56 protein-coding genes (2 of these 56 running past the window's edge) are annotated in these 56831 nt (G+C 55.9%); 32 read left to right on the top strand and 24 right to left on the bottom strand.

Features of this window, described 5'->3' with window-relative positions; translation table 11 throughout:
• Window positions 1-527, top strand: partial view of a bifunctional NADP-dependent 3-hydroxy acid dehydrogenase/3-hydroxypropionate dehydrogenase YdfG gene (ydfG, locus tag V1603_RS13870; RefSeq protein WP_116340189.1) — the 3' portion only. It extends 220 nt beyond the left edge of the window; the window shows 527 of its 747 coding nt (coding positions 221-747); its start codon lies off the left edge, out of view; the stop codon is at window positions 525-527.
• A gap of 91 nt (window positions 528-618) precedes the next feature.
• Window positions 619-1305, top strand: a complete 687-nt coding sequence (locus tag V1603_RS13865; protein WP_028013010.1) for a GntR family transcriptional regulator — start codon at window positions 619-621, stop codon at window positions 1303-1305.
• A gap of 33 nt (window positions 1306-1338) precedes the next feature.
• Here the strand turns inward: V1603_RS13865 and V1603_RS13860 are convergent, their stop codons facing one another.
• The gene (locus V1603_RS13860; protein WP_116340191.1) at window positions 1339-1770 is read right to left on the bottom strand and encodes a universal stress protein; all 432 of its coding nucleotides are present in this window, start codon (window positions 1768-1770) and stop codon (window positions 1339-1341) included.
• A gap of 288 nt (window positions 1771-2058) precedes the next feature.
• On the opposite strand from V1603_RS13860, the gene ydfZ reads away from it, so the two are divergent.
• Window positions 2059-2262 (top strand): putative selenium delivery protein YdfZ, encoded by a 204-nt coding sequence (gene ydfZ / locus V1603_RS13855; protein WP_116340193.1) that lies wholly within the window; start codon window positions 2059-2061, stop codon window positions 2260-2262.
• 43 nt (window positions 2263-2305) lie between these two features.
• On the opposite strand, the gene V1603_RS13850 is transcribed toward ydfZ, so the two are convergent.
• From V1603_RS13850 to V1603_RS13830, 5 genes are all read right to left on the bottom strand, one after another.
• Window positions 2306-3769 carry a mannitol dehydrogenase family protein gene (locus tag V1603_RS13850; RefSeq protein WP_395312776.1) on the bottom strand — a complete coding sequence of 488 codons (1464 nt, stop codon included), beginning with the start codon at window positions 3767-3769 and terminating at the stop codon, window positions 2306-2308.
• 218 nt (window positions 3770-3987) lie between these two features.
• On the bottom strand, window positions 3988-5355 hold the full coding sequence (locus tag V1603_RS13845) for an MFS transporter (RefSeq protein ID WP_163329153.1): 1368 nt from the start codon (window positions 5353-5355) through the stop codon (window positions 3988-3990).
• Window positions 5356-5427: 72 nt separating this feature from the next.
• A complete protein-coding gene (locus tag V1603_RS13840; protein WP_163329151.1) occupies window positions 5428-6447 on the bottom strand; it encodes a Zn-dependent oxidoreductase in 1020 nt (339 codons plus the stop codon).
• A gap of 14 nt (window positions 6448-6461) precedes the next feature.
• Entirely contained in the window at window positions 6462-7676 is a 1215-nt protein-coding gene (gene rspA / locus V1603_RS13835; protein ID WP_116340201.1) for a starvation-sensing protein RspA, read from the bottom strand.
• Between the two features lie 110 nt (window positions 7677-7786).
• Window positions 7787-8113 carry a YnfA family protein gene (locus V1603_RS13830; RefSeq protein WP_032657499.1) on the bottom strand — a complete coding sequence of 109 codons (327 nt, stop codon included), beginning with the start codon at window positions 8111-8113 and terminating at the stop codon, window positions 7787-7789.
• Window positions 8114-8265: 152 nt separating this feature from the next.
• On the opposite strand from V1603_RS13830, the gene V1603_RS13825 reads away from it, so the two are divergent.
• Complete coding sequence (locus V1603_RS13825) at window positions 8266-8604, top strand: DUF1283 family protein (RefSeq protein ID WP_063145673.1); 339 nt, start codon at window positions 8266-8268, stop codon at window positions 8602-8604.
• A complete protein-coding gene (gene speG, locus V1603_RS13820; protein WP_023311549.1) occupies window positions 8604-9164 on the top strand; it encodes a spermidine N1-acetyltransferase in 561 nt (186 codons plus the stop codon). Before V1603_RS13825 ends, speG begins: the two co-directional genes overlap by 1 nt.
• A 17-nt stretch (window positions 9165-9181) precedes the next feature.
• On the opposite strand, the gene V1603_RS13815 is transcribed toward speG, so the two are convergent.
• Entirely contained in the window at window positions 9182-9928 is a 747-nt protein-coding gene (locus V1603_RS13815) for a YnfC family lipoprotein (RefSeq protein WP_395312775.1), read from the bottom strand.
• A 69-nt stretch (window positions 9929-9997) separates the two neighbouring features.
• On the opposite strand from V1603_RS13815, the gene V1603_RS13810 reads away from it, so the two are divergent.
• The 3 genes from V1603_RS13810 (at window position 9998) to dmsD (ending at window position 13543) form a co-directional block, all read left to right on the top strand.
• A complete protein-coding gene (locus V1603_RS13810; protein ID WP_316379033.1) occupies window positions 9998-10264 on the top strand; it encodes a DUF1161 domain-containing protein in 267 nt (88 codons plus the stop codon).
• A gap of 132 nt (window positions 10265-10396) precedes the next feature.
• Entirely contained in the window at window positions 10397-12835 is a 2439-nt protein-coding gene (gene ynfE / locus V1603_RS13805; protein WP_395312774.1) for a selenate/tellurate reductase subunit YnfE, read from the top strand.
• A 93-nt stretch (window positions 12836-12928) separates the two neighbouring features.
• Complete coding sequence (dmsD, locus tag V1603_RS13800; protein ID WP_166710978.1) at window positions 12929-13543, top strand: Tat proofreading chaperone DmsD; 615 nt, start codon at window positions 12929-12931, stop codon at window positions 13541-13543.
• A 39-nt stretch (window positions 13544-13582) separates the two neighbouring features.
• On the opposite strand, the gene V1603_RS13795 is transcribed toward dmsD, so the two are convergent.
• Both V1603_RS13795 and V1603_RS13790 read right to left on the bottom strand, forming a co-directional pair.
• Window positions 13583-15298, bottom strand: coding sequence for a SulP family inorganic anion transporter (locus V1603_RS13795; RefSeq protein ID WP_116340209.1), 1716 nt, complete (start codon window positions 15296-15298; stop codon window positions 13583-13585).
• Between the two features lie 134 nt (window positions 15299-15432).
• The gene (locus V1603_RS13790) at window positions 15433-16641 is read right to left on the bottom strand and encodes an MFS transporter (RefSeq protein WP_116340211.1); all 1209 of its coding nucleotides are present in this window, start codon (window positions 16639-16641) and stop codon (window positions 15433-15435) included.
• A gap of 103 nt (window positions 16642-16744) precedes the next feature.
• Between V1603_RS13790 and V1603_RS13785 the strand changes: the two genes are divergently transcribed.
• Entirely contained in the window at window positions 16745-17662 is a 918-nt protein-coding gene (locus V1603_RS13785) for a LysR family transcriptional regulator (protein WP_116340213.1), read from the top strand.
• 89 nt (window positions 17663-17751) lie between these two features.
• Here V1603_RS13785 and V1603_RS13780 read toward each other — a convergent pair whose 3' ends face one another.
• Together V1603_RS13780 and V1603_RS13775 are read right to left on the bottom strand one after the other, a co-directional pair.
• A complete protein-coding gene (locus V1603_RS13780; protein WP_395313984.1) occupies window positions 17752-18306 on the bottom strand; it encodes a nucleotidyltransferase family protein in 555 nt (184 codons plus the stop codon).
• 95 nt (window positions 18307-18401) lie between these two features.
• Entirely contained in the window at window positions 18402-19235 is an 834-nt protein-coding gene (locus V1603_RS13775; RefSeq protein ID WP_320719625.1) for a MipA/OmpV family protein, read from the bottom strand.
• 203 nt (window positions 19236-19438) lie between these two features.
• On the opposite strand from V1603_RS13775, the gene V1603_RS13770 reads away from it, so the two are divergent.
• The 3 genes from V1603_RS13770 to V1603_RS13760 all read left to right on the top strand — a co-directional run bounded on the left by V1603_RS13770 (window position 19439) and on the right by V1603_RS13760 (window position 22121).
• Window positions 19439-20116 (top strand): response regulator, encoded by a 678-nt coding sequence (locus V1603_RS13770; RefSeq protein WP_116340219.1) that lies wholly within the window; start codon window positions 19439-19441, stop codon window positions 20114-20116.
• Window positions 20116-21504: a sensor histidine kinase gene (locus V1603_RS13765; protein WP_395312773.1), complete on the top strand. Its 1389-nt coding sequence runs from the start codon at window positions 20116-20118 to the stop codon at window positions 21502-21504. The genes V1603_RS13770 and V1603_RS13765 overlap by 1 nt, the downstream gene beginning before the upstream one ends.
• A 137-nt stretch (window positions 21505-21641) precedes the next feature.
• Window positions 21642-22121, top strand: coding sequence for an Rrf2 family transcriptional regulator (locus V1603_RS13760; protein ID WP_116340223.1), 480 nt, complete (start codon window positions 21642-21644; stop codon window positions 22119-22121).
• Window positions 22122-22180: 59 nt separating this feature from the next.
• Here the strand turns inward: V1603_RS13760 and oqxB are convergent, their stop codons facing one another.
• Entirely contained in the window at window positions 22181-25333 is a 3153-nt protein-coding gene (oqxB, locus tag V1603_RS13755) for a multidrug efflux RND transporter permease subunit OqxB (protein ID WP_116340225.1), read from the bottom strand.
• Between the two features lie 24 nt (window positions 25334-25357).
• On the bottom strand, window positions 25358-26533 hold the full coding sequence (locus tag V1603_RS13750; RefSeq protein ID WP_395312772.1) for an efflux RND transporter periplasmic adaptor subunit: 1176 nt from the start codon (window positions 26531-26533) through the stop codon (window positions 25358-25360).
• Between the two features lie 333 nt (window positions 26534-26866).
• On the opposite strand from V1603_RS13750, the gene V1603_RS13745 reads away from it, so the two are divergent.
• A complete protein-coding gene (locus V1603_RS13745; protein WP_116340230.1) occupies window positions 26867-27220 on the top strand; it encodes a helix-turn-helix domain-containing protein in 354 nt (117 codons plus the stop codon).
• Between the two features lie 69 nt (window positions 27221-27289).
• Window positions 27290-27607 carry a YebG family protein gene (locus V1603_RS13740; RefSeq protein ID WP_116340232.1) on the top strand — a complete coding sequence of 106 codons (318 nt, stop codon included), beginning with the start codon at window positions 27290-27292 and terminating at the stop codon, window positions 27605-27607.
• An 81-nt stretch (window positions 27608-27688) separates the two neighbouring features.
• Here the strand turns inward: V1603_RS13740 and catA are convergent, their stop codons facing one another.
• Window positions 27689-28366: a type A chloramphenicol O-acetyltransferase gene (gene catA / locus V1603_RS13735; protein ID WP_166710968.1), complete on the bottom strand. Its 678-nt coding sequence runs from the start codon at window positions 28364-28366 to the stop codon at window positions 27689-27691.
• Window positions 28367-28617: 251 nt separating this feature from the next.
• On the opposite strand from catA, the gene V1603_RS13730 reads away from it, so the two are divergent.
• From V1603_RS13730 to clcB, 7 genes are all read left to right on the top strand, one after another.
• Complete coding sequence (locus V1603_RS13730) at window positions 28618-29241, top strand: glutathione S-transferase family protein (protein WP_116340236.1); 624 nt, start codon at window positions 28618-28620, stop codon at window positions 29239-29241.
• Window positions 29242-29396: 155 nt separating this feature from the next.
• A complete protein-coding gene (locus V1603_RS13725) occupies window positions 29397-30140 on the top strand; it encodes a YoaK family protein (protein ID WP_116341139.1) in 744 nt (247 codons plus the stop codon).
• A 269-nt stretch (window positions 30141-30409) separates the two neighbouring features.
• A complete protein-coding gene (gene osmY, locus V1603_RS13720; protein ID WP_116340238.1) occupies window positions 30410-31120 on the top strand; it encodes an osmoprotectant ABC transporter permease OsmY in 711 nt (236 codons plus the stop codon).
• A gap of 18 nt (window positions 31121-31138) precedes the next feature.
• Window positions 31139-32038, top strand: coding sequence for an osmoprotectant ABC transporter substrate-binding protein OsmX (gene osmX / locus V1603_RS13715; RefSeq protein ID WP_116340240.1), 900 nt, complete (start codon window positions 31139-31141; stop codon window positions 32036-32038).
• Window positions 32039-32046: 8 nt separating this feature from the next.
• Window positions 32047-32694 carry an osmoprotectant ABC transporter permease OsmW gene (osmW, locus tag V1603_RS13710; RefSeq protein ID WP_116340242.1) on the top strand — a complete coding sequence of 216 codons (648 nt, stop codon included), beginning with the start codon at window positions 32047-32049 and terminating at the stop codon, window positions 32692-32694.
• Window positions 32694-33842: an osmoprotectant ABC transporter ATP-binding protein OsmV gene (osmV, locus tag V1603_RS13705; protein WP_395312771.1), complete on the top strand. Its 1149-nt coding sequence runs from the start codon at window positions 32694-32696 to the stop codon at window positions 33840-33842. Before osmW ends, osmV begins: the two co-directional genes overlap by 1 nt.
• Window positions 33843-33944: 102 nt before the next feature.
• A complete protein-coding gene (clcB, locus tag V1603_RS13700; protein WP_395312770.1) occupies window positions 33945-35255 on the top strand; it encodes a voltage-gated ClC-type chloride channel ClcB in 1311 nt (436 codons plus the stop codon).
• On the opposite strand, the gene bioD is transcribed toward clcB, so the two are convergent.
• From bioD to V1603_RS13685, 3 genes are all read right to left on the bottom strand, one after another.
• A complete protein-coding gene (gene bioD / locus V1603_RS13695; protein ID WP_116340249.1) occupies window positions 35190-35885 on the bottom strand; it encodes a dethiobiotin synthase in 696 nt (231 codons plus the stop codon). The genes clcB and bioD overlap by 66 nt on opposite strands.
• 130 nt (window positions 35886-36015) lie before the next feature.
• Window positions 36016-37236, bottom strand: coding sequence for a sugar metabolism global transcriptional regulator Mlc (gene mlc / locus V1603_RS13690; RefSeq protein ID WP_045401244.1), 1221 nt, complete (start codon window positions 37234-37236; stop codon window positions 36016-36018).
• Window positions 37237-37365: 129 nt separating this feature from the next.
• Window positions 37366-38262 carry a LysR family transcriptional regulator gene (locus V1603_RS13685; protein WP_116340251.1) on the bottom strand — a complete coding sequence of 299 codons (897 nt, stop codon included), beginning with the start codon at window positions 38260-38262 and terminating at the stop codon, window positions 37366-37368.
• 121 nt (window positions 38263-38383) lie between these two features.
• Here V1603_RS13685 and V1603_RS13680 point away from each other — a divergent pair, with 121 nt between their 5' ends.
• Window positions 38384-39637, top strand: a complete 1254-nt coding sequence (locus V1603_RS13680; protein ID WP_395312769.1) for an MFS transporter — start codon at window positions 38384-38386, stop codon at window positions 39635-39637.
• Window positions 39638-39712: 75 nt separating this feature from the next.
• On the opposite strand, the gene V1603_RS13675 is transcribed toward V1603_RS13680, so the two are convergent.
• Together V1603_RS13675 and V1603_RS13670 are read right to left on the bottom strand one after the other, a co-directional pair.
• Complete coding sequence (locus V1603_RS13675) at window positions 39713-41104, bottom strand: APC family permease (protein ID WP_395312768.1); 1392 nt, start codon at window positions 41102-41104, stop codon at window positions 39713-39715.
• Window positions 41105-41460: 356 nt separating this feature from the next.
• Complete coding sequence (locus V1603_RS13670; protein WP_116340259.1) at window positions 41461-42879, bottom strand: glutamine synthetase family protein; 1419 nt, start codon at window positions 42877-42879, stop codon at window positions 41461-41463.
• Between the two features lie 214 nt (window positions 42880-43093).
• Here V1603_RS13670 and puuD point away from each other — a divergent pair, with 214 nt between their 5' ends.
• From puuD to V1603_RS13630, 8 genes are all read left to right on the top strand, one after another.
• Window positions 43094-43858 (top strand): gamma-glutamyl-gamma-aminobutyrate hydrolase, encoded by a 765-nt coding sequence (gene puuD / locus V1603_RS13665; protein ID WP_166710958.1) that lies wholly within the window; start codon window positions 43094-43096, stop codon window positions 43856-43858.
• 25 nt (window positions 43859-43883) lie between these two features.
• Entirely contained in the window at window positions 43884-44441 is a 558-nt protein-coding gene (gene puuR / locus V1603_RS13660; RefSeq protein ID WP_013096835.1) for an HTH-type transcriptional regulator PuuR, read from the top strand.
• Window positions 44442-44598: 157 nt separating this feature from the next.
• The gene (gene puuC / locus V1603_RS13655; protein WP_395312767.1) at window positions 44599-46092 is read left to right on the top strand and encodes an aldehyde dehydrogenase PuuC; all 1494 of its coding nucleotides are present in this window, start codon (window positions 44599-44601) and stop codon (window positions 46090-46092) included.
• Window positions 46089-47369, top strand: a complete 1281-nt coding sequence (locus V1603_RS13650) for an FAD-binding oxidoreductase (RefSeq protein WP_163329115.1) — start codon at window positions 46089-46091, stop codon at window positions 47367-47369. The genes puuC and V1603_RS13650 overlap by 4 nt, the downstream gene beginning before the upstream one ends.
• Before the next feature lie 25 nt (window positions 47370-47394).
• A complete protein-coding gene (gene puuE / locus V1603_RS13645) occupies window positions 47395-48666 on the top strand; it encodes a 4-aminobutyrate transaminase (protein ID WP_395312766.1) in 1272 nt (423 codons plus the stop codon).
• Between the two features lie 150 nt (window positions 48667-48816).
• A complete protein-coding gene (locus V1603_RS13640; RefSeq protein ID WP_395312765.1) occupies window positions 48817-50304 on the top strand; it encodes a carboxypeptidase M32 in 1488 nt (495 codons plus the stop codon).
• A gap of 228 nt (window positions 50305-50532) precedes the next feature.
• The gene (asr, locus tag V1603_RS13635) at window positions 50533-50907 is read left to right on the top strand and encodes an acid resistance repetitive basic protein Asr (RefSeq protein ID WP_032642591.1); all 375 of its coding nucleotides are present in this window, start codon (window positions 50533-50535) and stop codon (window positions 50905-50907) included.
• 279 nt (window positions 50908-51186) lie between these two features.
• The gene (locus tag V1603_RS13630) at window positions 51187-52008 is read left to right on the top strand and encodes a serine protease (RefSeq protein WP_163329111.1); all 822 of its coding nucleotides are present in this window, start codon (window positions 51187-51189) and stop codon (window positions 52006-52008) included.
• Between the two features lie 38 nt (window positions 52009-52046).
• On the opposite strand, the gene mdtI is transcribed toward V1603_RS13630, so the two are convergent.
• Both mdtI and mdtJ read right to left on the bottom strand, forming a co-directional pair.
• Window positions 52047-52376: a multidrug/spermidine efflux SMR transporter subunit MdtI gene (gene mdtI, locus V1603_RS13625; protein WP_395312764.1), complete on the bottom strand. Its 330-nt coding sequence runs from the start codon at window positions 52374-52376 to the stop codon at window positions 52047-52049.
• Window positions 52363-52725, bottom strand: a complete 363-nt coding sequence (mdtJ, locus tag V1603_RS13620; protein ID WP_116341143.1) for a multidrug/spermidine efflux SMR transporter subunit MdtJ — start codon at window positions 52723-52725, stop codon at window positions 52363-52365. Before mdtJ ends, mdtI begins: the two co-directional genes overlap by 14 nt.
• Before the next feature lie 422 nt (window positions 52726-53147).
• On the opposite strand from mdtJ, the gene V1603_RS13615 reads away from it, so the two are divergent.
• A complete protein-coding gene (locus V1603_RS13615) occupies window positions 53148-54182 on the top strand; it encodes an AI-2E family transporter (protein ID WP_395312763.1) in 1035 nt (344 codons plus the stop codon).
• A 3-nt stretch (window positions 54183-54185) separates the two neighbouring features.
• Here the strand turns inward: V1603_RS13615 and V1603_RS13610 are convergent, their stop codons facing one another.
• A complete protein-coding gene (locus V1603_RS13610; protein ID WP_395312762.1) occupies window positions 54186-55133 on the bottom strand; it encodes a zinc-dependent alcohol dehydrogenase family protein in 948 nt (315 codons plus the stop codon).
• 28 nt (window positions 55134-55161) lie between these two features.
• A complete protein-coding gene (locus V1603_RS13605) occupies window positions 55162-56187 on the bottom strand; it encodes an LLM class flavin-dependent oxidoreductase (RefSeq protein WP_116340277.1) in 1026 nt (341 codons plus the stop codon).
• Window positions 56188-56365: 178 nt separating this feature from the next.
• Between V1603_RS13605 and yajD the strand changes: the two genes are divergently transcribed.
• Window positions 56366-56713 (top strand): HNH nuclease YajD, encoded by a 348-nt coding sequence (gene yajD / locus V1603_RS13600; RefSeq protein ID WP_003857471.1) that lies wholly within the window; start codon window positions 56366-56368, stop codon window positions 56711-56713.
• A gap of 28 nt (window positions 56714-56741) precedes the next feature.
• Here the strand turns inward: yajD and V1603_RS13595 are convergent, their stop codons facing one another.
• Window positions 56742-56831, bottom strand: the end of a protein-coding gene (locus tag V1603_RS13595; protein WP_192981452.1) for a MipA/OmpV family protein. The gene runs 696 nt beyond the window's last position; 90 of the gene's 786 nt are visible here — the last part of the coding sequence; its start codon lies off the right edge, out of view; the stop codon is at window positions 56742-56744.

Below are 56831 nucleotides of genomic sequence, written 5' to 3'. Positions count from 1 at the left end.
CCATCGACGTACTGGTCAACAATGCCGGTCTGGCGCTGGGCATGGAGCCTGCCCACAAAGCCAGCGTTGAGGACTGGGAAAACATGATCGACACCAACAACAAAGGGCTGGTGTACATGACCCGCGCGGTGCTGCCGGGCATGGTGGAGCGCAACCGCGGCCACATTATCAACATCGGTTCTACCGCCGGGAGCTGGCCTTACGCGGGCGGTAACGTCTACGGCGCAACCAAAGCCTTTGTTCGCCAGTTCAGCCTGAACCTGCGTACCGATCTGCACGGCACCGCCATTCGCGTCACCGATATCGAACCGGGCCTGGTAGGCGGCACCGAATTCTCCAACGTGCGCTTCAAGGGTGATGACGCGAAAGCGGATAAAACCTACGAAAACGCCAACGCGTTGACGCCGGAAGATGTGACCGAAACGGTCTGGTGGGTGGCAACGCTGCCAAAACACGTCAACATCAATACCGTAGAGATGATGCCGGTCAGCCAGAGTTTTGCCGGACTTAGCGTCCATCGTGGCTAAATATGCCCTTCCCGGCCTGCGGGCCGGGTCTGTTTCGGGTTGTAAAAGAATGGTAGTATGTTCAGGCTAACTCTCTGAGAACTGACAACTCATGGCCGCTGAATCGCAACTCAATCCCACCCAGCCCGTAAACCAGCAAATCTATCGCATTTTGCGACGTGATATTGTCCATTGCCTGATCCCGCCGGGAACGCCGCTTTCTGAAAAAGAGGTCTCCGTGCGTTTTGACGTGTCCCGCCAGCCGGTGCGTGAAGCGTTTATTAAGCTTGCTGAGAACGGCCTGATTCAGATCCGCCCGCAGCGCGGCAGCTACGTGAACAAAATTTCACTCTCTCAGGTGCGCAACGGCTGTTTCGTCCGCCAGGCGATTGAATGCGCGGTGGTGCGCCGTGCTGCAACGCTTATTAATGACAACCAGTGTTACCTGCTGGAGCAAAACCTGCATCAGCAGCGCATTGCGATTGACCGTAAGCAGCTCAACGATTTCTTCCAGCTTGATGACGAGTTTCACCAGAAGCTGGCGCAAATTGCGGACTGCCAGCTGGCCTGGGATACCATCGAGAACATCAAGGCCACCATTGACCGGGTGCGCTATATGAGCCTCGATCACGTCTCCCCGCCGGAAATGCTGCTCCGACAGCATCACGATATTTTCAGCGCGCTGGAAAAACGCGACCCGGACGGCGTGGAAAAAGCGATGACGCTGCATCTGCAGGAGATCGGCGAATCCGTGCAGCTTATTCGTCAGGAAAATAGCGAGTGGTTTAGCGAAGAGTGATATTTGCCGCCCCATTCGCGGGCGGCGTTGTGATTAGCGAACGACTAACACCGGGATGGTGGCGTAGCGCAGAATAGATTCTGCATTTGATCCCAGCAGATGGGTAGTGATGCCCGGATTTTTCGACCCGATGACAATCACGTCATATTCCCCCTCTTTGCTCAGCCTGATAATTTCATCGCGGACGTTACCAAAACGAACCAGAGAGTGAATATTTTCCGCAGAGATATCGAACAGTCTTTTTAACGCGTTCATTTTCTTCGCGGATTCCGCGGTCATATACTCTTCAAACTTTTTAATATCGGCGTTGAATCCGCGCAGCAGAGACCGGCTGCTGGCTGGCAGAATATTGACCAGGGTAATCGACGCGCCCTCAGCCTTCGCGAGGTTAGCCGCGTGGCGAACCGCTTTGTCGCTCAAATCCATTTCAAACACGTCAACAGGCATCAAAATCTTCTTATACATAAGCCTGACTCCTTATTCCGATGAAGGGTTATTTCCTGTACCCAGAATGGCATCGGGAATATAAACCAACCCTCAACGCTTCCTCTTCGAAACTATAAACAAATGAAAATAACGGTCTGCTTTGTAAATTGGCGTTGTTAACCGTCAGCACCCCACGGAATAAAGAAAAAAGTGTGAGTTTGATCAAAAACAAAAACATAGCTGGCAGACAGGCGTATTTATAGTGCCCCGTGAACGGCAAAAGCTGTAATAGCGCCGTAACGGATAGTTTAGAGAGGAGAATATACCATGTTGACATACGACCGTAACCGCAATGCAATCACCACCGGCAGCCGCGTCATGATTAGCGGCACCGGCAAAACCGGCGTGATTAAGGCAATCCACAGCGACGGGCTCGATGCCGCGCAGGTGCGCCGTGGCAAAACGGTGGAAGTGGAAGGATGCGAAGGTAAGTTCGAACCAATTGAACTGATTCGTCTGGGTATGCACTAAATTGTGCGCCAACATGCCGCCGCGAACGGCGGCATGTGTTGAATTACAGATGTGACACGCACTCCGCCACCGTGTTCTTTGCCCCCTTCTGCAGCAGCGTCAGATATGCGCTCATCACGGCGTCTGTGAAGGCTTTTTCTCGCGGCAACTCTTTCCCAAAAATGGACTCAATGCCGAGCAGCGCGTTAACCCGGTTTTCCCCTTCGGCACTCCCTTTCACCGCCGCCTGAATCACCGCCAGCTGCGGATCACTCACATCGATGGCATTACCCTGCTCGTCAACGCCGCCGACATAGCGCATCCACCCTGCCACGCCCAGCGCCATGAGTGGGAAAGGCGTCTGGTGCACCAGGTGCCAGCGTACGGAGTCCAGCATACGCTGCGGAAGCTTCTGGCTGCCGTCCATCGCAATTTGCCAGGTGCGGTGACGCAGGGCCGGGTTGCTGTAACGGGCAATCAGCAGGTCAGCGTAGCGTTCTAAATCGACGCCCTTCACTTTCAGGGTCGGCGCCTGCTCGTTGAGCATCAGCGCGTGGGCGGCGACGCGGTAGCTCTCATCTTCCATACAGTCGTTGATATGCTGGTATCCGGCCAGATAGCCCAGGTACGCCAGGAACGAGTGGCTGCCATTGAGCATGCGCAGCTTCATCTCTTCAAACGGGATCACGTCTGAAACCAGCTCGGCGCCCGCTTTTTCCCACTCGGGGCGCCCTGCCACAAAGTTATCTTCGATCACCCACTGGCGGAACGGTTCACAGGCCACCGCCGCCGGATCACGCACGCCGGTCAGCTTTTCGATTTTATCCAGCGTATCGGGAGTAACCGCCGGCACGATACGATCCACCATGGTTGACGGGAAGGTGACGTTTGCCTCGATCCAGTCCGCCAGCTCGCCGTCTACCGCCCGGGCGTATGCGCAGGTCACGTTGCGCATCACGTGGCCGTTCTCCGGCATGTTGTCGCAGGACATCACGCTAAACGCAGGCAGACCCGCCGCTTTGCGACGCGCCAGCGCTTCCACCACCACCCCGGGCGCGGATTTGGGCTGGTGCGGGTTTTGCAGGTCGGCAACGATAAACGGGTGATCGAGCATCAGTTGCCCCGTCGCCGGCGAGTGGCAGTACCCCTTCTCGGTGATGGTCAGCGAAACAATCGCCACCTGAGGTTCACACATCGCTGCCAGCACGCTCTCCAGGCCGTCAACCTGCGCGTGCAGTGCCTTTTTGACTACGCCAACCACGCGGGAGGTCCAGGCATCGGCAGACATTTCCGCCACGGTGTAGAGATTATCCTGCGCGTTCAGATCGGCAATCTGCTGCTCGCCACCAATCAGGTTAACCTCACAGTAGCCCCAGTCGCTGGTGTGTTCAGCCGCGAGGATATCGGCATACACCGCCTGATGCGCGCGGTGAAATGCGCCGAAGCCTAAATGTACAATGCGTGCTTTAAGACTGTCGCGATCGTACTGTGGCAGCGTCGCGTTGGCCTGTAATAAGGTGTTTTCCATGATTAAGACTCGCTAATTAGAAAGCTGTGGATCGCTGCCGCTCCTTCTGAAGCGGCAGCGCCTGCTGACTACACCAACTAGAATGGCAGTTGGGGTAAAAATAACTGCCATCAACCATACTGATACTGCCGTTTGAGATTTTGATTTATATTAACTTTTGCTCATGTGGTGTGACATAAATAAAAAGTTGTGTGATAAGTCACGCAAGATATAAACCACTAGCGTCGCGTGGAGATCGCACCGTAGCCCACGCTCGCTTTTGGCGCGGCCTCCGCTGCATCTTCCGCCGCGCTCAAATCGCGGTCGCGTACTTCCGGCATCAGGAACGCCGAGACGAGGCCGATTGCGGAATAGGCCACCAGCATGGCAACGATCGGCCACCAGGAGCCGGTCATGTTGCAGAAGATCCCCGCCAGTACCGGACCAAAGCCCACCGCTACCAGCCCGCCCGCTTCTTTAGAGATAGCCATGCGGGTAAAGCGATTCCGCGAGCCAAACATCTCCGCCATGGTGATATTTTCCAGCGCAAACAGCCCCAGCACGGCGAAATTATGGATAACGATGATCGAGAGCATGATTGTCCCCGGCGCATAGCTTTTATCGACGATAATCGACAGCATCGGGTAGGCCAGAATAATGGCGGAGATATTAAGGATAATGTACGGCAGCCTGCGCCCCACTTTATCGGAAAGCCAGCCCAGCAGCGGGATGGAGATAAACCCGAGAATGGAGCTTATCATCAGCGCATCGGTGGGAATCGCTTTATCGAACAGCAGCGTCTGGACCAGATAACCCGCGAGGAATGTCTGGATCAGCCCCGAGTTGCCCGCCTGACCGAAACGCAGGCCGGTCGCCAGCCAGAAGGATTTACTTTTCACCATTGAACCCAGTGAGGTGTCCGGCTGCACGGTTTCTGCATCGTTTACTTTCTCAAACACCGGGCTCTCCTTGAGGTTCATTCGCAGCCAGATGGCAAAGACCATCACCACGACGCTGGCGAGGAACGGCACGCGCCAGCCCCAGGCGAGCAGCTGTTCACGGTCGAGGGCAAAGAACATAATGGCCCAGATCGCCGTGGCGCTCAGCGTTCCGCAGTTTGTACCCATCGCCACCAGCGAGGAGATGATGCCGCGCTTCCCCTTTGGCGCATACTCCGCCAGCATGGTCCCGGCCCCGGAGATCTCCGCCCCGGCGCCCAGCCCCTGAATAATACGCAGCGTCACCAGCAGTACGGGTGCAAAAATGCCGATTTGCGCGTAGGTCGGCAGCACGCCAATCAGCGTGGTGCATATCCCCATCATGGTGATGGTAATGAACAGCACCTTCTTACGACCAATGCTGTCGCCCATTCTGCCAAAGATAAAGGCCCCGACGATGCGCGCAATATAGCCAGCGCCGTAGGTGCCCATCGCGAGGATCAGCGCCATCGCGGCGGACTGTTCCGGGAAGAAGATCTCATGGAAGACCAGTGCGGCGCCCAGCGAGTACAGCTGGAAATCCATAAACTCCAGGGCGGTGCCCAGCCAGCCGGAGACGGCGGCTTTCACCAGATCGGAGGTGGTTCTTTGAGGTTGTGCTTGCGTCATAATGGCTATCTCTAAAAGGTAAGATGCGTACCACCAGAGCCTGTCTGCGCAGGCTCTTAACCGCGTATAGGATTATTGTCCGAACGTGAGCAAGACTTTGCAGCACTGCCGCTGGTCTTTTTCAAACAGTTCGATGGCGTCTGTTACATGGTGATAGTCAAAGGTATGGGTGATCAGTTTGTCCGGGTCGATCAGCCCTTTTTGCAGCCAGTCGATGACGACCGGGAATTTGTTAGCATTCAGGCGCGAAGAGAAGATCGCCAGCTCTTTACCGGTGATGCCCTGCTGGACTATCTGGCTCGGCTCGCTGGAGAACCCCATCAGCACGATGCGCGCCGCCGGAGAGGCCAGAGTGACCGCTTCGTGCAAAATCGCCGGGTGACAGGCGGCATCAATGATTAACGTCGGCTTGATGCCTTTTTCGTCCAGCGCGGCCTGCAGCGACTGTTCGCTGTTATTTAAGACCCAGTCCGCGCCGCTGCGCCGGGCCATCGCCAGGCGCTCGTCTATGCGGTCAACAACGATAATCTCCTTCACCTTATAGACACCCTTCAGCGCCTGCACGGTGACCAGCCCCATCGGCCCTGCGCCGTAGATCAGCGCAATGTCCTGTTCGGTGGGATTAGCCTGCCCCGTCACGTTGGCGGCGATGGTGAAGGGCTCAACCATGACGGCGTGCTTATCAGGAATTCCGTCCGGAACAGGCCAGGCATTTTTAGCGGGCACTACCGCATATTCACTGAAACCGCCGTCACGGTGTACGCCCAGCACCACCAGCGAGGTGCAGACGTTCGGTTTTCCGACGGAGCACGGATAGCAGTGTCCGCAGCTGATCACCGGATCAACCGAGACGCGCTGGCCCAGGCGCGCGCTGTCTACCCCCTCTCCCACGGCGTCAATCACGCCAAAGAACTCGTGGCCAATCGTGCGTGGATACTTCGCAAACGGATTATGGCCGCGGTAGATGTGGCTGTCCGAACCGCAGATCCCCGCCAGCGTGATTTTGACGCGGACTTCACCTGCGCCGGGCTCCGGTCGTGGCCGCTCTTCAATCACCAGTTCGTTCGGCTGTTGAATCACTACGCTTTTCATCGTTCATTCCTCGCTTACCAGTTCCACAGCGTGCCGTCTTCAAGACGGGCCACCGGCAGATAGGCCGGATCGTAGGGGTATTTCGCCGCCAGCTTTTCGTCAAACTCGATGCCCAGGCCCGGCTTGTCGCCCGGGTGCATATAGCCGTTATCAAAGCGCCAGCTGTGCGGGAAGACTTCAAGCATCTGTTCGGAGTAGCCCATATATTCCTGGACGCCAAAGTTTGGCACCCACAGGTCAAAATGCAGCGCGGCCGCGTGGCATACAGGCGAGAGATCCGACGGGCCGTGCGAGCCGGTGCGCACCTGGTAGAGCGACGCGAAGTCCGCGATGCGGCGCATCCCGGTGATCCCGCCAGCATGAGTGATGGTGGTGCGGATATAGTCGATAAGCTGCTCTTCGATGAGCTGCTTGCAGTCCCAGATACTGTTAAACACTTCCCCCACCGCAATTGGCGTGACGGTGTGCTGGCGGATCAGGCGGAAGCATTCCTGGTTTTCAGCGGGCGTTGGGTCTTCCATCCAGAACATGCGGAATGCTTCAATGCTCTTGCCGAAGCGCGCCGCTTCGATGGGCGTCAGGCGGTGGTGCATATCGTGCAGAAGATGTTCATTGAAGCCAAATTTGCTGCGTACCGCGTCAAACAGCTTTGGCGTGAAATCGAGGTATTTCTCGGTGGACCAGAGCTGCTCTTCCGGCCAGTCGCCTTTAGTGGCGGGCTCGTAGGCCAGCCCCTTCCCTTTGGCCATGCCGTAGGTGGTTTTCATGCCCGGCACGCCGCACTGCACGCGGATGGCCTTAAAGCCCATCTCCTTATGGCGGGCGTAATCTTCCAGCACGTCGTCAATGGTGTGCCCGGTGGTGTGGCAGTAGACCATTACGCCCTCACGGGATGCGCCGCCCAGCAGCTGGTAAAGAGGCATATTGGCCGCTTTGGCTTTAATGTCCCACAGCGCCATATCCACGGCGGAGATGGCCGACATGGTGACCGGCCCGCGACGCCAGTAGGCGCCCTTATAGAAAAACTGCCAGATGTCTTCGATACGGTGCGCGTCGCGGCCAATCAGCTGCGGGCAGAGATGATCTTTCAGGTAGGAGGCAACGGAGAGCTCACGCCCGTTCAGCGTGGCGTCACCGAGGCCGACAATCCCCTCATCGGTGGTGATTTTAAGGGTGACAAAGTTCCGCCCCGGGCAGGTAACAAACACGTCAGCCGCGACAATCTTCATAATTCCTTTCCTTACATCGTTCGTTATGATGCTGGAAATTTACCCACCAACCCTACTACCATACAAGTATAATGATCATAAAATCCGCCAACGATCACAAAACCGGGGGCTCAGGCCCGCCCCCATCCCGCCACAATGATCAGCATACCGCACAGAGCAACCAGCGCGCCGGCCCAGTCGTAGGCGCTAAGTTTGACGCCGTCCACCACGCGCAGCCACAGCAGCGCAGTACAGACATAGACACCACCGTATGCGGCGTAGACGCGGCCACTGGCAGCCGGATGCAGCGTTAACAGCCAGACAAAGAGAGCCAGCGCGACGCTTGCCGGGATGAGCAGCAATACCGACCCTCCCTTCTTCAGCCAAAGCCACGGTAGGAAGCAGCCGATGATTTCGCATAGCGCGGTAGCAAAAAAAAGCAGCGTCGTTTTGAGCATAGTTAACGTCAGGTGAGGATCTATTTAGACATCATACCCGATAATGTCCTTTACTTTTCCATACCCGCTCCGCGGGTATGCCGTTATTGCTCTTTGGTGTAGAATCTGAACGGGGAAACTTGCTCATCTGCACCCATTTTAAAGGAAACGCTATGACTACATTAAGCAAACGCCTTTGTCTGACAGCCCTGCTGGCGCTGTCATCGTTCGCCTTTGCCGCCTCTGCGACAGCGGAAACCAGCAAGCTCGTTATTGAGTCTGGTGACAGCGCGCAAAGCCGCCAGAACGCCGCGATGGACAAAGAACAATGGAATGACACCCGCAGCCTTCGTCAGAAGGTCAACAAACGTGCTGAGAAAGAGTGGGACAAAGAAGATGTCGCCTTCGACGCACGCGATAAGTGTCAGCAAAGTGCGAATGTCAATGCCTACTGGGAGCCGAACACCCTGCGCTGCCTGGATCGCCGCACTGGTCGTACGGTTGCCCCATAATGTCGGCGCCCTGTGACGTAAAACTCCGGCCGCTGGAGCGTGAAGATCTGCGCTTTGTCCACCAGCTCGACAATAACGCCAGCGTAATGCGCTACTGGTTCGAAGAGCCGTACGAAGCCTTTGTCGAGCTGTCCGATCTCTACGATAAGCACATTCACGATCAGAGCGAGCGTCGTTTTGTGGTGGAGTGTGAGGGTGAAAAAGCGGGGCTTGTGGAGCTGGTTGAGATCAACCACGTTCACCGTCGGGCGGAGTTCCAGATCATTATTTCGCCTGAGCACCAGGGGAAAGGCCTGGCCTCACGGGCGGCGAAGCTGGCGATGGATTACGGATTTAACGTCCTGAACCTCTACAAGCTTTACCTGATCGTGGATAAAGAGAACGAGAAAGCGATCCATATCTACCGTAAGCTGGGCTTTATGGTAGAAGGCGAGCTGATTCACGAGTTCTTTATCAACGGCGAATACCGCAACACCATCCGCATGTGCATCTTCCAGCATCAGCACCTGGCGGGACACAAGCCGTCAGGCGCCAGCCTGCTGAAACCAACCGCGCAGTAACCTGCGCGGTTTTATTCTCAGTAGTACTCAATCGTATTCTTGATGGTGTACTTGCGCTCAACGGCAGGCTTAACGCTGTCGTCAGTGATGGTGAGATCGCAGCTAACCGGGTTGTTGTGTCGATCGTAGTCGCAGCTCTGCGTCACGTTGCCGAGCGGCTTGTCGTTTAACAGGCTCACGGCCGAGTAATCCATTCTTTTGCGCAGATCCTTTGACGGTGTCGACTGCACCGATAAATGCTGATCCCCGGAGACAGTGGTTTTGCCCAGCGGATAGCCATCCGCATCGTATCGATACTTCACTTCCATCTCTTTGCCGTGCGCGGCCACCACAAAGCCATTGTCGTCGGTATCCCACGTCACCCCGGCTGACGGCAGTTCGGCCAGTTGGCATTTGCCCTGCAGCTTCACCTTACGCTGCTGGGTTTCTGCATCAATGTAGTAGTTGGCATCCAGCACCAGCGCTACGCCCGTGTTAGCCTCCAGGTCGTGCAGTTCCAGCGTATCGAAACACCCTTCCGCCGACACGGTGCCGGTAACCCGTTTGGACACTTCGCCCTTCTCGTTGAACAGCGTCTGGGTAAAGTCTTTGACCGGGCCGCGCAGAGGGTCGAAATCAAACTCGTTTGAAAAACTCGCCATCTCCGGCGTAAACGACAGCGGCGCGGAGTTGTTGTCACACCCTGCGAGAGCGGCTGCCAGGAGCGTTATCGCTGCATATTTCTTCACATTCTTTACCAATACAGAGAGATTATTCCCAATCATATTAGCAAATACAGTTGTTTACACGAAGCATGCTAAAATTAATCTATACACAGAGAAAAGGAGCTACAGATGAAACGGTTACCCTGGATTACCGCCCTGCTGTTAATGAGTGCTTCAACCGCCGCGCTGGCGGCACCCGACTCCTGCGAGCGCGTGAAAAGCGACATTCAGCAGAAGATTATCAACAACGGCGTGCCGGAGTCAGGTTTTACGCTGAGCATTGTGCCGAATGATCAAGCTGACCAGCCGGACGCGCAGGTGGTGGGCCACTGCGCCAACGACACCTTTAAAATTTTGTACACCCGTACAGGCAATGGGGCTGCGGAATCTCAGTAATTTACCTTCAATCCCCTTTGATTTGATGAGGATTAAGATCTAATACCTCCAAATAAGTAACACTCACCCCATCATTAGCCCGGTTGTAATCACGGGTAAAAATAATACGTAATCTCAATCTTGGGGTGAGCCATGTCTGAGGTCGATCATCACGGCGGTATTAGCCGCCGAACTCTCGTGAAATCTACCGCAATAGGTTCTCTGGCGCTTGCCGCTGGCGGGATCTCGCTTCCTTTTGGTCTAAAAAGCGCAGCCGCTGCGGTGCAAAATGCCGTCCAGCCTGCGGAAGATAAAGTGGTCTGGGGTGCCTGCTCGGTCAACTGCGGCAGCCGCTGCGCGCTGCGCCTGCACGTCCGCGACAATGAAGTGTACTGGGTCGAAACGGATAACACCGGTGAGGATATCTATGGTAATCACCAGGTCCGGGCCTGCCTGCGCGGGCGCTCTATTCGCCGACGCATCAACCACCCTGACCGCCTGAACTACCCGATGAAACGCGTGGGCAAACGCGGTGAGGGCAAATTTGAGCGCATCACTTGGGATGAAGCGCTGGACGCTATCACCGCCAGCCTGAAAGACGTGGTCGACAAATACGGCAACGAAGCGGTGTATATTAACTACTCCTCCGGCATTGTCGGCGGCAATATCACCCGTTCCTCTCCTTACGCTTCGCTGGTGGCGCGCCTGATGAACTGCTACGGCGGTTTTCTGAGCCACTACGGCACCTACAGCACGGCGCAAATCGCCTGCGCCATGCCCTATACCTACGGCAGCAATGACGGGAACAGCACCTCGGATATTGAAAACACCAAACTGGTGGTGATGTTCGGCAATAATCCGGCGGAAACGCGCATGAGCGGCGGCGGGATTACGTATTATCTGGAGCAGGCTCGCGAGCGGTCCAACGCGCGCATGATTGTCATCGACCCGCGTTACACCGACACGGCAGCCGGACGCGAAGATGAATGGATCCCGATCCGTCCGGGTACTGATGCCGCACTGGTGGCAGCTATTGCCTGGGTATTGATCGACGAAAACCTGGTCGACCAGCCGTTCCTGGACAAATACTGCGTTGGCTATGACGAAAAAACGCTGCCGGAAGGCGCCCCCGCGAATGGTCACTATAAAGCGTATATTCTCGGCCAGGGGGATGACAACACGGCGAAAACGCCTGAATGGGCCTCGCACATCACCGGCATTCCGGTAGATCGTATCGTCAAGCTGGCCCGCGAAATCGGCTCCGCGAAGCCGGCCTACATCTGCCAGGGCTGGGGACCACAGCGCCAGGCGAACGGCGAGCTGTCCTCCCGCGCCATCGCGATGCTGCCGATCCTCACAGGTAATGTGGGGATCAACGGTGGCAACAGTGGCGCGCGCGAATCCAGCTACACCATCACTATTGAACGTATGCCGCTGCCGGAAAATCCGGTTAAAACGCAAATATCCTGCTTCAGCTGGACGGATGCCATCGTCCGTGGCCCGGAAATGACCGCCCTGCGCGACGGGGTGCGCGGTAAGGATAAGCTGGACGTGCCGATTAAGTTCATCTGGAACTACGCGGGCAACACCATTATTAACCAGCACTCCGATATCAATAAAACTCACGAGATCCTGCAGGACGAAAGTAAATGCGAAACGATCGTCGTCATTGATAACTTCATGACCTCGTCAGCGAAGTATGCCGATATCGTGTTGCCGGACCTGATGACCGTCGAACAGGAAGACATCATTCCTAACGATTATGCAGGCAACATGGGCTACCTGATTTTCCTCCAGCCCGTGACTGCACCGAAGTTTGAGCGTAAGCCCATCTATTGGATCATGAGCGAAGTGGCGAAACGCCTCGGGCCGGATATTCATCAGAAATTTACCGAAGGGCGCACGCAGGAAGAGTGGCTGCAGTATCTGTATGCCAAAATGCTCGCAAAAGATCCCGCACTACCGTCCTATGACGAGCTGAAAAAAATGGGCATTTATAAGCGCAAAGATCCGAACGGACACTTTGTGGCCTATAAAAAATTCCGCGAGAACCCGGAAGCCAATCCGCTGAAAACGCCATCGGGCAAGATTGAAATTTACTCCAGCAAGCTGGCGAAGATTGCGGCGACCTGGGAGTTGGCAAAAGACGAGACCATTAGCCCACTGCCCGTGTACGCATCAACCTTTGACGGATGGGATGCGCCCGAGCGCGCGCAGTTCCCGCTGCAGCTGTTCGGTTTCCACTTTAAAGCCCGAACCCACTCGAGCTACGGCAACGTCGACGTGTTGAAAGCGGCCTGCCGCCAGGAGGTCTGGCTTAATCCTGTCGATGCCGAAAAACGCGGCATTAAGAACGGCGATACGGTGCGCGTCTTTAATAGTCGCGGCGAGGTGCGAACTGAAGCAAAAGTGACGCCACGCATCATGCCCGGCGTGAGCGCCATGGGCCAGGGAGCCTGGCACGATGCCAATATGAGTGGCGATCGTATCGACCACGGCTCATGCATCAACACGCTGACGACCCATCGACCTTCTCCGCTGGCAAAAGGCAACCCGCAGCACACCAATCTGGTGCAGATTGAGAAGGTGTAAAGAGTGAAACGCGAGACCATGGTTTAATCCATGGTCAGTATTATCGGTTATCACAGTCGCGCGGACGTCGTCCGCGTAAGCAAGGAAAGTTTTATGGAAGACGTCTCACATCGTGAATCGTTCGCGTTCAGCGCCAGGGTACTGGGCGCGCTGTTTTATTTCGCACCCGACAGTGAGCAGGCCGCGCCGCTGGTGAGCGCTCTCACTGCTGGCGAATGGGTTCAGGACTGGCCCCTGCCGCCGGAAGCGCTGCAGCCTGTTGCCGATACGTTTGCCTCATCTTCCGATGAACCGCTGACCGACGCCTGGCAACGGCTGTTTATTGGTCCTTATGCCCTGCCCGCTCCGCCGTGGGGTTCCGTCTGGCTGGACCGTGAATCCGTGCTGTTTGGCGATTCGACCCTCGCGCTGCGACAGTGGATGCGGGAGAACAATATCGCGTTTGAGATGCAGCAACAGGAACCGGAAGATCACTTTGGCACGTTGCTAATGCTCGCGGCGTGGCTGGCCGAGAATGGCCGCGAAGCGGAGTGCGCTCAGCTTCTGGCGTGGCACCTCCTGCCGTGGAGCACCCGCTTCCTGTCAGTGTTTGTCGATAACGCCGGGCATCCGTTTTATACCGCGCTGGGCAGGCTTGCGCAGCTGACGCTGGCGGACTGGCGATCCGGACTGCTTATTCCGGTTGCGGAAAAGACGCTGTATCGCTAGAGGTGTGGCTTGCTCGCCGGTGGCGGGCAAGCCTTTAACTTATACCTCGCCACCTGATTCACTCGCACTCTCTTTACTCTGAATGAACCGAAGTGCCAGATAGAGGTCTGGCGCCAGAATCATGTCATCATCATTCATCGTTGGCCGACTCTCTTTAAACCAGCGCGTTAATTCCGTTTTTCTGCCCGCCAGGATTAACGTAATCTTTCGCCCCTTCAGGTCACGCTTTAACTCATTAATGGTTGCCAGGACGCTGATGTCTGAATAGGTGAAGCAAGCAACGGCATCAATGACCACCCATTTAGGTTGTAATGCAGTACCATCAACCAGGTTCAATACCCGACGTTTAAAATAAGCCACATTAAAATAGGTCAACGGTGAGTTAAATCGATACATCAGCACGCCCGGGACCATTTTAATATCGGTTGTATTACCTAATGAGTGAATCATTCCATCTTCGTCAGTGCCCAACAAGTGCTCAGAGGGACGAAACACTGTACGAAGGAACTGTAACAGGCCAAGCAACACCGCAAGGCCGATCCCCTGGATAACGCCGATAATTAAAACACAGCCAAAAGTGAAGAAGGCCAGGCGGAATGCCTGTTTATTTCTGCGCCTCAGGTTCCAGAGCCCACGTAAATCAATTAATGACCACGAGGCATACATTAGAACAATACCTAATGCAGATACCGGAATAAATTGTAATGGCTGGGTGAAAAATACCACAACGATACCGATGAGTAAGGCCGCGACTATGGAAACCAGCTGACTTTTCCCACCCACTGAATCATTAACCGCGGTCCGGGAATCAGCACCACTGATAGCAAACCCCTGAGATAACCCAGACATAATGTTCGCAATACCCAGCGCTCTGAACTCAGCATCAGCATTGATTTCATAACCATTTTTCGCGGCAAAACTGCGGGCGGTCAGCATCAGACTCACAAAACTGACCAAAGCCAGGTTCAGCGCCGGGATCACCAAATCACGCATCGGACCAGGCTGGAATTCCCCCCAGTTAACGACGGGTAAGCCAGACTGGAAACCATCTCCCCCAATCGTGGCGATACCATACTGTTGCGCAGCTGTTCCCCACACCAGAACCGTTGTCAGTACAATGGCAATCAACGGTGCTGGCCAGTGGCTACGATACGTTTTAATAACCATTAAAATAATTAACGTTAAAAGTGATATCCCTATGGTTAATAAATGGCTGTCTGACAATCGGCCTGGCAAGGCTATTATTTTCTCAATAACCTGTGCTTCATCTAGCTTGATCCCTAAAACCTTGCCTAATTGCCCGACAATAATCGTCACGGCTACGCCATTTAGCAAACCCGTAAGAATGGGATGAGAAAGCAGATCGGCAAGTGCGCCCAGACGAAACTTACTGGCAAGTAGGCACCACCCGCCCATCATCAATGTCATGATAATCGTCAGTTGCCAGTGCAGTTCGGGATTACCTGCAGAAAGCGGAAAGACGACGGCCGCAATCACCGCGCAGGTTGTGGCATCAGGGCCAACAATAAGCTGACGTGAAGAACCAAACAGTGCATACGCTATCATCGGTAAAACGCACGAATAAAGCCCCACTATTGCCCCAACCCCTGCCAGCTCAGCATAAGCAATAGCTACGGGTAGCGCTACAGCCGCAACGGATAACCCGGCTTTAACATCCTGTTTTAGCCAGCTTTTATCGTAGGCTAACAAATTTTGTAACCCTGGCATGTAGTTTAATAAAACTCTTCCGAACACGTTATTCTCCGGATATAGATATCACCCACGTAATATTGGCACACTTCTTTACGAGGTTCTGGCTTTCAAATGCTCCGGATAAAGGATCGCGTTGCATCGATCCGTTGTACTCACAGCCAAAAGCGGACGTTATGCTAATCAATGACGAGAAGATCGGGTTGGTTCTTACGTTTAGCCAGTTTCTTTTGCAAAATGATAACGATGATTGGGAACCCTAATGCGGAAATGGCGCTTACCGTTAGTAACGTGTTCATTTTTTGTTGTGACATGTCATGCCCAGGTAATAAAAAAGAAGACAAAAAAAATGCGATCGTTGTAATCAAATACATCATTGATGTTTGTAATGACATGAATCCTGCGCGTTGCCTGTTATCAGGAAACTGAATCGTAACCGCCGAAGATGAAACCAGACGACTATAAGATGCACCGAGAAATAAAGTAATAAATAGCGCCGGATGCGGAAGCCCCAGGATTGGAATGAGCAAACTCAGAATAAAAACGATAGTTGAAGCTGTCGCCAGAACCACAGCAGAAAAACGTGTCGTTAACACGCCTGTCATTTTTGTCGACAGGTACCCTGCCATCCCCCCGCCGAAGAATAGCCAGGACAACATGTCCTGAGAAGCGCCAGGCTGCTGTAACAGTAATGGTACCAGAACAGGAACGACCAGCATTGGGCTAAACTGTACAAGCGCATTAGCGGAAGCAAACAGTAAAATATCCACATTGAGAGGCTGCGAATGGGGTGTCTCGAAAGAAACGCGATCTTGTGGAATGACGGTGATAATCAGTGGCAACGCCAACAAACACAGCGTACTGATGAACCACAAAGCGATATGCCAGCCATAATGAGTACATAAAAATAATATTGTGGGCATTCCCGCAATGCTTACTATCGAAAATGACGCAATCACCGCCGCTAACATTTTTCCACGCAAGTGAGTCGGTGCGTGGTTTATCAATATACTGATACCCACCCCCATTGTGGTACCGCCCAACAATCCTGCACAGAATCGTAATGTAAGCAAAAGGCTAAAACTGGAAGTCAATGTCGTTAAAAAGGTCAGCAGCCCCAGGAGAGCCATATTGGCGATGAGAAAGCGTTTCTTATTAAAACGACCGATCCAGTAAAAAGCGATAATGCCCGACAGAACGGCACCTGTTGTGTACAGGCCAGAAACGTAGCCTGAGAAGGATACGGGAACAGCAAAATCAGCCGCCATAAAAGCAAAAATAGGGTTGAACATCATATATTCCAGCGCATTCGTGAACTGGATAAAAGCGATTACAGCAGCGATTCGTGTGAGTGTTTTATGATTTAACGTTTTTGTGACCAGTGGCATAGCAGGCGACCTGTGGATGAAAGATCTCCGAGTTTAACCGCTATCAAATCTGTTCATTAGATGGTAAAAATGGCACTTATTGTTATCATTTATGGGATAATCAATGCGGCCGCCTCTGGATTTTAATACCCTGAAAGTGTTCATTGCTGTGGTTGAAAAAGAGAGTTTTGTTGGGGCATCCAGGGCGCTGGAAATGCCGACATCAAATGTGAGTCGTTGTATTTCTCAGTTAGAAGACAAACTCAATCTTCAGCTTATAGAGCGCAGTACCCGCCATATGAAACTCACCCAAGCGGGCCACCTGCTCTATAACCGAGCGAAGCCAATACTGGAGGCACTTGAGCAAACTGAAACAGAATTAACGTTGCGGCAAATGCAGCTTAAGGGCCCGTTACGTATCTGTATTCCTAATGAAATAGGCCCGGTCTTGCTGGGATCTATAGTTGCCGATTTCGCCTGTCAGCACCCGGATCTGGAAATTAGCTGCGTCACAAATTTGTCTGGCTTTGAATCCGTTCGTGACGATCTGGATTTAGCGATCATTGTCACCCGTGGCCAGATGGATGACAGTGACTACATCGCTCGCCATCTGGTGACTATCCCTTGTACCATCGTTGCTGCACCTTCTGTCATTCAACGTTATGGCACCCCTTCTCATATACAGCATTTTGAAGAATTACCCTGTATTACAACCGTAAGCGCACTTAAAGGTGCTCCCTGGCAGTTTGTTAATAAAAAGGGGGGATTCGAGACGATAAAGGTTAAAGGCCACTACCGGGTAAACAGCGGAGAGATGGCAGGACGAGCGGCTGTAGCAGGTGTCGGTTTTGCCATTCTATCGAAACAAGCCTGCCAACCCTACATCAACGATGGACGGCTAATCGAGCTTAACTTTGAACAATCCCCTGCTCCACTGCAATTGTTCGCACTTTATTCAGATCGGCGCTACTTGCCTGCTAAAACACGAGCGCTCATAGATTTCATGCATCAGAAATTGAGTAATATATCTTGCGTAACATAAGGCTCACGATCGTGTGCAACAGGTCATCTGTAAGGTTCACAGGCATAAGCGCCCAACAGACAGATTAGACTTTAAGCTATTAATTATGCTCAATTAATAAGTCGCAGTTGAGGATGACGTTCTAACCACCGCTTCTCTTCAACGCGCCGCCTGAATACGTCATATTTTTCCCGCTCAAACGCAGGCGTTGGTCTTAAACTCAGCTCAAACAGGTCATTAAGACCATAGGGTGCAATGACCTCAATAACATCGTTAGCGCCCAGCCTGACGCCTACAGCCGTCGCAGTTTCGGGCCAGTACAACAGCGCATTTTCTGTTGAGCGATAGGGATTATCACCATTACGCAGATGCATCCTGGCTTGATTCTTTACGGACCAGTCAAAAGCGGGCATCCGTTGCTTAAGTTTTTCTTCCAGATGACGTTCATCGTCTGGCGTACACCATTCGGGATCGAACCAGACCACATCCACATCGCCTGAAAAGGACTTTTTCCAATAGGCATGCAAGTGATCCCATACGGCATCCCTGACAAAACCCGCGCCTATCCAGCAATCAGGAAGTTGCAAATCACGAACCGCGTAAAGCACCTGCATTCGTGAAGGATCAAGTGACAATATTCTCTGCAATGAATTTAAATAATCCATCATTATTCCCGTCATCAAAAGCACCGCCCCGTCATCTTAACCGGAGCGGCTCAAATTCGTCGCTATTGCGCGCTCAAACTCATAAGCAACCGCCATCAAAAACTGTACGTCACCTTCAAACTCCCCGTGGGGGACGTTTTACGTTGTACGATCGGGCTGTCACCCGCATCCCCCGTCAGTTGCGTAACCCCCGCAGCGGCAAGCACGCTCCAGCGCGAGGTGAGCTTGTGGGTCCAGTCAAGATTCATAGACCAGGCATAAATCCCTGCCCCGGCGTCATGTCGGGCAAACCCCGATGCGCTCGACTGAGCGTCCCTGACGCCATAGTACGTCTGCATATACTTGCCGGATCCCCAACTGCCGGTCAGCGCCAGCGTCACCTCATTTTTTGATGAGGCATAGATCGGGCTGGAAATGCCGAAATGCACCGCCTCTCCGTTGTCTCTCTCAGAAACCGGCACCTCAGCCTGCAGCTGCAGATGAAGCCAGTCGGTCACCTTGTACCCCAGCCCGGGCACAACGATTGCCGAGCCTTTTATCTCGCCCATTCCACGCAGCTCGTCGCTGCCGGAGGCGATCGAATCGCTGCTGACGTCTTTATCTTTACGGCCTGCGCGATAGCTCAGGGCAGCGCTGTAATCGAAATTACCGATGTTATTGCCGTAACCGATACCCCGCGTGGTGCTGATAAAGAAGCCATTCGCCATCGAATAATCCACCACCTGAGCCGCGCTGACGCGGCTTTTATCCGAACCCGAGTAGCGTGGCGCGACGTCCGCGCCGCCCCCCAGAGTTAAGACATTGCCCTTCTGCTCTGCCGCCATTACCGGGGTGGCCAGTAACGCCAGAACAACGCCCGGCACTATGCTTTTTAGTCTGAAGCCCGAAAGTGAATGGAGGAACGTATGACGCAGTTCGATGTTTCTCATTAAAGAAGCCCTTATGGATTCAAATGGTTGCGATGCAAGCGGTTAAACGCCAGGACGCCCATTTTGAATACCGACCCTAAGGTTCTTATGAGCCGAAAATGAAGAAACGCTGAAGCACGAGCCGGTGCTGTAAACCGGACGGATTTCCTGCTACCGTTTTTTTCTTAAGTTGTTCTTCATCCACGGTTGTTACAGTTATCAATGTGAAAATTTTACTAATCGAAGACGACCTGGATCTCGGCAATGGCGTGCGTATCGCCCTTTCAGATCAAGGATTTGATGTCATATGGGTTCGCCGTAAAGAGGATGCGCTGCATCAGCTTGACGTCTGCGCGCCGGAACTTGTTTTGCTCGACCTGGGGCTGCCCGACGGCGACGGCATGAGCCTGATGACGCGTTTGCGCCAGCAGCTGAAGGGGATCCCCGTCATCATCCTGACGGCGCGAGGTACGCTGCAGGATCGCCTGTGCGGGCTGGATGCCGGTGCAGACGACTATCTTGTCAAACCCTTCGTTCTCGCCGAACTGCTGGCGCGAGTCAGGGCTCTTGCCCGACGCAGCTACGGTTTTGAAAATGAGGCAATAGAGATCCGGGGCTTATCGCTTCATGTACCGACGCGTCGCGTGACGGTGAGCGCGCGTCACGTTGAATTGACGGCCAGTGAATATGCGCTTCTTGAAACGTTGATGCTGCGCGCTGACCGGGTGATTACCCGACGTTTTCTGGAAGAAAGGATATTCGGCAACAAAGAAAATCTCAGTAATGCGCTCGATGTCCATATGGGGAATTTGCGGCGGAAAATTGGTGAAGGCTATGTGCGAACGGTGCGGGGCGTCGGGTACGTCATTGATACCGTTGCTGTTCAGAAGGTGACGGGGTAATGCGAAACGTCTGGTACCTCCTGAAGCGTCCCACGCTGGTACGGCGAATTATCATCGCTCAGATGGTGCTGCTCACCCTGCTGTGGTGTATTTTTTTGACCTTCATATTGTTGGAGGACCTGCGTAGCCCTCCGATACTCACGGGCAGTAAGACCTACGAAACCATTTTTACTCTGGTTGATCATATTGGCGAGCGCCCGCAGGACCGTAACGAGGTGCTGGAAGCGTTCAGTAAGGCGTTGCGGGAAGGCTATGGCGGCGGCGAAGATCCCGCATTATCAATCAACCTCATCGTTCGCAAGAATAACGCAATCATTTTTTCATCGGATGGCGCTCCGACGGGGGTAATGAACACCAGGCTGGGAGAAATGCAGCGTGTTCAGAGTGACGGTCGTACCTGGACCAGCCGTACCCTTAAGTCCCCTCGTTCCGACGTGGAAGTTACGCTTTTCACCCCGGCCGGTAGCTGGAACTTCTTTATCTATCTGAACTCACGCGGCTACTACATTATGCCGCTGCTGGTCTGTATTCCTTTTCTTCTGTTTCCCGCGTGGCTGTCGATCCGCATTGCGATGCGTCCCTGGAGCAAGGTGGTGAATGAAATTTCATTACGCAGGCCAGACGATCTCTCTCCCTTAAAAGCCGGCCCCAGGCACAGGGAGCTTCGCAAAATGGTGGACGCGATAAACGATTTTCTTGCCAGAGTGCGGGAAAGCGCTGAACGGGAACGGGTTTTCATTGCGGATGCTGCACACGAGCTGCGTACGCCGCTGGCAGCGATGCGCATCAACGTGGAGGCGCTGCAGTCCTGGGCGAGCAGCGAGAGCCAGCGGCAGCTGCTTGCAGGGATTGTGCGCAGCAACAGCCGGGCGGCTCGGCTCGTCAACCAGCTGCTGCTGATGATGCACAGTGAAGCGCGCATTGACACCGCGATGGAGCCCGTGCCGCTGACGTCACTCATACAAGAGCGAATGGCTGCGCTGGAGCCGCTGGCGTCCGGGCGCAGGATTGAGCTGGAATTCTTCGCTGAGGATGAAATCTGGATCGCTGGCGTCCGGGAACGTCTGATGTCGCTGATAGACAATCTTATTGAAAACGCCGTGAAGTACAGTCCTGAGGGCGGACGGATTCAGGTAGAGGTACGCTCAGCAGATAAATCAGCCCAAATACGCGTCTCCGATGAGGGGCCGGGCATTCCGGTTGAATTGCGCGAGCGCGTCTTCGACCGGTTTTTCCGCGATCCCAATCAGATGCAGAGCGGAAGCGGACTGGGGCTTGCCATCGTCAAAGCGGTTGCACTGCAACATAACAGCAGCGTAAACCTGAGTACCTCAGCGGAAGGTGGCCTCCTGGTGACGGTTGACTTCCCGGACCGCACGTTTAGCTAAACCGGAACAGGGTGTTCGATCGCAAATGCCGCAGATTGCTTCAAAAAAATTACCGTATTTGTTATATTGTTGTTTATTGCTTATTCACCTCTGCGGTGCCAAAAAGAACAAGATTCACCGCTACCCAGGAAAGAGAAATGTTAGATTACCGCTTCCCGACAGCTTTGCAGATGGTTCTCAGCGTAGCGATGGCGGAGCAACTAGGTGAACGTTCGACAAGTGCAATTCTGGCCTACGGCCTGGAAGCCAATCCGAGCTTTATCCGCAAATTGATGGTTCCACTCACGCGCGACGGCATTATCGTCTCAACGCTTGGCCGCAACGGCTCTATTCATCTTGGTCGTCCGCCGGAAGAGATCACCCTGCGCGATATCTACCTTTCGGTCACCGAAGATAAAAAACTCTGGGCGTCGCGCCCTGACGTGCCGGCCCGCTGCGTGGTCAGCGCGAACGCCTGCTGGTACTTTAAATCGATTTCCGAAGAAGCGGAGCAGGCATCGCTCGCGGTACTAGCGCGCCACACCGTGGCAAGCGCGCTGGACGAGGTTAAAAAAGCCGATACCAGCGGGTGCGATCCTTTACCTGAACTTATTGCCCAGTACAAAAAAGCCCATTAATTTTCGCGAAAAAAAACCGCCTTTACGATAAAGGCGGTTTTTTGTTATCTGCGATATCCCTACGCAGGCAGAACCTCTCTTTCCACTTTGCCGCGCGTGACGAACTTACGCAGCGTCACGTAGAACACCGGTGTCAGGAACAGGCCAAACAGCGTTACGCCGAGCATCCCGGAGAAGACCGTGATCCCGGTGACGCCACGCACTTCTGCGCCCGCCCCGTGGCCGAGGATCAGCGGAATGGTCCCGGCGATAAAGGCGATGGAGGTCATCACAATCGGACGCAAACGCAGGCGGCACGCTTCAAGCGCGGCTTCCATGATGCCTTTGCCCTGAATTTCCAGCTCGCGGGCAAACTCCACGATAAGAATCGCGTTTTTACACGCCAGCCCCATCAGCACCACCAGCCCCACCTGCACGAAGACGTTGTTATCGCCACCGGTCAGCCAGACGCCAAACAGTGCGGAGAGCATCGTCATCGGCACAATAAGGATCACCGCCAGCGGCAGCGTCCAGCTTTCATACAGCGCCGCCAGCACCAGGAACGCCAGCAGCACCGCGACCGGGAAGACGATCAGCGCCGTATTGCCCTGGGTGGCCTGCTGGAAGCTCAGGTCCGTCCATTCAATGTTCATCCCGTTCGGCAGGATTTGCTTAGACATCGCGTCCAGCTGCGTCATCGCCTGAGCGGACGAGAGCACGCGCGGGTCGGCATCGCCGATCAGATCTGCCGCCGGGTAGCCATTGTAGCGGATCACCGGGTCCGGCCCGTAGGTGGTCGTGATTTTCACCATGCTGCCAATCGGCACCATTTCGCCCTGGCTGTTCCGGGTGCGTAAATTCGCAATATCCTCCACGCTGTCGCGGAATTGCCCGTCTGCCTGCGCCATCACGCGCCAGGTACGTCCGAACTGGTTGAAGTCGTTCACGTACGACGAGCCCAGATAGGTTTGCAGCGTACCGAACAGATCGGTCAGCGACACGCCCTGCGCTTTTGCCTTATCGCGGTCAACCTGCACGTCCAGCTGCGGAACGTTAGCCTGGTAAGTGGAGATTGGGAAGTGCATTCCCGGCGTCTGCATAATTGCACCGGACATGGTGTTCACCGCGTTTTGCAGCGCACCATAGCCCAGACCCGCGCGATCCTGAATGTACAGCGAGTAGCCTGACCCCTGACCCAGGCCCAGAATCGGCGGCGGCAGGATGGAGAAACCAAAGCCCTGCTGGATTTGCGCGATTTTGGCGTTGATCTCCGCGTTAATTTCCGCCGCTGAGTGCTTGCGCTGGTCAAACGGCTTCAGGCCAAAGAAGACCGTCCCGGTATTCGGCGTGTTGGTGAACTGCAGCGCGTTCAGCCCTGGAAACGCGACCGCGTAATCCACGCCTTCGGTGTTCATGCCAATTTCGCTCATTTTGCGGATCACCGCGTCGGTGCGGGCCAGCGACGAGCCTTCCGGCATCTTCACGCCGCCAATCAGGTAAAGCTTATCCTGGGTCGGAATAAACCCGCCGGGCACCGCTTTAAACATGACGCCCGCGGCACACAGCAGCAGAAGATAAACCACAAACACCGCGCCGCGTCGGCCAAGCGTTTTGCCCACCAGCCCCTGATAGCCGTTCGAGCTACGATGGAAAAAGCGGTTAAACGGACGGAAAATCCAGCCGAACAGGCGATCAATAAGCCGGGTCGGGAAGTCTTTCGGCGCGCCGTGCGGTTTTAACAGTAGCGCGGCCAGCGCCGGAGAGAGCGTCAGCGAGTTGATGGCGGAGATCACCGTGGAAATCGCGATCGTCACAGCAAACTGCTTGTAGAACTGACCGGTAACGCCGGAGAGGAACGCCATCGGCACGAACACCGCGCACAGCACCAGCGCAATCGCGATAATCGGCCCGGAGACCTCACGCATCGCCTGATGCGCCGCCGCAAGCGGCGCAAGCCCCTCTTCGATATTTCGCTCGACGTTTTCCACCACCACGATGGCGTCGTCCACCACGATGCCGATGGCCAGCACCAGCCCGAACAGGCTGAGGGTGTTAAGCGAAAAGCCCAGCAGATAGAGAATGCTGAACGTCCCCACCACCGACACCGGCACCGCGATCAGCGGAATGATCGACGCGCGCCAGGTTTGCAGGAACAGGATCACCACCAGTACAACCAGCACCACCGCTTCCAGCAGGGTTTGCACCACCGCACGGATGGAGTCGCGCACGAAAACCGTCGGATCGTAAGGTGCCGCCCATTTCATATCTTCCGGGAAACGGGTGGACAGTTCCTCCATTTTCGCGCGCACCGCGTTAGACAAATCGATGGCGTTTGCTCCCGGTGACTGGAAGATACCAATCCCGACCGCGTCTTTATTGTTAAGCTGGGAACGCAGCGCATAGCTGCCGGAACCCATCTCGATACGCGCCACGTCGCGCAGGCGGACGACCGAACCGTCCTCCGACGTTTTCAGGACAATGTTGCCAAACTCTTCTTCGGTATGCAGACGGCCCTGAGCGTTAATGGAGATCAGGAAATCGCTCTCTTTCGGCAGCGGCTCGGCGCCAAGCTGCCCGGCGGACACCTGCACGTTCTGCTCCTGCATTGCCGTGACCACGTCCGAGGCGGTCAGCCCGCGGGCTGCAACCTTGTTCGGGTCCAGCCAGATGCGCATGGCGTATTCACCGGAGCCAAAAATCTGGATCTGCCCGACGCCGGGCAGACGCGCCAGCTCGTCCTTCACCTTCAGCGTGGCGTAGTTGCGCATGTACAGTGAATCGTACTTACCGTTGGGCGAGAACAGATGCACCACCAGCGTAAGCGTTGGTGACTGCTTCTGCGTCGTGATGCCCAGGCGCCGCACGTCTTCCGGTAGACGCGCCTCGGCCTGCGCTACGCGGTTTTGCACCTGTACCTGCGCCTGATCCGGATCGGTACCTGGACGGAACGTGACGGTAGTGACCAGCACGCCGTCCGAGCCGGCGACGGATTTCATGTACATCATGTTCTCGACGCCGTTGATCGCCTCTTCCAGCGGCGTCGCCACGGTCTCGGCAATCACTTTCGGGTTGGCGCCCGGATACTCTGCGCGCACCTGCACGCTTGGCGGTACGACGTCAGGATACTCGCTCACAGGCAGCAGCGGGATGGCGATTAATCCTGTGATAAAAATCAGAATCGACAGTACGGCAGCGAAAATGGGCCTGTCGATGAAAAAGCGGGAAAAGTCCATGGGAAGGATTCTCAGGTCAAGTGATCAGTTGAGGGCGGCGCTGGCGGTCATGGCGACGGTTTTCGCGTTCACCGGCATACCCGGCATAAACACTTTTTGTAAACCGTCGACGATGACTTTATCGCCAGGTTTCAGCCCCTGCTGCACGATGCGTAAACCGTCGGCCAGACGCCCTGGCGTAATATCGCGACGCTGCGCTTTGCCCTCTTTATCCACGATATAGACATACTTGCGATCCTGGTCAGTCAGCACCGCTTTGTCGTCGATAAGCATCGCCTGGAATTCTGCGCTGCCCGGCAGGCGAACGCGGGCAAAAAGTCCCGGCGTGAACTGGCGCTGCGCGTTATCCAGCAGCGCGCGCATGCGGATCGTACCGGTACTCGGCGTGAGCTGATTATCCAGGAAGTCCACTTTACCCTGATGGGGGTAGCCCTCCTCGCCGGCAAGGCCGATCTCAACCGGTAGCGCCGTATGATGGCTGGACGCCCCCTGCCCGCTGCGCGCCAGATTTTGATAGTGAAGATAGGTTGACTCATCCACGTCAAAGTAGACGTAAACCGTCTTCTGCGAGACCAGCGTGGTGAGCACACTGGCGCTGTCGCCCGCGGAGACCAGATTGCCGCTGGTGATTAACGCCCGGCTGGCGCGGCCATCAATAGGTGCCGTCACTTTGGTAAAGTCGAGATTCAGCTGCGCGGCGTCGACCGCAGCCTGGGCTGCGCGAATATCGGCCTGTGCCTGGATGGCGGCCGAACGGCGCTGCTCCCACTCTTCACGGGATACCAGGTTGGTATTGATTAATTTATCGGTACGGTTAGCCTCGCTTCGCGCCAGGCTGGCCTGCGTTTTGGCCCTTTCCAGCGTCGCCTGCGCCTGCTCCAGCGCGGCGCGATAGGTTCGGTCATCAATCGTGAACAGCACCTCGCCCTTTTTCACTTCCTGGCCGTCGGTGAAATTCACTTTGTCGATGTAGCCAGAGACGCGGGGACGAAGCTGCACGCTTTCCACAGCTTCAATCCGGCCGTTAAAGCTATCCCACTGGCTAATGGATTTCACAACCACGTCAGCAGCATTGACGGCAGGCGCGGGCGGCGCGGCGTTTTGCGCGACGCTGTCATCACATCCGACAAGCAGCACGGAGAGCAGCATCGCTCCCAGCGCATTCAGACGATAGTTTCCCCAGGTTTTTTGCAGGCTCATTATTTTTATTCCGGTAATTGTAGCCGCCGGGCAAGACGCAGCGGGAGGTGCCGCGCCACTTCCTTTGTCCGGGCTGGCTTAAGGCCATTTGTGTCGTTCATCGCCACAAAACTGTAACAGTTTCGAATACACTATCGCGGCGATTGTAGGAATGCGCCTAACTAAGTGCAAGAATAATTGTTGCACTTTATGTGCTATTTGAGGCGGCGATAAAAGGCCCGTTTCGGGCAAAGATTTAAATGCAACAATAAAACTTGCAATTACCGTAAAACCAGGCCACCTTAAAGTGCAACAGACAAAGATACTTTTCTATCGCTGCGTGGGGGAAACCTGATGAACACTGGCGCATTTATGCATGATTTACTCGACTGGATCGATAACAACCTCGACAGTCGCCTGGACATTGAGACCGTCTCCAGACGCTCCGGCTATTCGAAATGGCACCTCCAGCGCCTGTTCAAAGAGCACACGGGCTACCCCCTCGCCGGATATATTCGCGCGCAAAAGCTGCAAAAATCGGTTGAACGCTTAGCCCACAGCGATGAGCCTATCCTGAACGTGGCAATCGCGCTCGGTTTTGACTCTCAGCAGTCCTTCAACCGCAGCTTTAAGCGTCAATACGGCCAGGCTCCGGGCGCATGGCGACGCAGTATCGGCAGCCGTGAAACCCAGCCGATGCACCAGTAGTTCACTTTTTACTGCAACCTCATCCCGGATCTGTTATACTGTATATAAATACAGTATGAGAGGTGCGTGATGGCTGTTGAAATAAAATATGTTGTCGTAAGAAAAGGTGAAGAGAAAATGACATTTGCCAGTAAGAAAGAGGCTGACGCTCACGACAAGCTGCTCGATATGGCAGACGCGTTCACCGACTGGCTGTTGCAAAGCGGAATGCAGATGGATGAAAACCAGGCTGAAGATCTTGGTCTGTATCTCGCCGAGCAGAAAGAGACCGTGCAGCATATTCTGCGCACCAGCAAGCTCCCTGCTCCCGATGCCCCAACGGCTGACGATAAAGCCGAGCCAGCTGAAGCTGACAGTAAAAAAATCAGAGCGGTAAAAGCTGCCTGATCGCCACATCGTCACCGAGCCTGACGCCGTAAGCAGCATGCTGCTTGCGGCTTTTTTTTATTAACGTCAGCGCCTGGCGCATCACGCACCGGATTGCGCCGAGTGGCACGGCATGGCATCGATCATCGCCTGTAGCTCATTGTACAGTCTTGCCACATGGAAACCATCGCACACGGAATGATGAACCTGAACGGCGAGGGGCAATAATACTTTGCCATCTTGTTCGTAGTATTTTCCAAGCGTAAACATAGGGGCAAAAAAGTTCTTCATGTGTGCAACGTTGACGTTAAAGCTGGTAAAACTTACCCAGGGAATACCTGATATGAAAAAGATATTCTCCCGGGATTCTTCTTTAGGCCAATAAGAAAAATTATTACCGTAGCGTGCAATGTCTTCAGTATAGGTGTTCTGGAAGTGCTGAATATTGCCATCGTAATGGCTCCATAATGATGAAAAGGTCTCTGTTTCATTATGGAAAATGGTATAGTTTGGATGGACTTCGTTCCATATAATAAGCTCATTGTCCTTCATAGCCATACGGAACTCCGGATGACTGTTGACGATTTTCGAAATGAGAAAAATAATAGTCGGGTAAAATTTCCAGCCCACCGCTTTGATATGTTTTAACAGCGCAGTAATATCAATTAAAACCGTCTGATTAAATGTCGATTGAGCAAAGCCCTGAAATATCTCAAAATGTTCTTTCCTTGCCCAACGAGATAAGTCAACGGACGTATATTCAGGGGTTATTTTTTCCATTTCTAAGCCTTTAATGAGCAAGCATATCTCTGATGTTAGCCTAAATTTTTTCCCTGCATTAAGCAAGCAGGCGCCTCTGGAGAAAACGGCGCGGAATAACCCACATTACGCACCCTGAAGACGTAACGTTTCCGCTTAAAACACGCTGACCTGCCCGTACAGAGCACTCCTCACTCAATATTACCCCTCCCTCTTCGCGCAAAGGGTGTATTGTTTTTAAATGATTAATCCCACTGAAGAGAAGCGGCGTCATGATTAACATCCTCGGTAAAACCACCTCCATCAACGTTCGTAAAGTGCTCTGGACCTGTGAAGAAGCGGGCATCCCTTATCTGCAGGAAGACTACGGCAGCGGTTTTGCCTCAACAGAAACGGATGACTTCCGCGCGCTGAACCCCAACGCCATGGTGCCGGTGCTGATGGATGACGATTTCGTGCTGTGGGAGTCCAACGCCATCTGCCGCTATCTGGTGCGCAAGGCCGGACGTCACGATCTGCTGCCTGCAGAGCCGCAGGCCTGCGCCAACGTTGAGCGCTGGATGGACTGGCAGGCAACTGAATTCAATAACGCCTGGCGCTATGTCTTCCCGGCGCTGGGACGAAAAAACCCGGACTTTAACGACCCTGCGCGCATTGCGGCGGGAATAAAAGAGTGGAACCACTGCATCACCATTCTGGAAAACCAGCTGCAGCGCACCGGGGCCTTTGCGGCGGGCGAGACGTTTACCCTTGCGGACGTGGTGCTTGGGCTGTCGGTGAATCGCTGGAAGATGACGCCGTTTGACAAGCCCGACGTGCCGGCGATTGAGGCCTGGTTTGAACGTCTTAACCAGCGCCCGGCGTTTTTGCGTCACGGCAATAACGGCATGATATAAAGTATTTACGCCCCCACCTTGAGCAAGGATATTTTATTTAATTACTAAACCCTGATTGGCGTCAGAGGGAATAATAATTAAGCCATATCCTGGACAGCCCGTTGCACCGCTTTGCTAGCCTGACTATTCAGGCAAAGCTCAACCCGGAGGCATTCTTGCTGATTAGACTCAAGAAAGAACGAACGCATAAGGAGGATCGCCGGCTTGCTCTCTGGCTGGCGACCTCGGCAGGTTTACTGAACGCCATCGCCCTTGGGGCGTTTGGCTTCTTCCCCTCTCACATGACCGGCAACACCTCACAATTATCCAGCGAAGTCTCCTCCACCGATCTGAGCGATATCATTTTCTTTGGCTCGATCATTCTCTCCTTTGTTGCAGGTGCAATCCTTGCGCGTCTCATTGTGTTATGGGGGATTATCCATAATATCCGGCTGGTTTTTTGCCAAATCCTATTCGTCGAGGGGATATTATTGACCGGCGTATCTCTCTACGAAATGTATTTCCACGCCCTCACGAGCAACCGCGAGATTATTATTTTCCTGTGCGGCCTGATGGGCATTCATAATTCGACCTCGACGCAGCTCTCCGGAGGGCGGGTAAGATCGACGCACATTACCGGCACCCTGACGGATGCGGGAATATCACTGGCCTCCGTGCTGGTGGCGATGCTTCGAAGGGATTACTCGAAGGATACCGCAGCGCAAAAAAGTCAGCTCAAGACCCACTTAACCACCCTTTTCTCGTTTATTACGGGCGGCATCGCGGGGCTGCTGCTGTTCAGGTGGATTGGGTTTAACGCCATGCTGGCGCTGGGGCTGATGCTCGCGATTGTTGCCATTTTTTCTATCATTAGCATCTCGGTTCGCGTTCGCCGGGTTCGTGCCTCCCTCTGTAAATAACGATGTCATCGGCGTAAGGGCCCTGTATTTTGTGACACTGTCACTTATGCAAATTCGCTTTAGGACTATTCTGCCTGGCACGCAACCAGCCCTTACGCCGTAAGGCTTTAATTAAGGTTGTCACTAATTTCATAGGGTTACTGATTTCCCCCCTTCGCTGGAACCCTTCCCAAACGCTTGCTATAGCTCAATTACCCCTGCCGAAACATGGCATAACAACAGGCAACCGGTGGTTGCTATAACGCATGCGCACAGGGAGACACACCGCAATGCACCCATTACTCAAACGTTCGCTGCTGTTTGTCGGCGCCATTATCGTGGTCCTCGCCCTCCTCGTCTGGGGTATTGGGCTTGAGACAATCAAGGCGCGCCAGGTTGACCTGATTTACCTCGGGCAACAGCACATGATTCTGGTTTTCTCCTCGATGTTTTTTGCCCTGCTGGTGGGCATTCCGGCCGGGATTCTGCTGAGCCGCCCGGCCGCGCGGGGCGTCGCCGAATATGTGATGCAAATCTTCAACGTCGGCAACACCCTGCCCCCGCTGGCGGTGCTGGCGCTGGCGATGGTGGTGATTGGCATCGGCGATACGCCTGCCATCATCGCCCTGTTCCTCGCCTCGCTGCTGCCGATAGTGCGCAATACCTACGCCGGGCTGTGCTCGGTCCCTGCGTCGCTGCTTGAAGCGGCAAACGGGATTGGGATGACCAAATGGCAGCGCCTGCGCCAGGTTGAGCTGCCCAACGCATGGCCGGTCATGCTCTCGGGGATCCGCATCGCCACGGCCATTAACGTCGGTACCGCGCCGCTGGCGTTCCTGATTGGCGCCAGCAGCTACGGCGAGCTGATTTTCCCGGGCATTTACCTGAACGATTTCCCGACCCTGATCCTCGGCGCGGCGGCCACCGCTCTGTTCGCCCTGATCCTCGACACCCTGCTGGCCGCGCTGGGTCGCGTGATGAGCCCCCATCTCGCTCGATAACAATAACAAGGAGCTTCTATGAGACTGTTTTCCAGCCTGACGGCGCTGTGTGCCGCGGCGCTGTTCACCGGCCAGGCGATGGCAGCCCCGCTGATTCTGGCGACCAAGAGCTTTACCGAGCAGCACATTCTCTCGGCGATGACCGTGCAGTACCTGCAAAAAAAAGGCTTCCAGGTTCAGCCAAAAACCAATATCGCCACGGTGATCTCCCGCAACGCGATGATCAACAAGCAGATTGATATGACGTGGGAGTACACCGGTACGTCGCTGATCATCTTCAACCACATCAATAAGCGCATGTCGCCTCAGGAATCTTACGAGACGGTGAAGCGCCTCGACGCGAAGCACGGTCTGGTCTGGCTCAACCCCGCCGACATGAACAACACCTATGCCTTCGCCATGCAGCGCAAGCGCGCCGAGGCGGAACATATCAACACCATGTCGGAGATGGTGGCGAAGATTGAGCAGATCCGTAAAACCAACCCGGACAAAAATTGGCTGCTGGGCTTAGACCTGGAGTTTGCCGGGCGCAGCGACGGCATGAAGCCCCTGCAGGAGGCCTATAAGCTGGATCTGGACCGCCCGCAAATCCGCCAGATGGACCCCGGCCTGGTCTATAACGCGGTGCGCGACGGCTTCGTTGACGCCGGCCTGGTATACACCACCGACGGGCGCGTGAAAGGATTCGACCTGAAGGTGCTTGAGGATGATAAAGGCTTCTTCCCGAGCTACGCGGTCACCCCGGTGGTGCGTAAGGACACCCTGGAGGCCAATCCCGGTCTGGAAGAGGCGCTCAATACCCTCTCTGCCCAGCTCAACAACGACGTTATTACCGAGCTGAACAAAAAGGTGGATATCGACCATCAGTCACCGCAGCAGGTCGCCCGCGATTTCCTGCGTAGCAAACAGCTGCTGTAGGAGGCGCTATGGATACCGTTCACTACATTCTGGACAACTGGGACTATCTGTTAACCCTGACGCTGCAGCATCTGTGGCTGGTGGCGCTGGCCGTGGGCTTAGCGATTCTCATCGGCGTCCCGCTGGGCATTCTGATTGTCCGCCACAAGTGGCTGGCGACGCCGGTGCTGGGGATAGCCACCATCGTGCTGACCATTCCATCTATCGCGCTGTTTGGCCTGATGATCCCGCTGTTTTCGCTGATCGGTCAGGGGATTGGCGCCCTGCCCGCCATTACGGCGGTGTTTCTTTACTCGCTGCTGCCGATTGTGCGTAACACCCACACGGCGCTCGACAGCCTGCCGCCGGGCCTGCGCGAAGCCGGACGCGGCATTGGCATGACGTTCTGGCAACGTCTGCGCTGGGTGGAAATTCCGATGGCGCTGCCGGTGATTTTCGGCGGGATCCGCACCGCCGTGGTGATGAACATCGGCGTGATGGCAATCGCCGCCGTGATTGGCGCGGGTGGGCTGGGCCTGCTGCTGCTTAACGGTATCGGCGGAAGCGATATTCGCATGCTGATTGCAGGCGCGTTGATGATTTGTCTTTTAGCGATTGTACTCGACTGGCTGCTGCACCGTCTGCAGGTGGTTCTGACTCCGAAGGGGATTCGATAATGATAAAACTGGAAAACCTCACCAAACAATTTTCACAGAAGCAAGGCCAGACCTTTAAGGCCGTCGATAACGTCAACCTGAACGTGCCTGAAGGGGAAATGTGCGTCCTGCTCGGCCCGTCCGGCTGTGGGAAAACCACCACCCTGAAGATGATTAACCGCATCATCACCCCAAGCAGCGGGAACATCCTGATTAACGGCGAGGACACCAGCGGGATGGACACCGTGACCTTACGCCGCAACATCGGCTACGTGATCCAGCAGATTGGCCTGTTCCCGAACATGACCATTGAAGAGAACATCACCGTTGTGCCGCGCATGCTGGGCTGGGATAAAGCGCGCTGCAAAACCCGCGCCGAAGAGCTGATGGACATGGTGGCGATGGATCCGCACAAGTTCCTTCACCGCTATCCGCGCGAGATGTCCGGCGGCCAGCAGCAGCGTATCGGCGTCATCCGCGCCCTGGCGGCGGACCCTCCGGTACTGCTGATGGATGAACCGTTCGGCGCGGTGGACCCGATCAACCGCGAGGTGATCCAGAACCAGTTTCTGGAGATGCAGCGCAAGCTGAAAAAAACCGTCATGCTGGTGAGCCACGATATCGACGAAGCTCTGAAGCTCGGCGACCGTATTGCTGTGTTCCGTCAGGGGAAAATCGTGCAGTGCGCCAGCCCGGATGAACTGCTGGCGAAACCGGCGAATGAGTTTGTCGGCTCGTTTGTCGGTCAGGACCGCACGCTGAAGCGCCTGCTGCTGGTCTCCGCGGGAGACGTCACCGACCAGCAGCCGACCATTACGGTGCGGGGCTCTACTCCGCTCCCCGACGCTTTTGCGACCATGGATGATAATGATATTCGTGCCGTTACGGTGGTCGACGAGCACGGCAAACCGCTGGGCTTTGTGAAGCGTCGCGAAGCGCGTAACGCCAGCGGCACCTGTGCCGACATCCTGCATCCGTTCCGCATGACCGGCAAGGCCGAGGACAACCTGCGCGTGGTGCTTTCCCGTCTGTATGAGAGTAATACCAGCTGGATGCCGATCGTGGATGAGGACGGGCGCTATAACGGCGAGATTTCGCAGGACTATATTGCCGAGTACCTGAGCTCCGGGCGTACGCGTCGGGCGCTGAATATTCATAGCGACAGCTAACCTTTCTGGCCGGGCATCGCCCGGCTTTTTCGCACGCAGACCTTTTGCTAACCCCGCGTTTTCCCGCCACAATATCGTATCGTTCCCGTTAAAACGCGACCCATGCAACGTCTTCATACCTACCCCGACATCCGCGCGATGTTTCGCCGACTGCTGATTGCCACCGTAACTGGCGTGCTGGCCGCGCTGGCCGTTGCGGCGTTCCGCCACAGCATGTACCTGCTGGAGTGGCTGCTTCTGAGCAACGACAGCGGCAGCCTGGTGAATGCCGCCGCGTCGCTTTCACCCTGGCGACGCGCGTTAACGCCTGCGCTTGGAGGGCTGGCTGCCGGACTGCTGCTCTGGGGATGGCAGCGCCTGACCGCCCAGCGTCCCCACGCCCCGACCGATTATATGGAAGCGCTGGAGACCGGCGACGGTCAGTTTGACTACGGCGCCAGCCTCGTTAAATCCCTTGCTTCGCTGCTGGTCGTTGCCAGCGGAAGCGCCATCGGCCGGGAAGGTGCGATGATCCTGCTTGCCGCCCTCGCCGCCTCCTTTTTCGCCCGTCGTTTTACGCCCAAATCGGAATGGAAGCTCTGGATCGCCTGTGGCGCTGCCGCCGGGATGGCCAGCGCCTACCATGCACCGTTAGCCGGAAGCCTGTTCATCGCTGAGATTCTGTTTGGCACGCTAATGCTGGCCTCGCTCGGTCCGGTGGTGATTGCGGCGGTGGTGGCGCTTCTCACCACGCAGCTTCTGGCTCCGGGAGCCGGTACGCTCTACACGGTCCATCTGAGCGGTATTCTCACCGCGGCCGATTATGCTCTGCTGGTCGCCATGGGCCTGCTGGCGGGTCTCTGCGGGCCGCTGCTGATGTGGCTGATGGCCTTCAGCCACGGACTTTTCCTGCGCCTCAGGCTTTCGCCACCGTGGCAGCTGGCGCTTGGTGGCTTGATCGTCGGGCTGCTGTCTCTACTGACGCCGAAGGTGTGGGGGAATGGCTACAGCGTGGTTCAGGCTTTTCTGCTCGCGCCGCCGCTGCTGTCGGTGATTGCCGGGGTGTTCATCTGTAAGCTGCTGGCGGTACTGGCGAGCAGCGGTTCGGGCGCGCCGGGCGGGGTGTTTACGCCCACGCTGTTTGTCGGCATGGCAACGGGGATGCTGTTGGCGCAGCTGTTCGCACTATGGCTGCCGGGCTCTGAGACGGCGATTCTGCTGGGGCTGGCAGGAATGGCAACGCTACTTGCCGCGACCACGCATGCGCCCATTATGTCGGCGCTGATGGTCAGTGAAATGACCGGGCAATATTTTTTACTGCCCGGTTTACTGGTCGCCTGCGTGATGGCGTCCGTGCTGTCGCGGACGTTACGCCACGACTCGATCTACGGTCAACACGCCACCGAGGGCAGAGAGATCGATGTACTGCGCTAGCTCGCGCTGCTCGGCGCGCGGCAGATAAGGCAGCTCGCCCACCAGCGGACCCGGCAGCTTGGTGCTCAGCACGTCGATGATTTCAGCGTAGTGCGCGAGGCCCGGATTAATGCGGTTTGCCACCCAGCCAATCAGCGGCAGGCCGTCATTGGCAATCGCCTGCGCCGTCAGCAGCGCATGGTTGATGCACCCTTCCTGAATACCCACTACCATCACCACCGGCAGTTGCTCCTGCACGACCCATTCGGAGAGCGGGCGCAGGTCATTCATCAGGCTGCGCCAGCCGCCCGTCCCTTCCACCACCACGTGATCGACCTGCTCGCTCAGGTTCGCCAGCCCGTCGGACAACAGGGAGTAGTTAATCAGGCCGCTGTGCGCCACGCTGCTCTCCTCTTCGCTTAACGCAATGGGATTGACCGCGTGATAAGGCAGTTCCAGCGACGAGACGCTTTGCAGCACCAGGGCGTCTTTATTACGCAATCCCTCTGGCGTCTCTTTACTCCCTTTTGCGACCGGTTTGAACCCTGCAACGCGTCTACCGCTTGCTGCCAGCGCCTGCAGCAACGCGCGGGATACGACGGTCTTGCCGACAGAGGTATCTGTACCAGTAACAAAGAAACGCTTAAGCATGACTCACTCCACCTCTTGGGTATGCTTCGAAAATATAAACCAGGTAAATAATTCAGTGGAGGAAGTCTACGGGATGCGTGCGCTACCCGGCTTGAGATAGCGCAATTTTTCTTACATCTGCAAAAAAGAGTTAACCCTGTAACAGGCGGATAAGCAGCGAGCCGTTGTACATAGCATCTTTGACCAGCGCCGCGCCGGCCATCGTTCCCTGGTTGGAAAACTGGGTGCTTTCTACCGCAATATTTTTGCTGTAGGCGGGAAGCGACTGCTGCTGAATACAGGCCGTAATCGCCGGAAAAAGAATCTCCGCCGCCTGGCTGAGCGGTGAGCCAATCAGGATTTTTTGCGGGTTGAAGAGGTTCACCATGATAGCCAGAATGCGGCCAACGTTATTCCCCACTCCGGTAATGATGTCCTTCGCCAGCAGATCGCCCTGGCGCGCGGCGGCGCAGAGGGAGTCCACCGTTAAGGGCTGTCCGTGCAGCGAGGAGCTCATGGACTGACTGAGCCGTACCTGCGCCAGTTCCAGCACGCTTTCCACGCTGGCAATCGTCTCCAGACAACCGTGATTCCCGCAGTAGCAGCGCTTACCGTACGGGTCGACCTGGGTGTGGCCGATTTCCACCAGGCTGCTGCTTCCGGCGTGGAGAAGCCGACCATCGGTGATCACCCCCGCCCCGACGTTATGGTCGATGACCACCTGAATGACGTCCCGCGCACCGCGAGACGCGCCAAACAGCGCTTCCGCCATCGTCCAGGCGCTGATGTCGTGCTGAATATAGACCGGCACGCCGGTATGGTTTTTCAGCACCTCACCCAGCGGCATCTCTTTGACGTCGTCGTAAAACGGCATGCGGTGCACAATGCCGTTTTCGGTATCAATAATTCCCGGCATGGTGATGGCAATCGCCGTCAGGCGCTCAAGCCGCTGCTGATGGCGGATAAAGAAGCGATCGATGTGCGAGACAATCGCGTCAAGGAGCGGTTCCTCGGCATTGAGCGGTAGCTCAAGCCGGTCTTCCACCACCAGCTTGCTGCTGAGATCGCGCAGCGCAAGGAAGATCTCTCCGCGGCTAATGCGCAGTGAGAGGTAGTGCCAGGCTTCCGTCTCAACCACCAGCCCGACCGCCGGACGGCCACGGCTGCCCGGCTCCTGAATTTCCGTCTCCTGAACCAGGTGCGCTTCCAGCATTTCGCGGACAATCTTGGTGATACTGGCAGGTGCCAGCTGTGCCAGGCGCGACAGATCGATACGCGAAACCGGGCCAAGCTGATCAATCAGGCGATACACCGCGCCAGCATTGGTCTGCTTAATCTGATCAATATGCCCTGGCTGACTATCAGCAACCACCTCGTACTCCCTTATTTTCGAGCTTCGAAATAAACTATTGGCTATGGTGAAGCACTTCCATGGGTGTCGTCAAATATTTACTTAGCCATGTGATTTACCGCACATTTTTACCCGTTTTCCCGGGAAAAATCAGGCTGCGGAGGCCTGGATTAACTGCTGTTTGAAGCGCTGCGCAGCATGACTCTGTTCGCGATGTTTTGACCACACCAGCCACATCTCCGAAACGGCATCCTCTTCGGCAATGGCAACCCAGCGCATTTCGCGCAGCTGTACCCGCTTAAAGGAGGCCGGGAGTATCGACACGCCCAGCCCGGCGGCAACCAGGCCAATAATGGTCATCGCCTCTCCCACTTCCTGGGTAATGACCGGCGCCAGATCGTAGCGGCGCATCAGCCCCAGAATATCATCATACAGACCCGTTCCGACCTGCGGGTCAAAAAAGACAAACGGCTCTTTTGCCAGCTCTGCCAGCGAGACCGCCGGACGCGACGCCAGCGGGTGATCGAGCGGGATCATGGCCATCAGCGGTTCGCGCAGGATCACCTCCCACGCCAGCGTGTCCGGCAGCTGGGTATTACGCATCAGCCCCAGATCGAGCGCACCTTCATTCAGCGGCGCAATCTGCTCGCGGGTATTAATTTCGCGCGTCTGAATATGCACATCCGGAAAATGACGGCGGAATGACGAGAGCGTCTGCGAGACGGCGCTGATAAACGGCGCGGACGAGGTAAACCCGATTCGCAGCTCTCCGGCTTCCCCGAGATAGAGCCGTTCCGCCCGGGCGGCGGCGTCATCGACCATGCTCAGGATTTGTCGGCTGTCGATCAGAAACTGCTTCCCCGCCGCCGTCAGGCTCACGCTGCGGTTGGTGCGGGCCAGAAGGCGCGCCCCGACCTGCTGTTCCAGGATCTGAATCTGCTGGCTTAAGGGTGGCTGAGAGATATTAAGCCGCGCCGCCGCGCGACCAAAATGCAGCTCCTCAGCGACGGCGACAAAGTAGCGAAGATGACGCAGCTCGATATTCATATTTTTAAGGTATCATTTGAGATTATTAATATATTAGACAGAATATTTACATTTTCCTACCCTGAACAGGTGGTCATACCCGTCACCCGAAATCACGGGGATGTTTAAGCAAGGAAACTGTGTGAGTCGTACAACTACTATTGATATCGATCCGGCAAGAGATATCAATGATTTACCCGCAGCACCGCAGCCGGTCCAGTTCATTAAACGTGGTACCCCCCAGTTTATGCGCGTCACGCTGGCGCTCTTCTCCGCCGGTCTGGCAACATTTGCCCTGCTCTATTGCGTTCAGCCGATCCTGCCCGTTCTCTCTCATGAGTTTGGCGTATCGCCTGCCAGCAGCAGCGTTTCACTGTCTGTTTCTACCGGCATGCTGGCGATTGGCCTGCTCTTTACCGGGCCGCTGTCCGACGCCATTGGCCGTAAACCGGTGATGGTAACCGCCCTGATGCTGGCCTCGGTCTGCACGTTACTCTCGACCATGATGACCAGCTGGCACGGTATTCTGGTGATGCGCGCGCTGATTGGGCTCTCGCTCAGCGGCGTGGCGGCGGTCGGAATGACCTACCTCAGCGAGGAGATCCACCCGAGCTTTGTTGCCTTCTCGATGGGGCTCTACATCAGCGGGAACTCGATTGGCGGCATGAGCGGACGCCTGCTGAGCGGGGTCTTCACGGACTTCTTTAACTGGCGTATTGCGCTGGCGGTAATCGGGTGTTTTGCGCTGGCATCAGCCCTGATGTTCTGGAAAATCCTGCCGGAATCGCGCCATTTCCGCCCGACCTCTCTGCGGCCGAAAACGCTGTTTATCAACTTCCGCCTGCACTGGCGCGACAAAGGTTTACCGCGACTATTTCTGATGGGATTCCTGCTGATGGGCTCCTTCGTGACGCTGTTTAACTATATTGGCTATCGCCTGATGCTCTCGCCGTGGCATCTGAACCAGGCCGTTGTAGGTTTGCTTTCCGTGGCCTATCTCACCGGCACGTGGAGCTCGCCGAAAGCCGGGGCGATGACCGCGCGCTTCGGCCGCGGCCCGGTCATGCTGTTCTTCACGGTGGTGATGCTGGTCGGCCTGCTGCTGACGCTCTTCACCTCCCTGTGGCTGATTTTTGCCGGAATGCTGCTCTTCTCCGCAGGGTTCTTCGCCGCACACTCGGTCGCCAGCAGCTGGATTGGCCCGCGCGCGCGTCGTGCCAAAGGGCAGGCATCGTCGCTGTATCTGTTTAGCTATTACCTGGGTTCCAGCATCGCCGGGACCCTCGGGGGCGTGTTCTGGCACAACTACGGCTGGAACGGCGTGGGCGGGTTTATCGCGCTGATGCTGTGCGCGGCGCTGCTGGTGGGGGGAAGTCTTCACAAACGTTTGAGATAATAAGCTTGCGGGCTGATGCCCGGTAAGAAGAGCGCTCCAGATAAACGGCACCAGCGTACTGGTGCCGTTTCACGTTCAGGAATCCCAGGCCTGCTCTATCTTACCGGCTTTAAACTGCGGAGGCGGTTTTCGGAAACGGCGCGTTAGCCATGCCAGGTAAAGGACCCCCAGCGCCGCCCAGATGAGGCCAAGCGTCAGGGACGTCGCTTCAAGATTTATCCACAGCACGCCGACCGTTACGGCACCAATGATTGGCAGCAGGAAATAGTGGAACCGATCTTTCCACGTTTTGTTCAGCCCCTTACGCCGCCAGAAATGGTTGTACACCGAGAGATTAACAAACGTAAACGCCACCAGCGCGCCAAAGTTGATCAACGCCGTCGCGGTCACGAGATCAAAGTACAGGGCCGACAGCGCCACTATCCCAACCATAATGATATTCAGGGCCGGAGTACGCCATTTCGGATGCACGTAGCCAAACACCCGCTCCGGAAAGACGTTGTCACGCCCCATCACATACAACAAGCGTGAGACGCTGGCGTGCGAGGCCAGGCCTGAAGCGAGCGTATTCACAAACGTGGTACACAGAAACACCGACTGGAAGAGTTTGCCGCCCACGTACAGCGCAATTTCCGGCAGCGCGGCGTCCGGGTTCTTAAAGCGCGCGATTGTCGGGAAAAAGAGCTGCATGAAAAACGAGGCAACAATGAATATCAGCCCGCCATACAGTGCGGTCAGGAAAATGGCCTTGGGAATCACCCGCGCCGCGTTTGGCGTCTCTTCCGACAGCGTGGTGACCGCGTCAAAGCCGAGGAAAGAGAAGCAGACGATAGTCGCGCCGGTAATAATCGGGATCAGGTGGGCGTTCTCGCTGATAAACGGCTGCAGCGACCAGACGGTGCCGACGCCCTCACCCTTGTGCAGGCCATGAACCACGAGTATGACAAACACCACCATGATGGCGATCTGCACCAGTACAAACAGGGTGTTAAAGTTGGCGACCAAATTAACGCTCTTCAGGTTCGCCAGCGTCAGGATCGTCACAAACCCCACCACCCAGACCCACGGAGGGACTTCCGGGAACAACGCGGAAAGGTAGATCTTCGCCAGCAGCACGTTGATCATCGGCAGGAAGAGATAGTCCAGCAGCGATGACCAGCCGACCATAAAGCCCAGGTGGGGTCCGATCGATTTCTGCGTGTAGGTATACGCAGAGCCCGCTTCCGGGAACTGACGCACCAGTTTGCCGTAGCTGATGGCGGTAAACATAACGCCCGCCAGCGCCAGGAGATACGAGGCGGGCACGTGGCCATTGCTGATACCGGACACAATGCCGAAGGTATCAAACACGGTCATGGGGGTGAGGTAAGCCAGGCCCATCATGACCACCTGCCAGAGCTTGAGGGAACTGCGCAGCCGGGTTCTTCCGGCCATGCCCGGCGAGTCAAGAGAGGTGTTAGTCGCCATAAACCGTCCCCCCCATGCTTACCGTGGTTTGCAATCGCGTTGTCCTTAACGCAAACCTGCTTAGCAAAGGGGGTAGTTGTAAAGAACATACGCGATCGTACCAGCGCAGCATCTCTCGCTCGCACTCACAGCAGGCGCCTGACTGGCCCCCTTCGCCCTGCGGATAGTTGAACATCTGCATCATTTCCTACCTCGTCACACAGTGTCGTTAAGAAAATCCCTGTGCCGCCTGCGCTCCATAACGCGACTCCCGGGAGATAGCTGGCGTGCCAGCGAACAGTTAGGCCAGGCTCCGCGCAGGCCGTTTGGTGATACGTATGCGATGAAACAAAGCGGCCCCTTACCGGGGCTCGTCATCAGGCGTTTTTCAACATCCACTCAATTTCTGTTTCGGTAATCAGGCGTTCAAACTGCAGTAACTCATCATTTTTGCAGGCGTGATATACGTGGCAGAAACGTTCGCCCAGCCGCTCGCGAAGATGATCGTTTTGCATAAATTCCCACAGCGCATCGCTCTGACGGATCGGGAACGGCAGCCCGTCCTGCTCCAGACCATTGCCTTCCACTTCTTCCTGCAGGGGTAAATCGTTATCCAGCCCGTGAAGAATGCCGGCAAAAATCGCCGCCATCACCAGATACGGATTCGCGTCTGCTCCCGCCACCCGGTACTCGACCCGATGGTTATGGCGATCGCCGCAGGGGATACGCAGGGCAACCGTGCGATTATTGTGTCCCCATGATGCCTGCGTCGGCACGTACATTCCCGGCTGGAAACGGCGGTAGGAGTTGACGTTAGGTGCCAGCAGCGCCATGGACGCCGGCATCAGATCGATCATCCCGGCCAGCGCGCGTTTCAGCAGCGCGGAATCCTCGCCGCTGGCGTCTGCGAGCACGTTTTCGCCTCTGTTGTTTTGCATGCTGATGTGGATATGCATCCCGCTGCCCGCATGCTCTTCATACGGCTTTGCCATAAACGTGGCGTGCATCTTATGTTTTTCCGCCATCTGCCTGACGAGACGTTTTAGCGCCAGCGCATCATCGCAGGCGTCGAGCACGTTTTCCGTATGGTGCAGGTTAATCTCAAACTGGCCCGGGGAGGCCTCAGCCACGGCCCCGTCAGCGGGGATCAGCTGCAGCTGCGCCAGCTCGTCAATGTCATTCAGCACGTCAGCAAAGTGGTTCAGGTTATCTACCGAGTAGACCTGACTCTGCGTGTTACGCACGTCGGTGCCCGGCGCGCAGGGAGGCTGCAGATAGCCGTCGGCATCGCGTTGACGGTCAAGTAAATAGAACTCCAGCTCTACCGCTACCACGGGGAACAGACCGCGCTGGCGCAGCTGCTGCCAGAGTCGGTTGAGTACGTTCCGCGGCTCAACGTCAAAGGGAGCGCCATCTTCATCAACCATGGTGAGCTGCACCTGACCAATGTATTCCGGGTCGGCGGCGGACGGTGTCAGGGTGCCCGGTACCGGTACGCAGATACAGTCCGGCTCGCCGAGCTCCTGCCCCAGCCCCGCCTCTTCCACGACGTTACCCAAAATGTCCATGGCGAAAACCGATGCCGGGAAATAGCAGCCTTTTTCAAGCTTGTTCAGTCCGGCAACCGGGATACGTTTGCCGCGAAAACAGCCGTTCAGGTCGGTCAGGAGGACATCAATAAACTGGGTGTCAGGATACTTTTCTAAATAGCGCTTCACTTCCTGCGTAAAGGCGCTGCCCCGCCTCTCGTCCGTGTGCTGCACAAAGTTCTCAACTTCTACGATATTGGTTTCCATGATTTACCACCGTTTTTGGGATTTGCGTTCGCTGCTCTGGACTGTCAAATATAATGTCCACCCTATCGAATCTGTATGCAAATAAAATGTTTGTCAAATGTTAAATTAAGTTTGCAAAAGGCAGATCCCGTTGCTAGATTGAGAAAATATTGAACGAAAAGGCCGTTTCACAGGCGAAAATGGCCTAAATTTAGTCCACTTTGTGAGGGCGATCATGGAAAATATAATGAACAAGCCAGTTATTGGCGTGGTGATGTGCAGAAACAGGCTTAAGGGTCATGAGACCCAGACCCTGCAAGAAAAGTACCTGAATGCCGTTATTAACGCGGGGGGCTTACCCATTGCCTTACCGCATGCGCTGGCAGAGCCAGAGCTACTTACCGCTCTGCTGCCCACCCTGGACGGGATTTACCTGCCGGGCAGCCCAAGTAACGTGCAGCCGCACCTTTATGGTGAAAACGGCGATGAGCCTGACGCCGATCCCGGGCGAGATCTTCTGAGTATGGCGCTGATTGGTGCCGCGCTCGAAAGGCGCATCCCCATTTTCGCCATCTGCCGGGGGCTGCAGGAAATGGTTGTTGCGACGGGAGGGACGCTGTATCGCCGCCTTTTCGAGCAGAACGACCTGCTTGAGCACCGGGAAGACCCTGAACTGCCGGTTGAGCTACAATACGCCCCGTCTCATGAAGTTCAGGTTCAGGAGGGAGGACTGCTGTCTCAATTAATACCAGGCTGTAACACATTTTGGGTAAACTCGTTACACGGGCAAGGTGCACGAACGTTAGGACCACGGCTTCGCGTGGAGGCCCGCTCGACGGATGGGCTGGTCGAAGCGGTTAGCGTTCAGGACCACCCTTTTGCCCTCGGCGTGCAATGGCACCCCGAATGGAACAGCAGCGAGTACGCCCTGTCACGCATGTTGTTTGAAGGTTTTATCACCGCCTGTCAAAGCCACATTGCCGAGAAGCAACGGCTTTGACCTCTACCGTAAAGGAAATGCAACTATGAGCGATGACGGACTGGCGCCAGGGAAACGTCTGTCTGAGATCCGCCAGCAGCTGGGTCTCTCGCAGCGGCGTGCCGCCGAACTGTCTGGGTTAACACACAGTGCCATCAGCACCATTGAGCAGGACAAAGTCAGTCCTGCCATCAGTACGCTGCAAAAGCTGCTGAAAGTTTATGGGCTGTCGCTCTCGGAATTCTTTTCGGAACCGGAAAAACCTGATGAACCGCAGGTGGTTATTAATCAGGAAGACCTTATCGAAATAGGCAGTCAGGGGGTTTCGATGAAGCTGGTTCATAACGGAAATCCGAACCGTACGCTGGCGATGATTTTTGAAACTTACCAGCCTGGAACCACGACCGGAGAGAGGATCAAACACCAGGGTGAGGAGATCGGTACGATACTGGAAGGTGAAATAGTGCTGACCATTAATGGTCAGCCTTATCACCTGGTTGCGGGGCAGAGCTATGCCATTAATACCGGCATACCGCACAGCTTCAGCAACACCTCGGCAGGCATCTGCCGCATTATCAGTGCCCACACCCCCACCACGTTCTAATAACCACTCAGTCCCGGCGTAAGCACGCTTACGCCGGGACAAATAAAAACGATCAATGTCGGCATTCAACGGGTTAATTCCCGGGATGCCTCACGGCTTCGTATTGCCTGAAACGGCCATGCCTTTATTTATCTGATTGCGAAAGAAAGGAGTGAATATGCATTTTCAGCACCTGACTTACTGGCAGGATAAAGCAAAAAACAGCGCCATTGAGACCCGGTTATTTATTAACGGTGCCTATTGTGACGCCGCCGATAACGCCACGTTTGAAACCATCAATCCTGCTACCCAACAGACGCTGGCGAACGTGGCCCGGGGAAAGCAGGCGGACGTGGACCGCGCAGTTCAGGCCGCGCGTGAGGTATTTGAGCGCGGTGACTGGTCGCAGGCGTCTCCGGCGCAGCGCAAGGCCGTGCTGAATAAGCTCGCCGATTTGATGGAACGCCACGCCGAAGAGCTGGCCTTACTGGAAACGCTGGACACTGGTAAACCCATCCGCCACAGCCTGCGCGACGATATTCCCGGCGCGGCTCGCGCCATTCGCTGGTACGCCGAAGCGGCGGATAAAGTCTACGGAGAAGTGGCGCCTACGGGTCCGGGCGAGCTGGCGATGATCGTGCGCGAGCCGATCGGGGTGGTCGCGGCCATCGTCCCCTGGAACTTCCCGCTGCTGCTGGCCTGCTGGAAGCTGGGCCCGGCGCTGATCGCGGGCAACAGCGTGATATTGAAACCGTCGGAGAAATCGCCCCTCACCGCCCTGCGGCTGGCCGGGCTGGCGAAAGAGGCGGGCCTGCCTGACGGCGTGCTGAATGTGATAAGCGGTTACGGCCATGAAGCGGGCCAGGCGCTGGCACTGCATCCGGAGGTCGAGGTGCTGACGTTTACCGGCTCTACCCGTACCGGCAAGCAGCTGTTGAAGGACGCGGGAGAAAGCAACATGAAGCGCGTCTGGCTGGAGGCGGGCGGCAAGAGCGCCAACATTATCTTTGCCGACTGTCCGGACCTGGACAAGGCCGTGAGCGCGACCGCCGCCGGGATTTTTTATAACCAGGGGCAAGTCTGTATCGCCGGTACCCGCCTGCTGCTCGAAGACAGCATCGCCGATGACTTCCTGGCAAAGCTAAAAGCGCAGGCCCGTCACTGGCAGCCGGGCGATCCGCTCGACCCCGACAGCACGATGGGAATGCTCATCGACGCTGCGCACGCCGATACCGTCCACACGTTTATTCGCGAGGGAACAAGGAAAGGTACGCTGCTGCTGGACGGGCGGGAACAAGCATGGCCTTCCGCAGTCGGTCCCACCATTTTTGTCGACATCGACCCAGCCTCCCCGCTGTGCCGGGAGGAGATTTTCGGGCCGGTGCTGGTCGTCACCCGTTTTAAAACCGAAGAAGAAGCCTTAACGCTGGCCAACGACAGTGAATATGGGCTTGGCGCGGCGGTATGGACCCGCGATCTTTCCCGCGCGCACCGCATGAGCCGCCGTCTGAAAGCAGGCTCGGTCTTCGTCAATAACTATAACGATGGCGATATGACTGTACCTTTTGGCGGCTATAAGCAGAGCGGCAACGGTCGCGACAAGTCCCTGCACGCGCTGGAAAAATTTACCGAACTGAAAACCATCTGGATTGCCCTGGAGCCTCAATCATGACCGAACATACCACCAGCTACTACGCGGCCAGCGCGAACGCTTACGAACCTTTCCCGACGCTAAACGAGTCGATCAGCTGTGACGTGTGCGTGGTGGGCGGCGGCTATACCGGCCTCTCCTCCGCGCTGCATCTCGCCGAAATGGGCTACGACGTGGTGCTCCTTGAAGGAGCGCGCATCGGTTTCGGTGCCAGCGGACGCAACGGCGGCCAGCTGGTTAACTCGTACAGCCGCGATATCGACGTGATTGAGAAAAACTACGGCCCTGATGCCGCCAGAGTCCTCGGGAGCATGATGTTTGAGGGCGGGGAAATCATCCGGGAGCGTATCCAGCGCTACCAGATCCAGTGCGACTATCGTCCCGGCGGGCTGTTTGTGGCGCTAAACCATAAGCAGCTGGAGACGCTGGAGGAGCAAAAAGCCAACTGGGAACGCTACGGCAACACGCAGCTGGAGCTGCTGGACGCTAACGCCATCCGCCGGGAAGTTGACAGCGAACGCTATACCGGCGCGCTTCTGGACCGCAGCGGGGGACACATTCATCCGCTGAACCTGGCAATCGGAGAAGCGGACGCCATTCGCCTCAACGGCGGGCGGGTGTATGAACAGTCCCCGGTGACCGCCATTCAGCACACCAGCCCGGCCGTGGTGAGCACGCAGCATGGCCAGGTGACGGCCCGCTATGTGATCGTCGCCGGGAATGCCTATCTGGGCGATAAGATAGAACCGGAGCTGGCAAAACGCAGCATGCCCTGCGGCACCCAGGTGGTGACCACCGCCCCGCTGCCGGAAGCGGTCGTCCGCACGCTGATCCCCAATAACTACTGCGTGGAGGATTGCAACTACCTGCTGGATTACTACCGTCTCACCGCCGACAACCGCCTGCTGTACGGCGGTGGCGTAGTCTATGGCGCGCGCGATCCGGACGATGTCGAGCGCCTGGTGATGCCAAAGCTGCTGAAAACCTTCCCGCAGCTGGCAGGCGTCAAAATCGACTACCGCTGGACGGGCAACTTCCTGCTGACCCTGTCACGCATGCCGCAGTTTGGTCGTCTGGACAAGAACATCTATTACATGCAGGGCTACAGCGGTCACGGCGTGACCTGCACCCACCTGGCCGGACGGCTGATCTCGGAACTGTTGCGCGGTGACGCTGAGCGCTTTGATGCGTTTGCCAACCTCCCGCACTATCCCTTCCCGGGCGGTCGCAGCCTGCGGATTCCATTCACGGCGATGGGCGCGGCGTACTACAGCCTGCGCGATCGTCTTGGCGTATGATCGTTTCGACAAAAGGGTATCTGACATGAGTAACCAGGAATTTCATCAGCGCAGACTTTCTGCCACCCCGCGCGGCGTAGGCGTAATGTGTAATTTCTTTGCCCGCACGGCGGAGAATGCCACCCTCACCGACGTGGAAGGCAATGACTATATTGATTTCGCCGCCGGGATAGCGGTACTGAATACCGGCCATCGTCACCCTGAACTGGTGGCCGCAGTGGAAAAACAGCTTCACCAGTTCACCCACACGGCCTACCAGATTGTGCCGTATGAAAGCTACGTTTCCTTAGCCGAAAAACTTAACGAGCTGGCCCCGGTGCAGGGCCCGGCCAAGACGGCGTTCTTCACAACGGGCGCGGAAGCGGTGGAAAATGCCATTAAAATCGCCCGGGCCCACACCGGCAGACCGGGTGTGATTGCGTTCGGGGGAGGCTTTCATGGCCGAACCTATATGACCATGGCCTTAACCGGCAAGGTCGCGCCCTATAAGCTGGGGTTTGGTCCGTTCCCCGGGTCGGTTTATCACGTGCCGTATCCCTCTGAGCTGCACGGCATTACGACGCAGGATGCCATCACGGCGATAGAGCGCCTGTTCAAAGCGGATATTGAGGCGAAACAGGTGGCGGCGATTATTTTTGAACCCATTCAGGGTGAAGGCGGATTCAACGTCGCCCCGCCAGAACTGGTGGCCGCCATCCGCCGCATCTGCGATGAGCACGGGATCGTGATGATTGCTGACGAAGTGCAGAGCGGCTTCGCCCGTACGGGTAAACTGTTTGCCATGGAACACTACGCGGACAAGCCCGACCTGATGACGATGGCGAAAAGCCTGGCAGGCGGAATGCCGCTGTCCGGCGTGGTGGGCCGTGCCGAAATCATGGACGCGCCGGCTCCCGGCGGTCTGGGAGGAACCTATGCAGGCAACCCGCTGGCGGTAGCCGCCGCGCACGCGGTGCTGAATATTATCGACAACGAGTCACTGTGCTCCCGCGCCTGCCATCTGGGCGATCGACTGAAAGCCACGCTGGAGGAGATTCAGAGCAGCTTTCCTGCGCTCGTGGCAATAAGGGGAAGAGGATCGATGATTGCGGCGGAGTTTTTTGACCCCGAGAGCCGTGAACCTTCGGCCGCCATCGCGCAGGCGATCCAGCAAAAGGCGCTCGCCCAGGGCCTGCTGTTGTTGATTTGCGGCCAGTACGGCAACGTGATCCGCTTCCTTTATCCGCTGACGATTCCGGATGCCCAGTTCACCCAGGCGCTGGCGATCCTGCAACAGGTTATGCGTGATAAGTCCTGAGTGCCCACCGAAAACCGTCTCCCGGAATGCCGGGGACGGTTTCAACGGAGGAGATCGGCACAGATTTCCTCCGTGTGGGAAATGTTGGGGAATTTGGTCTGTTTCATTGTATGCTCCATGAAACACATCCCTGGCATGAGGAAATAAGAATTGCAAAAAACATCAGCCTATCAATCACTTGTCAAAACCTTCCAGCGTCTCTCCCGCTTCTCGCACCTCTCCTCCATCGCCAGCTGGGACATGTTCACCATGATGCCGCCAGGCGGCAGCGCCGCGCGCGGTGAAGCGCTGGCGGAAATGAGCGTTCTGCAACATCAGATCCTGACCGATAAAAAAGTCGGCGACCTGTTAGCGGCCGCAGCAGGAGAAGATCTGAACGACGTTGAACAGGCTAATCTGCGCGAAATGACGCGCCACTACCAGCAGGCGACCCTGCTGCCGGAATCGCTGGTGGAAGCCAAATCGCTCGCGGGAAGCAAATGCGAGCACGCCTGGCGCACACAGCGCCCCGCCAACGACTGGCTGGGCTTTTCCGCCAACCTGAAAGAAGTGGTGAAACTCAGCCGCGAAGAGGCCCGCCTGCGCGCCGAAGCTAAAGGCTGTACGCCATACGACGCGCTGCTGGACATTTTTGAACCGGACATGACCAGCGCCCGCCTGGACGTGCTGTTTGGCGATATGAAAACCTGGCTGCCGGACCTGCTGGCAAGCGCGGTGGAGAAACAGGCTCAGCGGTCGTTCGTTCCGCCGCAGGGCCCCTTCCCGACGGCAACCCAGCGCGAGCTGGGTCTGGAAGCCATGAAGATGCTCGGCTTCGATTTTAACAGCGGACGGCTGGACGTAAGCGCGCACCCGTTCTGTGGCGGCGTTCCGGAAGACGTGCGCATCACCACACGCTATGATGAAGACGAACTGCTCAGCGCGCTGTTTGGCGTGATCCACGAAACCGGACACGCGCGCTATGAACAAAACCTGCCGCGTACGTGGGCAGGCCAGCCCATCGCCCTCGCCCGCTCAACCGCGATCCATGAATCCCAGAGCCTGTTCTTTGAAATGCAGTTGGGGCGCAGCGAAGCCTTCCTCAAGCACCTCCTCCCTGCGGTACATGCCCGCTTTGGCAGCCAGGCAGCGTTTAGCGAAGAGAACTTTATTGCCTGGAACCAGCGCGTTAAGCCTGGCTATATCCGCGTCGATGCGGACGAAGTGAGCTACCCGGCACACGTGGTGCTGCGCTATGAGATTGAGCGCGCGCTGATCAACGGCGAGATCGAGGTGGACGATATCCCCGCCCTGTGGGATGAAAAAATGCAGGCCTGGCTCGGGTTATCCACCAAAGACAACTACCGCAACGGCTGCATGCAGGATATCCACTGGACCGACGGCGGGTTTGGTTACTTCCCGTCATACACGCTGGGCGCGATGTATGCCGCGCAGCTGTTCCATGCGGCAAAGACCGCGCTTCCGGGACTGCAGGCTTCCATCGCTGAAGGCGATTTTTCCGCCCTCTTTGAGTGGCTGCGTCAGAACATCTGGCAGCACGGCAGCCGCTTCAGCACGTCGCAGTTAATCACCCAGGCGACGGGCGAGGATCTGAATATCCGTTACTTCCGCGAACATCTGACCTCGCGCTATTTGTAATCTGTTTGGCCGGGGGTGAGGGACCTCAAGTAAAAGAGCCGTATGTACCCCCTCACCCCAGCCCTCTCCCTCAAGTGAGAGGGGGTCGTCCGTGCAGAACCCCGGCAATGTACATATGGTTACACGCCGATACCAATCACTCACGGAAACCCCGAATTTACAGGGATATAGTTATTTCAACGGCCCCGCAGTGGGGTTAAATGAAAAACCAAATTCGAGGGTATGAACATGAAAAAAGTATTAGCTCTGGTTGTTGCCGCTGCTATGGGTCTGTCTTCTGCTGCGTTCGCTGCTGAAACCACCGCTGCACCAGCGGCTGCGGCACCTGCTGCAACGACCACCGCGGCGCCAGCAAAAACCGTACATCACAAGAAACACCATAAAGCCGCTAAACCGGCTGCAGAACAAAAAGCGCAGGCGGCTAAAAAGCACCACAAAAAAGCCGCTAAACCAGCCGTAGAGCAAAAAGCCCAGGCGGCTAAAAAGCACCATAAAAAAGCGGCTAAACCAGCCGTAGAGCAAAAAGCCCAGGCTGCGAAAAAGCATCACAAAAAAGCAGTAAAACACGAAGCTGCTAAACCAGCTGCACAGCCAGCTGCGTAAGAGTACAAGCTTAACCGTGCCCTGCGGGGCACGTTGGTAAACCGGCGCTGAACCGGAAAAGGTTCTGCGCCGTTTTTTTTATCCGGAGGGCGTATGCTGCGACGCTATCGGTTTGAGCTGATTCTGATCCTGCTTATTTTATGCGCGCTCATCGCAAGCCATTTTTATCTTTCCTGACTGTAGCACGCTGATTTTACTCCCACTTTAGCGCCGTCCCGTCTATAGTATTTTCATAGGGTTCACTTTTAATAATCATAATTACCCCCACCAGAGTGTGATATGCGTAAATCTGTTGTGTTGTTGCTGGGAACGTTTGGCCTTTTTTCTGGATTTTCACAGGCGGATGATGGCGATGATGGTGCCATTAGCGCGAAAGAGCTAAAGACGCTTTTTTTCGGTCATGACGATCGTACTCGCGTCTCCGACCCTACCCAGGCCCCCTGGGATGCGATCGGGCAACTGGAAACCGCCAGCGGTAACCTGTGTACTGCAACCCTGATTACCCCACAATTAGCTCTGACGGCGGGCCACTGCCTGTTGACGCCACCCAACGGTAAGCCAGACAAAGCGGTAGCCTTACGATTTGTGTCGCAAAAAGGGATCTGGCGCTATGAAATCCACGGCATTGAAGGCCGGGTTGATCCTTCTCTCGGGAAGCGCCTGAAGCCGGATGGTGACGGCTGGATAGTGCCGCCCGCGGCAGCCTCATGGGATTTTGGCCTGATTATTTTACGCTACCCGCCTTCGGGTATTACGCCGCTGCCCCTGTTTGACGGAGATAAAGCGGCGCTGACCGCCGCGCTGAAAGCCGCCGACCGCAAGGTGACGCAGTCTGGCTATCCGGTCGATCATCTGGATGCGCTCTACACCCACACGGACTGTATCGTGACGGGCTGGGCACAAACCAGCGTGCTTTCGCACCAGTGTGATACGTTGCCGGGCGACAGCGGTTCACCGCTGATGCTGAAAACCGATAACGGCTGGCAGCTGATTGGCGTTCAAAGCTCCGCCCCGGCGGCGAAAGACCGCTGGCGAGCCGATAACCGGGCCCTGTCCGTCACCGGCTTTCGCGATAAGCTGGAAGCGCTGGCTAAAGAGTAAGCCAGCGCAGTTGTCGGTGAGTAAGGGTTACCGATTGATCAGGCGAGTTTTATCATGATCATGCCCGCAAGCAGCAATATCAGCCCTATCCAGCCTCTATTATTTAAACGCTGCCCGAAAAGCACCCACCCGGCGGCCAGGGTGGCGGCGATACCAAAACCGCCCCACAGCGCATAGGCCACTGAAAGATCGATACCTTTGACCGCCTGTGACAGGGCGCTAAACGCTCCCAGCACCGCGGCAATCGACATCAGGCCGTATATTTTACGGCGAAAACCGTCGGAGAATTTCAGCAGAACGTTAGCGAAAATTTCCAGCACGATAGCGAAGCCCAGCCAGGCCGCATGAACCCATTCAAACTGTTGCATGGTTCTGCTCCTTCTGCTGTTTAGTCGGTTTACGGGTACCTGATTTAATCAGCACGATGCCCGCAACCAGCGTCGTTAATCCTGCGATTTTCATTGTTGTTAATGTTTCGTCAAATATCAGGACGCTGAACAGCGTAATCAATAAAATACCAATACCTTCCCAAAGCGCATACGCCACGCCCAGCGCAATTTTTTTCACCGCAAACGAAAGGAAAATATAGGAAAGTGAAATCATCACCAGCATTAAAATAAAACCGGTATTACCCTCGCTGACGCTTGCCCACTTCATAGACAGCGTGCCGGTAATTTCAGCGACAATCGCCAGAGCTAATAAGATCCAGTAAAACATGTTTTTCTCCTGCTTGAGAATATAATCCATCGTGGCCCGCCGCATGCAGCAAACCCAAAAAATATGAAATTAAATCAGACAGCTAAGCGCGTAGCGCCAGCTCAGGCAGAAGAGATAACTATAGTGCGGTGCGCCAGTGTTGCTCACCAGCAAGCAGGGAGAAGGAGGTGGTAAATACAGCAGTGTTGTTTGAAGAATACGTCCTGAACAAATTGTCCATAAAATTACAATTATCCGCGTTGTTGCTTCTCGTCTTTGCGGATGAAAATTGTCCTCGGTAGTTGAACACGCTAGATTTGTACCATAAGCCAGGATTTTACTCAAAGTCTTTTCAATTCTTTACCCGTCCCGTTTGATTTTGGTTAGTTTATTGCAGGGCGTTTACCCTTTATTATGAAGAAAAAGCGTTTTTCGGAGTCACCATGGCTAAACCCATTATTACCCTGAACGGGATAAAAATTGTCATCATGCTGGGCATGCTGGTGATCATACTGACGGGCGTTCGTTTTGCCGCCGACATCATTGTGCCCTTTATTCTGGCCCTGTTCGTTGCTGTGATCCTTAACCCGCTGGTACAGCGCATGACGCGGCTGCGCATCCCGCGCGTGCTGGCCATTACCCTGCTGATTAGCGTCATTATTTTCGCCATGGTGCTACTGGTTGCTTATCTGGGTACCTCGCTGAACGAACTGGCGCGAACGCTGCCGAAATACCGCTCCTCGCTGGCGATACCGCTGCTGCAGCTTGAGCCCTGGCTACAGCGCGCGGGAATAGAAGTCTCCGTTGAGGAGCTTCTTAAATATATCGACCCTAATGCGGCCATGACGATCGTCACAGGCCTGCTGACGCAGCTTTCCAATGCCATGACCTCCATTTTCCTGCTGTTTTTAACGGTCGTGTTCATGCTGCTGGAGGTGCCACAGCTGCCCGCAAAGTTACAGCAAATTATGGTTCGTCCGGTTGAAGGAATGGGGGCTATTCAGCGCGCGCTGGACAGCGTTTCCCGCTATCTGGTACTGAAAACCGCCATTAGCCTGGTTACCGGGGTGGTGGTCTGGGGAATGCTGGTGGCGCTGGACGTTCGCTTTGCGTTCGTCTGGGGGTTACTGGCGTTTGCGCTCAACTACATTCCCAACATCGGCTCCGTGCTGGCAGCGATCCCCCCTATTCTTCAGGTGCTGGTGTTCAGCGGATTTTATGATGCGCTGATTCTGCTGGCCGGCTATCTGGCGATTAATCTGGTATTCGGTAATATTCTTGAACCACGAATGATGGGACGCGGGCTGGGGCTTTCGACGCTGGTCGTCTTTTTGTCCCTGATTTTCTGGGGCTGGCTGCTCGGCCCCGTAGGCATGCTGCTCTCCGTTCCTCTGACCATCATCGTGAAGATTGGTCTGGAACAGACGGCGGGCGGGCAAAGCATCGCCGTACTGCTGAGCGATATGAGCCATCAGTAGCCGTCATTCCGCCATCGACAGGAGGGGCTTGCTTGCCCTTCCGCCTTCACGATAAGCCCTGAGCGCCCTCTGCCAGTCCGTCAGAGGGTATACCGTACCGGGGCTGTACTCGCTGGCGCGCATCCGGGGCCAGATTTGATCGAACTCCGCGCGCCACGCCTCAGCGCTGAGCCTGTCCAGATAGTTACGAATATGGAACCACGCCACGCGAGGCAGGGGCCGCTGCTGGCGGAAGGTCTGCCCGGAGAGCAGCCCATAGCAGACAAATATACCCTGCTCAGGCATCACGTTCAGGATCGCTTCCGCAAGCGCCCCGCCGGTTGCATCGTAAACGACGTCGGCACGCGAGGCGACGCTGGCGATCTTCTGCATGTCATGCTGTGCGACAGGAACAATCCCCATCGCCGCCAGCCGCTCAGCGTGAACGGGCGAACGATGAATACCGTACACCGCGTCAGCCCCCGCCAGACGCGCCCACTGCCCGAGCAGAACGGCGCAATCAGAACCGGCGGCCGTGAGCAGCACCCGCTTTCCCTGCGGTGGATAGTGGGTCAGCATCATCTGCGCCGCCAGAGGATTGATATAGGCCCGCGCGGCCAGGCATGAATCGAGATCGTCCGGAACGGGGATAGCATACTCTGCCGGGCAATCGACATAGCGCTGCCAGGTGCCCTGCCCGCGCAGCGGCAGAACGCGTTTACCCTCCAGATGCGCAAACGACGCGGGCGCCTGAATGACAACGCCGACGCCTTCATACCCCACGACGGCGGGTAACGGAGTTCTGTGGCGATAGGCGCCGGTAATGGGAATGAGATCGGACGCGTTCACCGGTGCAAACAGCATTCGCACGCGGAGGTGTCCCGGTGCAAGCGCGCCCGGCGACGCGGTTTCAGGTTGCAGAACAGATTCTGGCTCGCCAAAACGGCGATACCAGAGGGCCAGATTTTCCATTACGATCTCACGGCTGACGGCGGAATACCTAATCGCGCCAGCCCATTGCCGGTGCGACATGTTTGAGAATGGACTCAATCACGTGCGCATTGTAATCCACACCAAGCTGGTTCGGTACGGTCAGTAATAATGTATCAGCCTCGGCAATCGCCTCGTCCTTTTTCAACTGCTCTATCAGCTTGTCAGGCTCTGCGGCATAGCTGCGTCCGAAGATCGCGCGCGTTTTCTCATCAAGATACCCCACGCTGTCGCTGTCGTTGCGGCTGGCGCCGAAGTACATCCGGTCGCGGTCGTCCATCAGTGCAAAAATACTGCGGCTAACCGAGACGCGCGGCTGTCGCGTATGCCCGGCCTCTTGCCAGGCCTGGCGGTACGCGCGGATCTGTTTTGCCTGTTGAATATGGAACGGCTCGCCGGTTTCATCGTCTTTCAGGGTTGAGCTTTGCAGGTTCATTCCCAGCTTTGCGGCCCATACGGCCGTCGCATTCGAACCGGCACCCCACCAGATACGCTCCCGCAAACCTTCTGAATAAGGCTCCAGGCGCAGCAGCCCCGGAGGATTCGGGAACATCGGCTGTGGATTCGGCTTTGCAAACCCTTCTCCGCGCAGTACCTCAAGCAGCACCTCGGTATGACGGCGCGCCATGTCCGCTTCGTTTTCTCCTTCCTGCGGGACATAGCCGAAATGACGCCAGCCATCAATGACCTGCTCCGGGGAGCCCCGGCTGATGCCAAGCTGCAGACGACCGCCGGAAATCAGATCCGCCGCGCCCGCATCTTCAGCCATGTACATCGGATTTTCATAGCGCATATCAATCACGCCGGTACCGATTTCGATGGTTTTTGTTTTTGCGCCGATTGCGGCCAGCAGGGGGAACGGCGAGCTAAGCTGTCGGGCAAAGTGGTGCACGCGGAAATACGCGCCGTCTGCTCCCAGCTCTTCGGCCGCCACGGCCAGGTCGATGGACTGCAGCAGCGTATCTGCCGCCGAACGCGTGCCGGACTGCGGAGAAGGCGTCCAGTGACCAAATGATAAAAACCCGATCTTTTTCATAACAGTGTGTCCTGATAATGCATTGCGTTCTCTCTACTTTACGCATTACCCGGTGAGAATAAATGCCGTTTATTTAACGGAAAGCGTCAAATAAATTGACGGAATTGAGCGGTTCGTCATTCCGCTTCATAATGGGATATAATATCCCCCACTTTTTTCATGGCAGGTAAAACCGGCAATGGCTCTGATCCCTAAAAACTACGCGCGACTGGAAAGCGGCTATCGCGAAAAAGCATTAAAAATCTATCCCTGGGTCTGCGGACGCTGCTCGCGGGAGTTCGTCTATTCCAACCTGCGTGAATTGACGGTTCACCATATCGATCACGACCATACCAACAACCCGGAAGATGGCAGCAACTGGGAACTGTTGTGCCTGTTTTGCCACGATCACGAGCATTCGAAATACACCGAAGCGGATCAGTACGGCACCACCGTGGTCGCCGGTGAAGATGCGCAAAAAGATGTGGGCGTCGCCACCTTTAACCCGTTTGCCGATTTAAAAGCGATGATGGATAAGAAGAAATAATCCCCTCGCCCACATCGCGCTCCGCGAATTAGAATGTCCAGGTGATAGCGGCGGTTGCAGACCCCTCATTGCGCCGCATCACAATCGGGCTATCATTGGCATGGTCGCCAAGCCAGGT

Source organism: Enterobacter sp. ECC-219 (assembly GCF_043966805.1).
Lineage (GTDB): Bacteria > Pseudomonadota > Gammaproteobacteria > Enterobacterales > Enterobacteriaceae > Enterobacter > Enterobacter cloacae_N.
This window is presented reverse-complemented; position numbering and strand designations above follow the sequence as displayed.

What these genes read in the sequence shown, in the direction of transcription:
- ynfE (WP_395312774.1), top strand. Translation starts at nt 10,397, where the DNA reads ATGTCTGAGGTCGATCATCACGGCGGTATTAGCCGCCGAACTCTCGTG.
- V1603_RS13815 (WP_395312775.1), bottom strand. Translation starts at nt 9,928, where the DNA reads ATGATTGGGAATAATCTCTCTGTATTGGTAAAGAATGTGAAGAAATAT.
- bioD (WP_116340249.1), bottom strand. Translation starts at nt 35,885, where the DNA reads ATGCTTAAGCGTTTCTTTGTTACTGGTACAGATACCTCTGTCGGCAAG.
- speG (WP_023311549.1), top strand. Translation starts at nt 8,604, where the DNA reads ATGTCGGCGCCCTGTGACGTAAAACTCCGGCCGCTGGAGCGTGAAGAT.
- V1603_RS13615 (WP_395312763.1), top strand. Translation starts at nt 53,148, where the DNA reads ATGGCTAAACCCATTATTACCCTGAACGGGATAAAAATTGTCATCATG.
- V1603_RS13670 (WP_116340259.1), bottom strand. Translation starts at nt 42,879, where the DNA reads ATGGAAACCAATATCGTAGAAGTTGAGAACTTTGTGCAGCACACGGAC.
- puuD (WP_166710958.1), top strand. Translation starts at nt 43,094, where the DNA reads ATGGAAAATATAATGAACAAGCCAGTTATTGGCGTGGTGATGTGCAGA.
- V1603_RS13825 (WP_063145673.1), top strand. Translation starts at nt 8,266, where the DNA reads ATGACTACATTAAGCAAACGCCTTTGTCTGACAGCCCTGCTGGCGCTG.
- V1603_RS13730 (WP_116340236.1), top strand. Translation starts at nt 28,618, where the DNA reads ATGATTAACATCCTCGGTAAAACCACCTCCATCAACGTTCGTAAAGTG.
- mdtI (WP_395312764.1), bottom strand. Translation starts at nt 52,376, where the DNA reads ATGCAACAGTTTGAATGGGTTCATGCGGCCTGGCTGGGCTTCGCTATC.
- V1603_RS13865 (WP_028013010.1), top strand. Translation starts at nt 619, where the DNA reads ATGGCCGCTGAATCGCAACTCAATCCCACCCAGCCCGTAAACCAGCAA.
- V1603_RS13630 (WP_163329111.1), top strand. Translation starts at nt 51,187, where the DNA reads ATGCGTAAATCTGTTGTGTTGTTGCTGGGAACGTTTGGCCTTTTTTCT.
- V1603_RS13860 (WP_116340191.1), bottom strand. Translation starts at nt 1,770, where the DNA reads ATGTATAAGAAGATTTTGATGCCTGTTGACGTGTTTGAAATGGATTTG.
- V1603_RS13840 (WP_163329151.1), bottom strand. Translation starts at nt 6,447, where the DNA reads ATGAAAAGCGTAGTGATTCAACAGCCGAACGAACTGGTGATTGAAGAG.
- V1603_RS13685 (WP_116340251.1), bottom strand. Translation starts at nt 38,262, where the DNA reads ATGAATATCGAGCTGCGTCATCTTCGCTACTTTGTCGCCGTCGCTGAG.
- osmY (WP_116340238.1), top strand. Translation starts at nt 30,410, where the DNA reads ATGCACCCATTACTCAAACGTTCGCTGCTGTTTGTCGGCGCCATTATC.
- puuE (WP_395312766.1), top strand. Translation starts at nt 47,395, where the DNA reads ATGAGTAACCAGGAATTTCATCAGCGCAGACTTTCTGCCACCCCGCGC.
- osmW (WP_116340242.1), top strand. Translation starts at nt 32,047, where the DNA reads ATGGATACCGTTCACTACATTCTGGACAACTGGGACTATCTGTTAACC.
- V1603_RS13650 (WP_163329115.1), top strand. Translation starts at nt 46,089, where the DNA reads ATGACCGAACATACCACCAGCTACTACGCGGCCAGCGCGAACGCTTAC.
- V1603_RS13780 (WP_395313984.1), bottom strand. Translation starts at nt 18,306, where the DNA reads ATGGATTATTTAAATTCATTGCAGAGAATATTGTCACTTGATCCTTCA.
- clcB (WP_395312770.1), top strand. Translation starts at nt 33,945, where the DNA reads ATGCAACGTCTTCATACCTACCCCGACATCCGCGCGATGTTTCGCCGA.
- V1603_RS13745 (WP_116340230.1), top strand. Translation starts at nt 26,867, where the DNA reads ATGAACACTGGCGCATTTATGCATGATTTACTCGACTGGATCGATAAC.
- V1603_RS13790 (WP_116340211.1), bottom strand. Translation starts at nt 16,641, where the DNA reads ATGCCACTGGTCACAAAAACGTTAAATCATAAAACACTCACACGAATC.
- V1603_RS13675 (WP_395312768.1), bottom strand. Translation starts at nt 41,104, where the DNA reads ATGGCGACTAACACCTCTCTTGACTCGCCGGGCATGGCCGGAAGAACC.
- catA (WP_166710968.1), bottom strand. Translation starts at nt 28,366, where the DNA reads ATGGAAAAAATAACCCCTGAATATACGTCCGTTGACTTATCTCGTTGG.
- V1603_RS13785 (WP_116340213.1), top strand. Translation starts at nt 16,745, where the DNA reads ATGCGGCCGCCTCTGGATTTTAATACCCTGAAAGTGTTCATTGCTGTG.
- oqxB (WP_116340225.1), bottom strand. Translation starts at nt 25,333, where the DNA reads ATGGACTTTTCCCGCTTTTTCATCGACAGGCCCATTTTCGCTGCCGTA.
- V1603_RS13605 (WP_116340277.1), bottom strand. Translation starts at nt 56,187, where the DNA reads ATGAAAAAGATCGGGTTTTTATCATTTGGTCACTGGACGCCTTCTCCG.
- dmsD (WP_166710978.1), top strand. Translation starts at nt 12,929, where the DNA reads ATGGAAGACGTCTCACATCGTGAATCGTTCGCGTTCAGCGCCAGGGTA.
- V1603_RS13610 (WP_395312762.1), bottom strand. Translation starts at nt 55,133, where the DNA reads ATGGAAAATCTGGCCCTCTGGTATCGCCGTTTTGGCGAGCCAGAATCT.
- puuC (WP_395312767.1), top strand. Translation starts at nt 44,599, where the DNA reads ATGCATTTTCAGCACCTGACTTACTGGCAGGATAAAGCAAAAAACAGC.
- osmX (WP_116340240.1), top strand. Translation starts at nt 31,139, where the DNA reads ATGAGACTGTTTTCCAGCCTGACGGCGCTGTGTGCCGCGGCGCTGTTC.
- V1603_RS13760 (WP_116340223.1), top strand. Translation starts at nt 21,642, where the DNA reads ATGTTAGATTACCGCTTCCCGACAGCTTTGCAGATGGTTCTCAGCGTA.
- V1603_RS13775 (WP_320719625.1), bottom strand. Translation starts at nt 19,235, where the DNA reads ATGAGAAACATCGAACTGCGTCATACGTTCCTCCATTCACTTTCGGGC.
- rspA (WP_116340201.1), bottom strand. Translation starts at nt 7,676, where the DNA reads ATGAAGATTGTCGCGGCTGACGTGTTTGTTACCTGCCCGGGGCGGAAC.
- ydfZ (WP_116340193.1), top strand. Translation starts at nt 2,059, where the DNA reads ATGTTGACATACGACCGTAACCGCAATGCAATCACCACCGGCAGCCGC.
- V1603_RS13850 (WP_395312776.1), bottom strand. Translation starts at nt 3,769, where the DNA reads ATGGAAAACACCTTATTACAGGCCAACGCGACGCTGCCACAGTACGAT.
- V1603_RS13750 (WP_395312772.1), bottom strand. Translation starts at nt 26,533, where the DNA reads ATGAGCCTGCAAAAAACCTGGGGAAACTATCGTCTGAATGCGCTGGGA.
- V1603_RS13830 (WP_032657499.1), bottom strand. Translation starts at nt 8,113, where the DNA reads ATGCTCAAAACGACGCTGCTTTTTTTTGCTACCGCGCTATGCGAAATC.
- V1603_RS13845 (WP_163329153.1), bottom strand. Translation starts at nt 5,355, where the DNA reads ATGACGCAAGCACAACCTCAAAGAACCACCTCCGATCTGGTGAAAGCC.
- mdtJ (WP_116341143.1), bottom strand. Translation starts at nt 52,725, where the DNA reads ATGTTTTACTGGATCTTATTAGCTCTGGCGATTGTCGCTGAAATTACC.
- puuR (WP_013096835.1), top strand. Translation starts at nt 43,884, where the DNA reads ATGAGCGATGACGGACTGGCGCCAGGGAAACGTCTGTCTGAGATCCGC.
- V1603_RS13810 (WP_316379033.1), top strand. Translation starts at nt 9,998, where the DNA reads ATGAAACGGTTACCCTGGATTACCGCCCTGCTGTTAATGAGTGCTTCA.
- yajD (WP_003857471.1), top strand. Translation starts at nt 56,366, where the DNA reads ATGGCTCTGATCCCTAAAAACTACGCGCGACTGGAAAGCGGCTATCGC.
- V1603_RS13740 (WP_116340232.1), top strand. Translation starts at nt 27,290, where the DNA reads ATGGCTGTTGAAATAAAATATGTTGTCGTAAGAAAAGGTGAAGAGAAA.
- osmV (WP_395312771.1), top strand. Translation starts at nt 32,694, where the DNA reads ATGATAAAACTGGAAAACCTCACCAAACAATTTTCACAGAAGCAAGGC.
- asr (WP_032642591.1), top strand. Translation starts at nt 50,533, where the DNA reads ATGAAAAAAGTATTAGCTCTGGTTGTTGCCGCTGCTATGGGTCTGTCT.
- V1603_RS13765 (WP_395312773.1), top strand. Translation starts at nt 20,116, where the DNA reads ATGCGAAACGTCTGGTACCTCCTGAAGCGTCCCACGCTGGTACGGCGA.